Source organism: Streptomyces sp. NPDC003691 (genome assembly GCF_053981115.1).
The window spans coordinates 1-47,795 of the sequence record NZ_JBSFNQ010000060.1; the positions used below are offsets into that span (position 1 = coordinate 1).

Annotated in this window: 30 protein-coding genes and 3 pseudogenes; 18 read left to right on the forward strand and 15 right to left on the reverse strand. The window is 73.2% G+C overall.

What is annotated here, in order from left to right; translation table 11 throughout:
• Window positions 1-145: 145 nt before the first annotated feature.
• From ACWDR0_RS24780 to ACWDR0_RS24795, 4 genes are read right to left on the reverse strand one after another with little or no spacing between them, the layout of a single operon-like run.
• Window positions 146-1,357 (reverse strand): ABC transporter permease, encoded by a 1,212-nt coding sequence (locus ACWDR0_RS24780; RefSeq protein ID WP_456353954.1) that lies wholly within the window; start codon window positions 1,355-1,357, stop codon window positions 146-148.
• Window positions 1,354-2,067: an ABC transporter ATP-binding protein gene (locus ACWDR0_RS24785; protein ID WP_456353955.1), complete on the reverse strand. Its 714-nt coding sequence runs from the start codon at window positions 2,065-2,067 to the stop codon at window positions 1,354-1,356. The genes ACWDR0_RS24780 and ACWDR0_RS24785 overlap by 4 nt, the downstream gene beginning before the upstream one ends.
• On the reverse strand, window positions 2,064-3,131 hold the full coding sequence (locus ACWDR0_RS24790) for a peptidoglycan-binding protein (protein ID WP_456353956.1): 1,068 nt from the start codon (window positions 3,129-3,131) through the stop codon (window positions 2,064-2,066). Before ACWDR0_RS24790 ends, ACWDR0_RS24785 begins: the two co-directional genes overlap by 4 nt.
• On the reverse strand, window positions 3,132-3,782 hold the full coding sequence (locus ACWDR0_RS24795; RefSeq protein WP_456353957.1) for a hypothetical protein: 651 nt from the start codon (window positions 3,780-3,782) through the stop codon (window positions 3,132-3,134).
• A 134-nt stretch (window positions 3,783-3,916) separates the two neighbouring features.
• On the opposite strand from ACWDR0_RS24795, the gene ACWDR0_RS24800 reads away from it, so the two are divergent.
• From ACWDR0_RS24800 to ACWDR0_RS24810, 3 genes are read left to right on the forward strand one after another with little or no spacing between them, the layout of a single operon-like run.
• Window positions 3,917-4,606, forward strand: a complete 690-nt coding sequence (locus ACWDR0_RS24800) for a response regulator (RefSeq protein WP_456353958.1) — start codon at window positions 3,917-3,919, stop codon at window positions 4,604-4,606.
• The gene (locus ACWDR0_RS24805) at window positions 4,603-6,081 is read left to right on the forward strand and encodes an ATP-binding protein (RefSeq protein WP_456353959.1); all 1,479 of its coding nucleotides are present in this window, start codon (window positions 4,603-4,605) and stop codon (window positions 6,079-6,081) included. Before ACWDR0_RS24800 ends, ACWDR0_RS24805 begins: the two co-directional genes overlap by 4 nt.
• Window positions 6,078-6,617 carry a hypothetical protein gene (locus ACWDR0_RS24810; RefSeq protein ID WP_456353960.1) on the forward strand — a complete coding sequence of 180 codons (540 nt, stop codon included), beginning with the start codon at window positions 6,078-6,080 and terminating at the stop codon, window positions 6,615-6,617. Before ACWDR0_RS24805 ends, ACWDR0_RS24810 begins: the two co-directional genes overlap by 4 nt.
• 145 nt (window positions 6,618-6,762) lie before the next feature.
• Here the strand turns inward: ACWDR0_RS24810 and metG are convergent, their stop codons facing one another.
• From metG to ACWDR0_RS24850, 8 genes and pseudogenes are all read right to left on the reverse strand, one after another.
• Window positions 6,763-8,469 (reverse strand): methionine--tRNA ligase, encoded by a 1,707-nt coding sequence (gene metG / locus ACWDR0_RS24815; protein ID WP_456353961.1) that lies wholly within the window; start codon window positions 8,467-8,469, stop codon window positions 6,763-6,765.
• Window positions 8,470-8,817: 348 nt separating this feature from the next.
• Window positions 8,818-10,149 (reverse strand): annotated as a pseudogene (gene fxlM, locus ACWDR0_RS24820) (methyltransferase, FxLD system); the annotation flags it as partial.
• Between the two features lie 80 nt (window positions 10,150-10,229).
• Complete coding sequence (locus ACWDR0_RS24825) at window positions 10,230-11,480, reverse strand: vWA domain-containing protein (protein ID WP_456353962.1); 1,251 nt, start codon at window positions 11,478-11,480, stop codon at window positions 10,230-10,232.
• On the reverse strand, window positions 11,477-12,751 hold the full coding sequence (locus tag ACWDR0_RS24830; RefSeq protein WP_456353963.1) for an AAA family ATPase: 1,275 nt from the start codon (window positions 12,749-12,751) through the stop codon (window positions 11,477-11,479). Before ACWDR0_RS24830 ends, ACWDR0_RS24825 begins: the two co-directional genes overlap by 4 nt.
• 185 nt (window positions 12,752-12,936) lie before the next feature.
• Window positions 12,937-14,325, reverse strand: coding sequence for a hypothetical protein (locus ACWDR0_RS24835; RefSeq protein ID WP_456353964.1), 1,389 nt, complete (start codon window positions 14,323-14,325; stop codon window positions 12,937-12,939).
• A gap of 124 nt (window positions 14,326-14,449) precedes the next feature.
• Window positions 14,450-15,748, reverse strand: a complete 1,299-nt coding sequence (locus tag ACWDR0_RS24840; protein WP_456353965.1) for an RNA polymerase sigma factor — start codon at window positions 15,746-15,748, stop codon at window positions 14,450-14,452.
• Between the two features lie 28 nt (window positions 15,749-15,776).
• The gene (locus ACWDR0_RS24845; protein WP_456353966.1) at window positions 15,777-16,193 is read right to left on the reverse strand and encodes a YciI family protein; all 417 of its coding nucleotides are present in this window, start codon (window positions 16,191-16,193) and stop codon (window positions 15,777-15,779) included.
• A gap of 188 nt (window positions 16,194-16,381) precedes the next feature.
• Window positions 16,382-17,569, reverse strand: coding sequence for an alpha/beta hydrolase family protein (locus ACWDR0_RS24850; RefSeq protein WP_456353967.1), 1,188 nt, complete (start codon window positions 17,567-17,569; stop codon window positions 16,382-16,384).
• A gap of 366 nt (window positions 17,570-17,935) precedes the next feature.
• On the opposite strand from ACWDR0_RS24850, the gene ACWDR0_RS24855 reads away from it, so the two are divergent.
• Window positions 17,936-18,715 carry a L,D-transpeptidase family protein gene (locus tag ACWDR0_RS24855; protein WP_456353968.1) on the forward strand — a complete coding sequence of 260 codons (780 nt, stop codon included), beginning with the start codon at window positions 17,936-17,938 and terminating at the stop codon, window positions 18,713-18,715.
• 141 nt (window positions 18,716-18,856) lie between these two features.
• Here ACWDR0_RS24855 and ACWDR0_RS24860 read toward each other — a convergent pair whose 3' ends face one another.
• On the reverse strand, window positions 18,857-19,552 hold the full coding sequence (locus tag ACWDR0_RS24860; RefSeq protein ID WP_456353969.1) for a hypothetical protein: 696 nt from the start codon (window positions 19,550-19,552) through the stop codon (window positions 18,857-18,859).
• Window positions 19,552-22,713 (reverse strand): VCBS repeat-containing protein, encoded by a 3,162-nt coding sequence (locus tag ACWDR0_RS24865; RefSeq protein ID WP_456353970.1) that lies wholly within the window; start codon window positions 22,711-22,713, stop codon window positions 19,552-19,554. The genes ACWDR0_RS24860 and ACWDR0_RS24865 overlap by 1 nt, the downstream gene beginning before the upstream one ends.
• Window positions 22,714-23,617: 904 nt before the next feature.
• On the opposite strand from ACWDR0_RS24865, the gene ACWDR0_RS24870 reads away from it, so the two are divergent.
• The 6 genes from ACWDR0_RS24870 (at window position 23,618) to ACWDR0_RS24895 (ending at window position 37,108) form a co-directional block, all read left to right on the forward strand.
• Window positions 23,618-31,408, forward strand: coding sequence for a ricin-type beta-trefoil lectin domain protein (locus ACWDR0_RS24870; RefSeq protein WP_456353971.1), 7,791 nt, complete (start codon window positions 23,618-23,620; stop codon window positions 31,406-31,408).
• Between the two features lie 50 nt (window positions 31,409-31,458).
• Window positions 31,459-31,887, forward strand: coding sequence for a hypothetical protein (locus ACWDR0_RS24875; RefSeq protein WP_456353972.1), 429 nt, complete (start codon window positions 31,459-31,461; stop codon window positions 31,885-31,887).
• Window positions 31,888-32,161: 274 nt separating this feature from the next.
• A complete protein-coding gene (locus tag ACWDR0_RS24880) occupies window positions 32,162-32,974 on the forward strand; it encodes a thiopeptide-type bacteriocin biosynthesis protein (protein ID WP_456353973.1) in 813 nt (270 codons plus the stop codon).
• Window position 32,975: 1 nt separating this feature from the next.
• Complete coding sequence (locus ACWDR0_RS24885) at window positions 32,976-35,657, forward strand: lantibiotic dehydratase (protein WP_456353974.1); 2,682 nt, start codon at window positions 32,976-32,978, stop codon at window positions 35,655-35,657.
• Window positions 35,658-35,677: 20 nt separating this feature from the next.
• Window positions 35,678-35,839 carry a hypothetical protein gene (locus tag ACWDR0_RS24890; protein ID WP_456353975.1) on the forward strand — a complete coding sequence of 54 codons (162 nt, stop codon included), beginning with the start codon at window positions 35,678-35,680 and terminating at the stop codon, window positions 35,837-35,839.
• Between the two features lie 72 nt (window positions 35,840-35,911).
• Window positions 35,912-37,108, forward strand: coding sequence for a lanthionine synthetase LanC family protein (locus tag ACWDR0_RS24895; protein ID WP_456353976.1), 1,197 nt, complete (start codon window positions 35,912-35,914; stop codon window positions 37,106-37,108).
• Window positions 37,109-37,191: 83 nt separating this feature from the next.
• Here ACWDR0_RS24895 and ACWDR0_RS24900 read toward each other — a convergent pair whose 3' ends face one another.
• Window positions 37,192-38,442 (reverse strand): hypothetical protein, encoded by a 1,251-nt coding sequence (locus ACWDR0_RS24900; protein ID WP_456353977.1) that lies wholly within the window; start codon window positions 38,440-38,442, stop codon window positions 37,192-37,194.
• Window positions 38,443-38,623: 181 nt separating this feature from the next.
• Between ACWDR0_RS24900 and ACWDR0_RS24905 the strand changes: the two genes are divergently transcribed.
• From ACWDR0_RS24905 to ACWDR0_RS24940, 8 genes and pseudogenes are all read left to right on the forward strand, one after another.
• A complete protein-coding gene (locus ACWDR0_RS24905) occupies window positions 38,624-39,604 on the forward strand; it encodes an ABC transporter substrate-binding protein (protein WP_456353978.1) in 981 nt (326 codons plus the stop codon).
• Window positions 39,601-40,611 (forward strand): annotated as a pseudogene (locus ACWDR0_RS24910) (FecCD family ABC transporter permease); the annotation flags it as partial. The gene ACWDR0_RS24905 and the pseudogene ACWDR0_RS24910, both read left to right, overlap by 4 nt.
• Window positions 40,612-40,844: 233 nt before the next feature.
• Window positions 40,845-41,855 (forward strand): FecCD family ABC transporter permease, encoded by a 1,011-nt coding sequence (locus ACWDR0_RS24915; RefSeq protein ID WP_456353979.1) that lies wholly within the window; start codon window positions 40,845-40,847, stop codon window positions 41,853-41,855.
• A pseudogene (locus ACWDR0_RS24920) lies at window positions 41,852-42,788 on the forward strand (ABC transporter ATP-binding protein). The gene ACWDR0_RS24915 and the pseudogene ACWDR0_RS24920 overlap by 4 nt, the downstream one beginning before the upstream one ends.
• Before the next feature lie 55 nt (window positions 42,789-42,843).
• Window positions 42,844-42,990 carry a streptamidine family RiPP gene (gene amiA / locus ACWDR0_RS24925; RefSeq protein WP_456353980.1) on the forward strand — a complete coding sequence of 49 codons (147 nt, stop codon included), beginning with the start codon at window positions 42,844-42,846 and terminating at the stop codon, window positions 42,988-42,990.
• 258 nt (window positions 42,991-43,248) lie between these two features.
• On the forward strand, window positions 43,249-44,367 hold the full coding sequence (locus ACWDR0_RS24930) for a hypothetical protein (protein ID WP_456353981.1): 1,119 nt from the start codon (window positions 43,249-43,251) through the stop codon (window positions 44,365-44,367).
• Complete coding sequence (locus ACWDR0_RS24935) at window positions 44,364-45,941, forward strand: CocE/NonD family hydrolase (RefSeq protein WP_456353982.1); 1,578 nt, start codon at window positions 44,364-44,366, stop codon at window positions 45,939-45,941. The genes ACWDR0_RS24930 and ACWDR0_RS24935 overlap by 4 nt, the downstream gene beginning before the upstream one ends.
• On the forward strand, window positions 45,938-47,320 hold the full coding sequence (locus ACWDR0_RS24940) for a YcaO-like family protein (protein ID WP_456353983.1): 1,383 nt from the start codon (window positions 45,938-45,940) through the stop codon (window positions 47,318-47,320). The genes ACWDR0_RS24935 and ACWDR0_RS24940 overlap by 4 nt, the downstream gene beginning before the upstream one ends.
• The last annotated feature ends 475 nt before the right edge of the window (window positions 47,321-47,795 follow it).

Sequence of the window (47,795 nt, forward strand, 5' to 3'; positions counted from 1 at the left end):
GACCGGTACCGCCCAGCACGGTGAGAAGAATTCCAAGCGCCCCTACGCCTGGTTCATCTCGACTCCGGCCACACGGCCCGCCGGACGGCTCACGGCACACCGGCACACGGCACACGGGGCGGGCGGCGCCCCGGGCCCGGCCCCGTCAGTCCGCGCCCAGCGCGACCGTCGGCCGCAGCCGCGACGCCCGTACCGCGGGATAGAGCCCCGCCAGTACGCCGATGAGCAGCGTCGCGCCGAAACCGGCCGCCACGGACCACGGCGGCACCACCGCGGTCCACCCCTGCACCAGGGCGAAGCCGTACGTCACCGCGGTACCGAGGGCGGCGCCCACCGCCCCGCCCAGCGCCGACAGCAGCAGGGACTCCGTCAGGAACTGGAGCCGGATCGCGTTCCGGGTGGCACCGAGGGCCCGCCGCAGCCCGATCTCCCGCCGCCGTTCCAGCACCGAGACCACCATGGTGTTGGCCACCCCGACCCCGCCGACCAGCAGGGCCACCGCGCCCAGCCCCAGCATCAGGGTGGTCAGGCCCCGGTCGGCGGCCGCCTTCGCCGCGAGGGCGTCCGAGGGCCGGGAGACCTTGACGGCCCCCGGGTTGCCGGGGCTGACCGTCCGGGCCAGTACGGCGCGGACGTCCTCCACCGCACGGTCCGGTGAACGCTCGAAGACCATGGTGGGGCGTCCGTCGAAGCCGAGGTACCGCTCGGCGGCGGGGAAGCCGACCAGGGCCACCCGGTCCAGCGTCGGCACCAGCTCCACGGGCTCCAGAATGCCGACCACGACGACGTCCACATCGTTCATCACGATCCGCTCGCCCGGCGCCACCACCCCCAGCCGCCGGGCGGCGACCGAGCCCAGGACCGTCACCGGCAGCCGTTCGTTCGCCCGGTTCAGCCAGACGCCCTCGGCGGTCCGCGCGTTCAAGGCGGTCAGCAGGTCCGTCCGGGCCGCCTGGGCCGTGACCCCCGGAGTCCGCTCCTCCGGTACGACGTCGCTGCGCCGGACCCGGGCGTCCAGATCGGCGGTGGCCGTGGCGTGCCGTACGGGCCCGATCCGCTCGACCATCGCCACCGCGGCCTCGGGCAGCCGGGCCGGCCGGCCCTGCGCGTCCTGCCCCGCCTCGACGGTGAGCAGATTGGTGCCCAGCCGGTCGAGCCGGGCCATCAGGTCTGCCCTGCTGGAGTGGGAGAGCCCGACCACGGAGACCATCGTGGCGATCCCGATGGCGATCCCGAGTGCCGACAGGGCGACCCGGGCACGGCGGGCCCGCAGCCCCACCGCGCCCAGGGCGACGACGTCCCGCAGCGGCAGCCGCGCGGGCCGCAGCCGCGGCCGCGGGCGGTCCGGGGCGCTCATCGGGCCACCGTCCCCGGGGTGCGCGAGTCGTCCACCACGGCACCGTCCCGGAACCGCACCCGGCGCGGCAGCGAGTCCGCGATCTCCCGGTCGTGCGTGATCACGCAGATCGTGGTGCCCGCCGCGTTCAGCTCGTGCAGCAGCTCCATCACGACCCGGCCGGACGCCGTGTCCAGGGCACCGGTCGGCTCGTCGGCGAGCAGCAGATCCGGCTCTCCGACCAGCGCCCGGGCAATGGCGACGCGCTGTTTCTCACCGCCCGACAGCTCCGCGGGCCGGTGGTCCAGCCGGTGGCCCAGACCGACCCGCTCCAGGGCGTCCCGGGCCCGCGCCCGGCGGCGCGCCCGCGGGACCCCCGCGTACAGCAGCCCGTCCGCGACATTGCCGACGGCGTGGCGGTACGCCGAGAGATGGAAGTGCTGGAACACGAAGCCGATACGGCGGGCCCGCAGCGCCGAGAGACCGGCGTCGGACAGGGCGCCCACGTCGTATCCGGCGATCCGGACCGTGCCCGCCGTCGGTGCGTCCAGGGTGCCGATGATGTTCAGCACCGTGGACTTGCCGGAGCCCGACGGGCCGGTGACGGCGAGGAGTTCGCCCGCGCCGATCGTGAGGTCCACCCCGCGCAGGGCCCGTACCCCGCCCGCGTACTCCTTGCCGACACCCCGCAGCTCCACAACGGACCGGGGCCCGGAAGAGACGTCCGTCATTCCGCCGCCACCCCGACCGTGAGCCCCTCCCTGAGCTGCGGACCGCTGACCTCGATCCGGCCGTCCGCCGTCATCCCGGTCTCCACCCGCACCATCCGGGTCGCCGTCCCGTCCACGATCTGGAGGCCGTAACCGCCGTCCGCGCCGCGCAGGGCAACGATCGCCTCGACGGGTACGGTCAGCACGTCCTCCCGGCTCTCGCTGACGAACCGGACGCTGGCGGTCGCCCGGACGTCCTCGCCGGAGACCGCCTTCGCGCCGCCCTCCAGAGCGACCTCCACGGTGATCCCGTTCTCCGGCGTCTCCCCGCCGGTCTCCTCCGGCCGGACCGTGCCCGCGACCTTGCCCCGCCGGACCTTGCCGCTCGGCAGGGTGACCTCGACCCGGGTGCCGGGCCTGGTCAGCGCCGCGTCGGCCGGCTCCAGCAGGGCCCGGACCACCGGGCTGGCAGAGGCCACGGTCAGCACGGGCGTATCCGGGCCCACCTGGTCGGCGAGTGCCGCGTCCGCCCGGACGACGGTCACCTCGCCGGGCTGGAACACCACGTCCCCGCGGCCGACCCGGCCCGTCGGCGTCCGGTTGAGGGCCTTCTGCCACTCCTTGACCGCGGCCGCCGTCGCCGCGTCGTACCAGGGGTCGACCCGGATCCCGGCGCCGCGCCCGAGGGCGACCAGATTGCGCTCCAACTGCAGGACGTCGCTGCCGCGGTCGCCCGGTTTCATCTCGCGGAAGGCCGGGACCGGGCCGTACAGCAGGGTCACCGGCTTGTCGTCCAGTTCGTACAGGGCCTCGCCCCGGACGGCTTTCGCGCCCTCCCGGGCGGCAACCGTCACCGTGCCCGGGACCGGCGACTTCACCGGACGCCGCCGGGCGAAGTCGATCTTCCCGTCGACGGTGGTGGAGAGAGTGAGATCGGCCCGGGTGACGGTGGTCGTGGCGGGCGGCTTCTTCCCGGCGCGGCCGGGGTCACCGGAGCCGGTGCCCCCGTACACCAGGACACCCGCTCCCACCGCCGCCGCGGCCACCGCGGCACCGGTGGTGAGGACTGCGGTACGGCGCCTCATCTACTGCATCCCGTCCAGGCCCTCGAGCAGCTTTCCCTTGCACGCCTCGCGGGCCTGCTCGTAGGCCGGCGACTCCACGTCGAGCTGCGGGTTCGCCGGGTTCGGATCACCGCCCGGCATCACCCCGCCGCCCGACATGGTGGGATTGGTGAACTTGGTGACCCCGTTGTCGCGCATACAGACCGCGTGCGCCAGCAGGGACTCGTAGTCCTTCTGCTTGTCCCGTTTCGGCTCCAGGTTCATGGCCGCGAGCAGCTCGGGGCCGCAGACGCCGCCCCGGCCGCCCTTGGTGTCCGAGCCGTCGCCCTTCGGGTCCCGGATCTCGTCGATCTTCGCCCAGTCGAGATAGCCGCTCAGCTTGGGATCGGGGAAGTCCTTCGAACCGCCCTTGGTCCGCATACAGCGCACGTACACCAGCTGCGCGTCGTAGAAGGCGCTCTTGCCCCCGGCGGCGGGCGGTTCGGCGGCGGGCTTCTCCGCGGCCGCGCCGGACCGGGCGGGCGCCTCGGGCACCGACGCCACCTCGTCGGAGCCGTGGCTGCGGACGCCCTCACCACCGCCGCAGGCAACCGTGAGGGCGAGCAGGGGAGCGACGGCGAGCGCGGCCGGCCGGAGCCGGGCGCCGCCGCGGAAGGCGGTACGGATCGTCATGCGGACCACCGTCGGCCGTCCTTATGGCGGTCGGTCCATCGCCGCATGATGAGCACGTAACAATGCGCCGGAACGGCCGGCCGGACCACCCCGTCCCGTCTGAACAGGGAAAACCGTCGAGCATAATCGGCTCCATGCCCCATGTACTGCTGATCGAGGACGATGTCTCCGTGCGCGACGGTATGGAGCTGGTGCTCCGCCGCCACGGCTACGACGTCTCCACGGCCGCCACCGGCGAGGCCGCCCTCGCCCTGCTCGCCGACCCGGCGGGCCCGGCCGCCGAACTCGCCGTACTGGACCTGATGCTCCCCGGTATGGACGGCTTCGAGGTCTGCCGCAGACTGCGGGCCGGCGGCTCCACCGTGCCGGTGATCATGCTGACGGCGCGCGGCGACGACAGCGACATCGTCCACGGTCTGGAGGCCGGCGCCGACGACTACGTGGTCAAACCCGTCACCGCCGCCGTCCTGGAGGCCCGGATCCGCGCGGCGCTGCGCCGGGCCGAACCCTCCCGGTCGGCCCGGGGCGAGGACCACGCCGGACTCACCATCGACCGCGCGGGGCTCACCGTCGCCAAACGCGGCACCCCGATCGCCCTGCCGCCCACCGAACTCCGGCTCCTCCTGGAACTCTCCGCCTCACCGGCCCGCGTCTTCAGCCGCGAACAGCTCCTGGAGTCCGTCTGGGAGCACGACTTCCTCGGCGACTCGCGGCTGGTGGACGCGGCGGTCGGCAGGCTCCGCGCCAAGATAGAGGACCTCCCGGCCCGGCCCCGGTACATCCAGACCGTACGGGGCTTCGGCTACCGCTTCGGGCCGGTGTGACCGTGCGCCGCCCCCGCCTGCGCGCGCTGCGCCGCCTCGGCGGCCTCCGTACCCGCCTCGTCGTCGCCTTCGTACTGGTCGCCCTGGTCAGCGGGGTGACCGCGACCGCGCTCGCCTACCGGGAATCCCGCAACGCCGTCCTGGAGCGGAAGCAGGACGCGGTCCAGTCGGAGTTCCGCAACCGCGTGGAGCAGGCCGCGGCGGACTTCGACGTCCCGGCCGACGAGGTCTCCCTCAAGAACCTGGCGACCCGGATCGCGGACGGACTCGGCGACGACACCCTGGTCGTGGCGCAGTACCGCGCCCTCTCGGCGGCGTCCGACCAGTCCGCGGACCTCACCCGGATCAGCTCCGCCCTCCGTGAACGGGTCCGGAACCACCGGGGTATGAGCTTCCAGCGCGTGGAGTGGCGCGGCAGCCCGTACCTCGCCGTCGGCACCCCCGTCGTCTTCGACCGCACCGACCCCGAGGACCCCGGGGCACCCTCCGGCCTCGACGTTTTCGCCGTCACCTCCCTGCGGTCCGAACTGGAGGCCACCACCGGCGTCGCGGACGCGGTACGGGACGGGATCCTGCCGGTCGTCCTGCTCGCCACCGTCCTCGGACTGCTGGCCGCCGGAACGGTCCTCCGCCCGGTCCGCGAACTGGGCCGGGCCACCCGGCGCCACGCCGCGGGCGACTACACCTCACGGGTCAGGGTCCGCGGCCGCGACGAGCTGGCCGATCTGGCGCGCGACTTCAACACGGCGGCGGGCGCCCTGGAGGCGTCCATCGACGAACTCCGGGCCCAGGACGAACGGGCGAAACGGTTCGTCGCCGATGTCTCCCATGAACTGCGCACCCCGCTCGCCGCCATGACGATGGTCGCCACCGTCCTCGACGAGGACGCGGCGACCCTGCCGCCCGACACCGCGCACGCCGCCCGCACGGTGAGCGCGGAGACCGCCCGGCTGGCCCGGCTCGTCGACGACCTGATGGAGATGTCGCGCTTCGACTCCGGCGCCGCCCGGCTCAACCTCGCGCCGACCGACCTCGCGGAAGCCGTCCGGGCCACCCTGTCCCTGCGGAGCTGGACCGGGCGGGTGGAGACCGAACTGCCGCCCGGTATCACCGTCCCCGTCGACCGGCGGCGCATCGACGTGATCATCGCCAATCTGGTCGGCAACGCGCTCCGCCACGGCGCCCCGCCCGTACGCCTCACCCTGGCCGCCGCCCCGGCGGGCGGCCCGCTGACCGTCGAGGTCACCGACTCCGGCCCCGGCCTGCCGCCCGAGGCCCTCGACCGGGTCTTCGACCGCTTCTACAAGGCGGACGCGGCCCGCACCCGCTCGGAGGGCAGCGGACTGGGCACCGCCATCGCCCTGGAGAACGCCCGGCTGCACGGCGGCACCATCGAAGCCGCCAACCGGCCCGGCGGCGGCGCCGTCTTCACCCTGCGGCTGCCCCGGCAGCCCGCCCCCGAGGAGGACCGATGACCCCCCGGCCCCGGACCGCCGTACTCGGCTCGGCGGCCCTGACGGCCGCCCTGCTCACCGGCTGCGGTGTCCAGCCCACCGGGGTGCTCGACGCCGGGGCGCCCGCCGGCGGGATCACCACCGGCCACCGGCTCTACTTCGTCTCCCAGACCGGCCGGCTGGAGGCGGTGCCCCGCCCGGAGACCAGGTCGGAGAGCGTTGAGGACCCCAACGGCGTGCTCAAGGGCCTGCTGTCCGGCCCGCACCCGGACGAACGGAAGGCCGGCCTCATCACCCTGGTCCGGGACGAAGGCGACGACCAGGGCTATGTGGCCAGGACCGGCGGGGACGGCCGGATCTTCGTCGCCGTGCCGCACTACGAGCTGCACCCCTCGTCGGTGGCCGACCGGAATCTGATGGGCCAGCTGGTCTGCAGCATCGGCCGGTCACGGGCCGTACTCGGCGGCGGCAAACAGCGGACCGACGACATCAAGGTCACGCTGCTCACGGGCGACGGCACCCGGCGGGCCCATGTCTGCTCGGACTTCATGAAGTGAGCCCCGGGGCCCGCCGCAGCCCCGGGCCCACCCCTCGCCGTCCCTTCCCGGCCCCCTGACACGGCGGAAGCCGCCGGCCCCTCGGACCGACGGCTCCCTCACTTCCGTACTTCGGGTACGTCCGTACTTCTTACGACGTCACCGGCTACTGCGCGCCGAAACGCTCGCGCCAGCCCTCCAGGTCCTCATCGGTGATCTTGGCGAAGAGCACCGGCGGAACGGTGAAGGCGGTCCCGGCGGGCACCGCGGACAGCGCCCGGGCCTCCTCGGCGCTCACCCAGGCCGCGTCGTCGCCGGGCAGCTCGAACGCCGCGCGCATCGCCCGCGCCGACGACGGGATGAACGGCTCGGACACCACCGCGTACAGCCGGATGAGGTTCATCGCGGTCCGCAGCGTCAGCGCGGCGGCCTCCGGATCGGCCTTGATCTCCAGCCAGGGCGCCTTCTCCTCCAGATAGGAGTTGCCCGCGCTCCACAGCGCCCGCAGCGCCTGGGTGGCCTTGCGGAACTGGAGGGCCTCCAGATGACCCTCGTACTCGCCGAGCAGCCGCGCGATCTCCTCGCCCAGCTTCTCCTCGGCGGCGCCCGCCGCCTTGCCCTCCGGCACCGCGTCGCCGAAGCGCTTGCGGGAGAACGACAGCACCCGGTTGACGAAGTTGCCGAGGGTGTCGGCCAGATCCTTGTTGACCGAGGACGCGAACAGCTCCCAGGTGAACGAGGTGTCGTCCGACTCGGGGGCGTGCGCCAGCAGGAAGTAGCGCCAGTAGTCGGCGGGCAGCAGCTCCAGGGCCGCGTCGGTGAAGACGCCCCGCTGCTGCGAGGTGGAGAACTTGCCACCGTAGTAGTTCAGCCAGTTGAAGGCCTTGACATGGTCGACCCGCTTCCACGGCTCACGGGTCCCGATCTGGCTGGCCGGGAACATCACCGTGTGGAACGGGACATTGTCCTTGGCCATGAACTGGGTGTACTGGACGTCGGACGCCTCGTACCACCACGACTTCCAGTCGCGGCTCTCCGGCTCCAGGTCCGCCCACTCCTTCGTCGCCCCGATGTACTCGATGGGGGCGTCGAACCAGACGTAGAACACCTTGCCCTCGGCGGCCAGCTCCGGCCAGGTGTCCTCGGGCACGGGCACGCCCCAGTCCAGGTCACGGGTGATCGACCGGTCGTGCAGCCCCTCGGTGAGCCACTTGCGGGCGATCGACGACGCCAGATGCGGCCACTCGCCGCTGCACTCGTCGATCCACGCCTCGACCTCGCCGTCCAGCTTCGACTGGAGCAGGAAGAGGTGCTTGGTCTCCCGGACCTCCAGCTCACTGCTGCCGCTGATCGCGGAGCGCGGCTCGATGAGGTCGGTCGGGTCCAGGACGCGGGTGCAGTTCTCGCACTGGTCGCCGCGGGCCTTGTCGTAGCCGCAGTGCGGGCAGGTACCGACGATGTACCGGTCCGGGAGGAACCGGTCGTCGGCGACGGAGAAGACCTGCCGGACGGCACGCTCCTCGATAAACCCGTTCTCGTGGAGCTTCCGCGCGAAGTGCTGGGTGATCTCGCGGTTCTGCACGGACGAGCTGCGCCCGAAGTAGTCGAACCGGAGCCCGAAGCCGTCGTAGATCGCCTTCTGCGCGTCGTGCTGCTGCGCACAGAACTCGGCCACCGGCAGCCCGGCATCCTTGGCGGCCAGCTCGGCCGGGGTGCCGTGCTCGTCCGTGGCACAGATGTAGAGCGCCTCATGCCCGCGCTGCCGCAGATACCGCGCGTACACATCCGCCGGGAGCATGGACCCGACCATGTTCCCCAGGTGCTTGATCCCGTTGATATAGGGAAGCGCGCTGGTGATCAAGTGCCGAGTCATCGTTGGATGCTCCCAGTGTCTACCGCCGCCGGCCCGGTGGCCGCACGGCAATGGAGTCGAGTTCGAGGCCCGTCACCGCCCACCGTTCGCACACGGAGCGTGACGGTGACTTTCTGCAGGCCGATTGCATCCTATCCAATACGTACCCCCTGGCCCGACCGCGTTTCCGCGCCCCGGGGCGGGGGCGGCCTGCCCAGGAGGCGGAGTGACTGTCGCGGGGGCTGCCGAGGGCGGCTCCGGGGGGATCGGCGGTGGGTCCGTGCGGGTCCATGAGTCCCCCGGGGGGTGGTTTGGCGACGGTGCCCGCCCACTGTGGGCCGACGGGCACCGTCCTCTGTCTGCGGGGTGTCACTGCCAGTCGACGACGATCCGGTTCAGCGGGGTGTCGAGGGCGAAGAGACCGGGGCGCTGTTCGATGGGCGGGGCGTCGAGGGGCTGGATTTCGAAAGTGGCCTCCCGGCCGCGGTACTCCCGGTCCCAGGTGCGGACGGCGTCGGCGACCGTCGCGGCCAGCTCGTCGCTGCCGGGGCCGTGGCCGATGACGCCGAACTCCCAGAGCTTGCCGCCCTCCGGGGTCCTCGTCTCCAGCAGCCGCCGGGCCAGGTAGGTGACGGCGCCCTTCTCGACGGCCGCGGTGGACGAGGGGTACGGGTCCTCGGTGAGCAGCCCGCCCTTGGCGCTCTGCGGGAAGAGCATCCGGATCAGGCCGGAGGGCAGGGAGCAGGTGAGGAAGAGCTCCATCCATTCCGGCGACCCCATGGCGCGGACCGTCATACCGGTCCATTCCTCGGTGCGTGGCTGCTCCAGTACGTGGGCGAGGGCGAGGGCGTCGGCGTCGATGTCCTGGCCGGCGGGGGCCTGGAGCCGGACGGTGCCGTCGGCGCTGAGCGGGATGACACGGCGGTCGTCGTCGGCGATGCCCCGCCGGAGCGGCATGAAGGTGTTCATCTCGCTGCCGAGGGACACCCACCGGCCGTCGCGCTGTTCGTACGCGATGGAGCGGGCGACGCTGCCCTTGAGGCGCTGGGGGACGAGGAGCCGACCGTCGGGAGCGAGCTGGTCCAGCCATGCGTGCGGCACACCGTGCGCCCCGACGGTGGCGATGATCCGGTCGTACGGTGCTCCCTCCGCGTATCCGAGGGCTCCGTCCCTGGTCACGGCCTCGACGTTGGTGATCCCGGCTGCGGTGAGGTGGGCGCGGGCACCCTCCACGAGGTCTTCGTCGACATCGAGGGTGGTGACGTGGCCCGCCTCGCCGACCAGGTGCGCGAGAAGTGCGGCGTTGTAGCCGGAGCCCGCGCCGAGTTCGAGGACGCGCTCGCCGGGACGGACGTCGAGCTGGTCCAGCATGAGGGCGACGACGTCGGGCTGGGAGGCGCAGGAGATGGAGGTGCCGTCGGTGTCGTACTTGATGTGCACCGGCGCGTTGGCATAGGCATCTTCGAGCGACGCGTCGGGCACGAACACATGGCGGGGGACGGTCCGCAGGGCCTGCTCGACGGCTGCGATGCGGGCGTGCCCGTTCGCCCGGATCCGGTCGACCAGTGCGTTCCGGAGGCGCTCGGCCTCCGCCGAGTCGGTGGTGATCGTGTCGGTGTTCACCGCGCCGACGCTATCGACGTCCGCCGCTGCCCCGCTGGGGGACGCGGTGTTGTCACTGGTTCCCATGACTACCTCTCGTCGCGGTCCTTCCGAAGGGGGCAGCGGCGTCGTCGGCCGGTGCCGGGTCGCCGCGCGGTGCCCGCGGTCCCGCGCCCGGTTCACGCCGGGCCGATCCGCACCACCCGGGCCCAGTCCGGCGGGTGGGTCGGCGTGTAGTACGGATCGTCCTCGCCGTCGGCTCCGCCGTGGCGGGCGAACAGGCCCACCACCGTCCGGCACCCCGGAGGTGTCGAGGGCCACGGGGTCTGCCCGTCCGTCAGGGCGACGACCACGTCGGGGCGCGGATGTGCGGACAGTGCCGTGGTGAAGCCCGTCCGCAGGTCCGTGCCCCCGCCGCCGGTCAGCGGGATGCCCTCCGCCTCGCACAGGGGATGCGCGATCCGGGCCGCCGCGTCGCAGGAGACCACGGTCACCAGGTCGCGGCGGCCGCCCAGGGTGCGGACGATCGCCGTGACTTCGAGCAGGGCGCTGCCCAGTTCGGTGTCGCTCACCGAACCGGAGGTGTCGATGACCACCGAGACCCGGGGCGGCCGGTGCCGGATGCTCGGCAGGACCACCCCGGGGAGGCTCGCCGAGCGGCGTGCGGGTCTGCCGTACGTGTAGTCCTCGCCGATCCCGGGGCCGGACGCCGCCGAGCGGACCGCCGAGCCCAGCAGCTCCCGCCAGGGCTGCGGTGGATGGAACGCCTCCTCGGCCCAGCGCCGCCAGGAGCGCGGCGCGCGGCCGGGGCGGCCGGTGATGCCCTGCGCCACCCGGAACCGGACCGCGTCCCGCTCGTGCGGGGCGAGGCCGTCGGCGCCGTCGGGCCCCAGTTCCCACTCCCGGTCGAGGCCGTCCGCACCGCTGCCGCAGTCCAGCCAGACGAGCCGCTCGTCGACCGACCCGAGCCCGAAGCTCCCCGCGTACTCCTCCATCAGCTGCCCGTCCGGCAGCCGCAGGTCCCAGGGCCGTACGGCGTCCTGGGGGCAGGGGAGTTCCGCGTCGAAGGTGTCGTCGTTGATCTCGCAGTCCGCGGCGATGTTCATCCGCAGCCGGTCGCCCCGGCCGGTCAGTCCCTTCTTCCGGGCGAGCCGTTCGCCGCGGCCGTGGTGGTCCCGGAGCAGGTGCGCGACCTCGTGGACCCAGACCGCCGCCAGCTCCAGCGGCGAACTGCGGGCCACGAACGCCGGGGAGACGTAGCAACGCCAGTAGCGGTCGACGGCCATCGTGGACACCCGCCGCTCCTCCACCACGCGCAGCGCGAACAGCGCGGTCGCCAGATAGGGCCGTACCCGGGCCGCGTGCAGCCGGGCGGCGTACAGCTTCTCCCGGTCGAGCACCGCCGGGGCGCCCGTGTCCGCCGCCGTCACCGGCGGGCCGCGGTCGACGCCGTACCCACGGTCCGGTCGGCCCGCCGGGACAGCGCGACCACCCCGGCGAGCCGTTCAACGGTCTCCGGTACGTCCCAGTCGTCCCGGCGCTGGGCCGCGAGGGTGGTCGCTGGGACCACCACCAGATCCGGTGCTCCGGTCTCCAGCGCCCGGGCCAGGATCTCCCAGGCCGCGTCCCAGCGCTCCCGTTCCGGCCGGTTGCGGACCGCCGCGACCACCCCGTCGAGTACCGCCTGCCGCAGATCGCCCCGCTCCGGCAGTACGGCCCCGGCCGGGTCGGCCAGCAGGTCCTCGGGGTCCGGCAGGTCCATCCGGTCGAGCCCGGCCAGCAGCTCCAGTCCTGGCCCGTCGCCCACCGTGCCCCGCACCAGCAGGGAGAGCACATCCCGCGACGATCCCGCCGCGGTGGCGAAGGCGACCAGCCGCAGCGCCGACTCCCAGCTCCGGGGCGAGGGCCAGGCACCGCTCTGCCGGACCCCGTCCCCGGGCATCCGGTGCACCAGCTCGGGCCGGGCGGTGAGCAGCCCGCAGACCGCGCGCCGGGCGTGGTCCACGGCCTCCGGCAGACCGTCCCGCCGCAGCGCGGGCAGCGTGACCCGCGGCCACACCCCGCCCAGGCCGCGCACCACCACCTCCTGGTCGTGCACCCACCGGAGGTGGACGAACCGGTTGGCCAGCGGCGGGCTCAGCTCCCAGCCGCCCGCGGCGGACGAGCGGGGGTTGGCCGCGGCCACGATCCGGACCCCCGGCGGGAGCCGGAGCGCGCCGATCCGCCGCTCCAGCACCAGCCGGAGCAGCGCCGCCTGCACCGCCGGGGGCGCGGTGGAGAGTTCGTCGAGGAAGAGCAGGCCCCGGCCCGCCCGGACCAGCCTGACCGCCCAGTCCGGCGGGGCCATCGGCACCCCCTGGACGGCGGGATCGTCCCCGACGACCGGCAGCCCGGCGAAGTCCGACGGTTCGTGGACGCTGGCGATCACCGTGGTCAGCGGCAGTCCGAGATGGTCGGCGAGGCCGTTGAGGGCAGCGGTTTTGCCGATCCCCGGCTCACCCCAGAGCAGTACGGGCAGATCCGCGGCGACGGCCAGGGCCAGCGCCTCCAGCTGGTCGTCCGGCCGGGGTTCGGTCGTCGATTCGCGGAGCAGGGCGAGGAGTTCACCCGCGACGGCGAGCCCGGTGTCCTCCGGGCCGTGGTCCTGAGCGGTGTCCCGGGAGGACGCTGCGGCGGGGAAGGGCGGGGTGAGAACGGTCATCTTCGATCACCTTGGGGTTTGCGGGGAGGCGCACTCCGGGCGCGCCGGGCATCGGCGGGGCACCGGAGGACTGCCTGCGGACAGGGGGCAAAAATGAGTAAAAGGGGCGCTGGGTAAGTGTGTTCAACCGGCTGGTGCGGTGGTGCGTGCCGGGCGGGGGCACATCGACGGACCGGTCGGACCGGTCAGCGGCGGCCGCGTCCGCGGGGCCGGAACCTGCTCCGGCTGACGCCGCGGCCGTGGATATGGGAGGGGTCGCCGTTGGGCGCCCGGTCCACCGGCCCCGCCCGGAACAGGCCGTGGCCGATCCGCCGTTCCGCGGCCGTCAGCAGGAGGTCCCGCAGCGGGCCGTGGCGCGGCAGCGCCTCCGGCCCCAGCAGGTCCCGAACCACGGCCAGCGCGCCGTCGATATCGCCGTGGTTCAGCCGTTCACGGACGTCGTCCAGGCAGTGGGGGCTGCGGTGCGCCTCGTCGACGGCCCGCAGACAGGGCAACGGCGGTCCCCCCAGGGCGACCAGCAGTTCCTCCCGGCGGATTTCGGCGGCGTCGTGGTCCAGCGGCCGCAGAACGCCGTCGACCAGACCGATCCGGTGCCGCTCGCCCCGGCAGTCCACCAGCCGTGCCCGCTCCGCGGCATCGGACGGGCCCGCCGGACGAGTGGGGGCGTGCCCGGGTACGAGCGCCGCGGCGACCAGCGGATGCAACTGCCCGGCCTCGATCAGCCCGGCCCGCAGCAACTCCAGGTCGGGCGGCACCCGGACGGCTGCTTCGGGCAGGACCGGCAGCCCGGCCGCCCGTCGCCCCGCCTCGGTGATCCGGATTCCGGGCGCCTCCTCCGGAGGCTTGCCGCCCTCGGGCCGCAGCACCAGCCGCCGCCGGGAGCCGAGCCGTACGAGAACGGGCCCGGGCGGCAGTCCGTCGGAGCGCAGCAGCAGTGCCGCCTCCGCGGCCCAGCGGTCCGTGGCACAGGGGAGTCCGGCCGGTACGAGCCCCGGCGGACCGCTTGCCGGGGGACCGCCGCCGGGTCCGGCGCCGCCCCGGCTCCGCAGTTCGCCGGACCGGTCCGCGGCCCAGAGATGGCGGTGCAGGTCGAGACGGAACCGCGGGTTCGGCCGGGGATGCGGATCGCGGCCGGTACCGGTCCGGGACGACGGGTCCCAGAGCGCCAGGCCGATCCGCTGCCCGGCGTCCGCCCACGCGGGCGGGGTACGGGCCACCAGATACAGCGCCGAGGTACCGTCACGGGCCGCCGCGGCGTACCGGGCGAGCGCCACCGTGAGCCCGGGCCGGAGCAGCCCGTCGGGAGCGATCCGCGGCATATGCCAGCGCAGCAGGTCGGGCGCCAGCAGACGGAGATCGGCGCGCAGCCGGGCCGTCAGTTCCCCGCCGTGGTCGCGGGTCACATCGGGCAGCCGGAAGTCGACGTCGAAACCCGCGGCGGCACAGGCCCCCGCCCAGTCGCCGGCGGTGCGGCGGGCGGTAGCGGTTTCGATCATGGAGGGCGGTACGGCGAACTCGCGTACACGCCGCCAGAGGGAGAGCCGGGTTTCCCCGTACGCGGTCTCGGTGAGCATCAGCACTCACCTTGCGCGGACGGGGCCCCCAATCTGCGGAGGGAAGGAGTATTCATCGCGGCGGAGCGTACCCCGTGAACGCCCGGGGCGGCCAGGGGTTTTCCGGGAGCCGCCCATCCCCCCGTCACTCGGCCCCCTCGCCCAGCTCCGCCAGCTTGCCCCGCAGCACCTCCCGTTCGCGTTCGTTGCCGCACAGGCGTACCGCCCGCTCCAGCTCCGTACGCGCCTCCGCGGTCCGGCCGAGCCCGGCCAGCAGCTCACCGCGGACACCCGGCAGCAACGGGGAGTGCGCCAGCGCACCCGCCGCCACCAGGCCGTCCACCACCGTCAGGGCCTCCGCCGGTCCCCGGGCCATGGACAGGGCGACCGCGCGGTTGAGATCGACCACCGGTGACGGCGCCACGGTGCCGAGCGCCTCGTAGAGCAGCACGATCCGCTCCCAGTCGGTCGCCGCGACCGACGGCGCCACCGCATGGCACTCGGCGATCGCCGCCTGGAGTCCGTACGGCCCCAGGCCCCGGCCGATCCGCTCGGCCCGGGCCAGCGCCGCCCGGCCGCGGCGGATCGCGGCCCGGTCCCAGCGGCTGCGGTCCTGCCGCTCCAGCAGCACCGGTCCGCCGTCCGGACCGATCCGGGCCGGGAAGCGTGCCGCGGTCAGTTCCAGCAGCGCGAGCAGCCCGTGGACCTCGGGTTCGTCCGGCACCAGTCGGCTCAGCACCCGGGCCAGCCGCTGCGCCTCGCTCGCCAGGTCCAGCCGGATGACCGTATCGCCCGTGGTGGCCGACGAACCCTCCGTGAAGATCAGATAGACCACGCTCAGCACCGGGCCGAGCCGTTCCCGGCGCTCTCCGGCCGCGGGCACCGCGAACGGCACACCGGACGCCCGCAGCGTCTTCTTCGCCCGGGTGATCCGTGCCTGCACGGTCGCCGTCGGTACGAGGAAGACCCGGGCGATCTCGTCGCTGGTCAGCCCGCCCACCACCCGCAGGGTCAGGGCGACGCCCGCCTCCCGGGAGAGCACCGGATGACAGGAGACGAACATCAGCGCCAGCACGTCGTCGTCGACGCGGTCCGGATCCCACAGCACATCCCCGCCGTCCGGCACCGGACCGGCCGGGGCACCGCCCGTGACGGCGCCGCCCTCCCCGAGGTCGCGGGCGAGGGCGGCATACCGCTCGTCGAGCGCCCGCCGACGGCGGAAGGCGTCGATCGCCCGCCGCCGCCCGACGGTCAGCAGCCACCCCGCCGGGCTGCGGGGCACGCCCTCGCGCGGCCAGGTCACCAGGGCCTCGGCCAGTGCCTCCTGGGCGAGGTCCTCGGCCAGGGCGAAATCACCGGTCCAGCGCGCGAGCGCGCCGGTGATCCGCGCCGACTCGATCCGCCAGACGGCGGCGACGGCGTCCCGGCCGGTGGGGTCGGCCATGACTGTGCGCTCCGTTCCGGGCGGGTGCTCAGAGCTGGCCGGTGGCCTCCCGCCACACCCGCTCCTTGCGAACCCACTCGTTGTCCTGCGGGAACTCGTCGATGGAGGTGATCCGGCGGATCTCGGTCTTGAACCCGGCGCCCGTCATCGGCGAGCGCCTGGCCCACTCGACGGCCTCCTCCTTCGACGCCACATTCAGAATGTAGAACCCGCCGAACAGCTCCTTCGTCTCACCGTAGGGGCCGTCGGTGACCAGCGGCGGGTCCGTGGAGTAGTCGACGACGACCCCGCCCGAGGAGTCGAGGCCCTCGGCCGCGACCAGCACTCCGGCGCGGATCAGCTCGTCGTTGAACCGGCCCATCGTCGTGAGGATCTCGTCGAAGTCGGCGTTCATCATCTTCGCGAGGCCCTCGTCGTCGGCCCTCATGATCAGCATGTACTTCATGGTCCCGCTCCCTGCGTCACCGGGCCCGCGGTCCGGACCCTCTCACCCGTAGGTCGAACGGGGGGCCTCCCGGATCGACACGGGCGCCGTTCCGGTTTCCGGCCGGTCCGACTGTAGCCCCGGACCCCGCGCCCGTCCGGCACCCACGGGTGTGTCGGTGCCGCGCCTCCGCCCTCGTGCGGCAGGTGTCAGGGGGTGTGGAACAGGACCTCCGGGTGCCCGGCGGTCGGCCCGTTCAGCACCGGGCGGGGCACCTTCTTGAGATGCCGGTCGAAGAAGGCCGCCGCGTAGACCCGGTTGAGCCGGGCCATCCGGTCGCCCGCCGGGGCGCCCGGCGCGGGCGGCACCCCCAGCGCGTCCGTGAGGACCGGCATATCGCTGAAGTCGTAGTGCCCGCTGCCCCGCACGGTCAGCCAGCGCTTCCAGCCGGACAGCTGCCGCCAGCCCGCGTCCCAGCTCCCGTCGCCGGTGCCCGGTCCGGCGTCCCCGGCGCCCATCAGCAGGAACGGCCGCCCGCCCAGACCGTCGGCGGGCACCGGCACGAAGAAGCTGCCGTCCATGTTGATGCCCGCGTCGACCCGCCGGTCCGTGGCCATGGTGTGCGCGGCCGAGGCCCCGCCGATGGAGTGCCCCGCCATACCGATCTTCCGGGCGTCGATCGTCCCGGAGTGCTTCCACACGGAACGCGGCCCGGTCAGCCGGTCGAGGAGGTGCGAGACGTCCTTCGCCCGCTCCCGGGTGACGTCCGCATACGTGATCTCCCCGTTGTCGCCCTTCACGCACGCCACGCACGGCAGCACGCCCCGGCCGGGGAACGCGGTGGCCGCGGACTCGTAGGCGTGGTCCACGGAAGCCACCACATAGCCGCGGGAGGCGAGGTCCTCCGCGAGATGCGTCTGTGACACCCGGGGCGCGCCGAACCCCGGCGAGAGTACGACCAGCGGGAACTTCGCCTTCAGCGGCCGGGCCTCCTGCCGCGCCCAGGTCCGGGTGGCCGTCACCTTCTCCTCGCTGCCGGGCGGAATCGCCTCCGGTCCCATATGCGCGGCCAGCGCGCGGGCCTCGGCGAGTGTCATGTACTGCCGGGGACCGCCGCCCGTGCCCGCCGCGGCGGGATAGTGCAGGGTGACCATGGTCTGCCGTTCCCCCGCCTCCGGGACCCACGGGTCGGGCCGCCCGGCCTCCGTCAGATGCAGGGCCGACACACCGACGGCGTGCGGCCCGGCCGGGCGGGGCAGTTCCACCTTCCGTACGGCCGCGTCCCGGGCCGCCGGGCCCGGTTCGGGCGCGGGCGCAGCGACGGCGGTCTGTACGAGGGGGAGGGTCACGGCCAGGGCGAGCAGTGCGGCCACCGGGCCGCGTCGGTTGGAGATCATGTACCGGACGGTAGGCCGGACCACCCCTCAAGATCGTCATCTACGGGGCCGGACCCCGTACCTCCCGGGTCCCATCCCGCGCCCGCCCCACTGCGACCTGAGACCGAGCCCCGCTCAGCCTCCCGTCTGACGGCGGGATGCGCCGGAGGCCGTCCCGGCGGGCTTCCTCCATCCGGGCTTTGACGGTACGTCAACTATCTGCGGCGGCGGGAACCCGGCCGCTGCCCGGGGGCAACCCGGAGCGGACCCCAGCCGGTTGCTCCTCGTACGGAAGGTCCTTCCGGGCCGGGAAGCCCTCGCTGCCCCGCACCCCGGAGGCCTTCGAGCACGGACCGACGACCGCCCCCGGAAAGCAGCAGAACCGCCATGAACCCGAAACCCGATTCCCCCCGCACCCGCCGGGCCGCCCTCACGCTCGGCGCGGCGGCCCTTCTCTCCGCCTGCTCGGCGGGGGAGAAGGCCTCCGGCGGCCCTCAGGAACTGTCGGCCCCGACCGCCCCCGCGACCCCGGACCCCGCCACCCCGGACCCCGCGCCCTCGCCCGTGGCCCGCCGCCCGGCGGAGATACCCGGCCTCGGCCCCCGGACCCGGGCCGGTATCGGCGCCCGCACCCGCCAGGTCCTGGTGGTCACCGGGGAGTCCGCAGACTCCAACGTCTGCCGGGCCGTCCTCTACGAACGCCGCACGGTCGGCTGGCGGCCCACCTCGCAGGTCTGGCCCGCGCGCAACGGCCACAAGGGCTGGAGCAGCCACCATGTCCAGGGCGACCTGCGCAGCCCCGTCGGCACCTTCACCCTCACCGACGCGGGCGGAAAACTGGCCGACCCCGGCACCGAACTCCCGTACCACCGGGACCCCATCTACACCGTCGGCGGCCTCAACTTCGAGGACGAGCCGAAGGCCGGGGCCTTCGACTACGTCCTCGCCATCGACTACAACCGCTACCCCGGCCGCACCCCCTCGGACTGGGGCCGTCCGCTGGGCACCCGGCGCGGCGGCGGTATCTGGGTGCACATCGGCCACGGTGGCGGCACGGAAGGCTGCATCGGCCTGCCCCGCGACCGCATGAAGGAACTCCTGCGCACCCTGCGCCGCTCCGCCCGGCCCCTGATCGTGATGGGCCCCGCGGACGAACTGGCCCGCTGAGCCGGGGGCCGGGGCGGCGAACGGACCGGCCCGCCGGGGGCGGGGAACCCCGGCGGGCCGGTCCCGGCCGTGAACGGCTCCGGGCGGGCTGTTTCCGTTCGTGACGGCTCCGGGCGAGCCGCCACTGCAGTGGCCTGCGGCTCAGCCCAGCAGCTTCGCCACCTGCGCGTCCACCACCTCCTTCGGCACCCCGGCCGCGCCCTTGCCGGGCTTCGTACCCGGCGCCGGCGCGGCCGTGAACCAGCCCGCCCTGCTGCCCGTGCGTACCACCACCACCTCGACCGGAACCTGTGCTCCGGCCGTGCTCGCGGTCGTGGTGAACGCCATGGCCTGGTCGGTGCCCGGCGGGGCCAGCGTCCTGGTCACCGCGGTGACCTCCCGCCGCTCGCCCTTCACCGCGAAGGTGAAGCCGGCGGCGCAGACCTCCGCGGCCGCGCTCACCTGCTCCAGGGCCGCCACCGCGCCGCTTTCGCCGTCGTAGGAGGCGATCGTCACCACCGTGGTGACCCCCTTCCCGGTGGCCCGCCGGGACTCGCTCGCCCGGGGCTTCCCGGCCGCGGTGCCCGCGACGGCGTATGCCAGCGCCGCGCACTCCCGCGGTTCCGGCCGTACGTCTCCGGGCGCGATCCGCTCGGCCGCCGCCGGTACGCCGACGCTGTATCCGGCGACCTTTCCGCCGCCGAGGGCGAGCGCGGACGGCGCACCGGCCGCCTCGGGACTGGGCTGAGCAGCCACCCTGAAGTCACCGTCCCCGCCGCCTCCGCCGCTGCCCGTACAGCCCGTCAGCAGGGCGACGGCCAGGCCCAGCCCGGCAGCGATCCGTACCCCCGGCCGCATCAGCCGATGGCCTTCGTCAGAGTCCAGCCACCGGTGATCACCGTCTTCGGCGGACCGGTGCCGGTCGCGGTGGTCGAGTAGAAGCGGACCGCACCGGTACCGTCGACCGCCCACATATCGGGGGTCCCGTTGGCGCTGGCGTCGGGCGTGCCCATCAGCAGCCGGATATTGGCGGCGGTCCAGCCGGTGCCGTACCCGGTGTCCGTCCCGGTCTGGGAGGCCGCGGCACTGCCCAGCGAGGCCAGGTCCGTACCGCCGCCGGTGGCGGCCTTGCCGCGGCGCAGTTGCAGGTTGCCGGTGTCGAAGGACCGGTACACCAGGTCCGCCGGACCGTCGCCGTTGACATCGCCGACGTTCACCAGGTCCCGGTTGGTCCACCCGGTGGCGCTGAGCTGGGTTGCCTTCTCGAACCGGGCGCCCGAGTAGCCGGTGAACGCCCAGAGTGCGTCGCCCGCCGTGACGAACAGCTCCGGCTGCTTGTCGCCGGAGACGCTGCCGACCGCCAGGATCTGGCTGAACGTGGACGGGGCGGGCGCGTTCGACGGCAGCTGGATGCCGATCCGCTCGTTGATGTCGAAACTGCCGTAGCCGTCGCCCGGGTACAGATACAGCTTGCCGTCCGGCATCCGGGCCACCAGGTCCGTCACCCCGTCGGCCGGCATGAAGTCGCCGTTGTGGCTGATCAGCGCGGGGGCACCGGTGCTGCTCATCCAGTACGTGGCGTATTCGGACGTCTTCTCCAGCTGGATCCCGGCGTCATGGGCGGCGGCCAGCGACGAGTGCAGCTCGCCCTCCTGGTTGTGGGCGCCCGGCCGGTCCGACGGATAGAGACGGAGGTCGCCGTCCCCGTCGATGGCATAGAGGTCGGGCTGGCCGTCACCGGTGACATCGCCCGGGGCATCGGACTTGTCCCGGGGGGTGACGTAGAAGAGGTACTTGGCCGGTTTGGACTCGTTGTTGAAGCCGTTGACGGCCTTCACATAGAGCACATTGGGGCCGGCCGTCGGAGGCAGCCGCAGGGGTACGAAACCCTCCTCCAGACCGGTCGACGGGTTCACCTTCCGGGCGTCCGCCGCGGTGACTTCCAGGTCGTACGACTCCCGGTTGAAGGAGTACTTGTACGTCACCACCTCTTCGTTGGTGCCGCCCGGCAGGATCCGGAACTTGCCCGGGCTGCCGTAAGGGTTCTTGCTCCAAACCCCGCCCGCGTTGTCCTCGGGGAAGTCACCGGTGGGCGAGTCCACCTTCGGCGAGCTGGGGGAACGTGAGTCGTAGACGAAGGTGCAGGGTTCCGATCCCGGGGGTCCGTAGGTCGAGTACGACCCCATGTCGTCCTTGGCGCGCACCGCCCAGTGGTAGGTCGCTCCGTCCACCAGATGCGGGCTCGTCGACAGGACCGTGACGCTCTCCGTACCGTCCGCCTTCACCGGGACTTCGGTGTCCACGAACTTGGTGGTGCTGCCGCTCCGCCAGATCTCGAAGTCCAGATGCGAGAGGTTCTTGTCGGGGTCCGAACTCTTCGCCGAGAAGACGAGGTCGCTCTTGCCCACCTGAGGATGCGGCGCCTTGACCGAGCAGCCGCCGCCGGGGCTCATCCGCAGATTCACCGGCTCGGTCGGCTTCCTGTTGTAGATCATATTGATCTTCGGAGACGATTCGCCCTCGGCGTTGAACTTCTTCCAGGAGTAGGCGCCGTCACCGTTGTTCCGCTCATCGGTGGCCATCAGGCGGATGGTGACACTTTTCTTCCCCTCGTCGGCCAGATCCTGGGCGACCGGCACGGCATCGAATTCGACGTCCCGGTCGGGGCAGGAGCCGCTCCAGCCGTGGGCGAAGCTCTTCGCGCCGATCTGCTTGATCGTGTTGGGCTGCAGGGATTCGCGCCAGGCCGTCTCCGGAGAGATCTCGCCCACCCGGGCGACCTGCATCTCCCGGGACTGGCAGGACCAGGAGTAGGTGTTCCGCAGCCGGACGGTGGCCGATTTGATATCGGCGCCCTTGAGGTTGCTCTCCCAGCCCAGCCTGAAGAACGACCGTGACGTGCCCATGGTGTCCGACTCGAAGCCGACACGCGCCTCGGTCGTACCGGAGTTGAAGTTCCGGCCGTCCCAGAAGCTCGAGTCCGGGTATCTGGAGTAGACAGTGGTCCAGGCCTTGTTCTTGCCGTTCGCCGGAGGGTCGATGAAGACGGGCCAGACGGTGTTCTTCGCCGACAGCATCGCCCGGTCCGGCACCATCCGCAGTACCCCGCTGGAGGTGCCGCCCCCCTGGAAGGATCCGGTCAGCGCGGCGGCCTTGCCGCCGGGCTGCGGGCCCGCCAGGCCCTTCAGCGCGAAGACGCCCCGGGCGTTCCGCGGCGGCGCCGCGGGGGAGTCGGCACCGACCGTGTTCCGCCCGCCCGAATCCCACATGAACGGGGTCGGGGATACGGCGATGTCCTCGCCCGCCTTGTTCTTCCCCACCACGACCTGGGACCGCGGATTGTGGTGGAACGTCAGGTCCGGGGAGCTGTAGCGGTACGACAGGGCCGCGAGCTTCGGATTCGCCGCGGCCTTCGCGTTATGCACCACCAGGACGTGCGTGTAGCCGGAGTCCCGGGCGGTGAGCATCAGGTCGACCCCGTCGAAGACACCGCGGTAGAGCGCGGTCGCCCCGTCGATCTCCGGTTCGGGGAGCTTCCCGGGCCAGCCGACCGTCATCCGGTGGCCGCCTGAAGTGAGGGTGACCATATCGGTGAAGCCGGCCTTCGACGCGGGGTTCCCGGTGTGGAAGACCACGGAGTCCGCGGCCGCCTTGGGCCGCCAGCCGCCCTTCGTCCGCTCCAGGTTGGTGTCGATGGGTTTCCAGGCTCCGTCCACCCGGGCCCGGACCGGTGCCGTGTGCGAGGTCAGTTCGAAGGTGCGGTCCGGCCGGGCATAGGTGGTGGAGTTCGTGGTGCGCAGCGTCGCGACCTCGACCTTCCTGCCGGTTCGTACGGCCTCGCGCTGCGCCAGGTTCTCGTCGAGGGGCGCGGCTGCGCGGGCCGGTTCGGGTCTGTTCTCGGATTCGGACGAGTCCCCGTCGGGGACGAGCAGTACGGCGCCCAGGGCCGCGGCTACCAGGGCCGCGACCCCCGCCGTGGTGCGCCGGGGCAGTGCCCGGATAAGACGACGACGATCCACGGTGCTTGGATTCCCCTCCCCTGGGCGCGACCGGCGACCGCCCGTGCCGTGGACGGCGGGGCAGGTTCGGGTCGCGCAGGTCCGCATGTCGTACGAAGCCGTGTCACCGGACGGCCCCTCCGCGCGGTGCGCGTCGGGGGTGCGCCGGTGGCTCCCCGGCTCCGTTCCTGGTCGGGTCCGGGCCGATTTACCCATGCACGTATCGGCCGTTCGCGAAATTCCGACATCTCTTGAGCGTTCTCAAGGGGTGTCCTATTTCCACGGGTGGCGAAGGTGGACGGAAAGTACGGCCAAGGCCGGGACGGGAGCGGCAGCAGCATGACCGATCGGGCACCCTGCGGCCAGATCGCCTGCTGTTCTCCAGGTGATTATGAAGAAATCCCGGTGTGATCCGGGCCGGTCCGACTCCGCGATATTTCGCATCGCCGTGCCACCGCGGGAGTGTGAGGGCTTCAAGGTTGACACTACGGAAATCGCGGGTTGCCGGAGTGCCACGCCCAGGAATGCCGTGCGAAAGGTCCGGATTCATTGGATTTGCTGGGCGTCACAGCAGTTTTGAGGTGAGGCGTGGCGAATATGGGCGATTTTGCCCACTCGGTCGGATTGTCAAGAAGTGGCCATCAATGCGGCGTGATTTATGTCACAAGAGGTTTGAGGTCATTGTTTGACGGCTCCTGAATTCCTCGCAGACGATGCCGCTCGTTCAATTTCCTCGAACCCGGGCCGTTCCGCGGGCAGTTCATTGCCCGCGTCTCCGGAGCCCGGTTTTCAGTCGAGCATTTGGAGGGCTGCGGCCGTCGTGTGGAGATCCCTTTCGTGGAGCGGTCGGGGGAGTCTCCCCGACTCGAAAGCACAGAGACACCGACGCCTGAAACGGCGCGTCGGTGTCATCGGAATTCTGTCGGTGGCGCTCACCGTGGGCATGCTGCCGGGGGCGAACGCCGTGCCCCCGCCCACCCCGCGGTCGGGCGTCGATCTGCTCGACCTGCCGGAAGAGGTACCGGTACCCGGTGAGGACGGCGGTGTCTTCGCCGATCTGACCACCGGCACGGTCCCGATCGTCGACGACTACGAGGCGGAGCAGACGACCGCCCCGCCCGCGGCCGCGGCCAGCCAGCCTGTTACCGCGCTCACCCCGGGCCAGACCGTGCCCGTGGGCACCACCCCACTGCAGGTCGGCGCGCCCGCGGCGGCCACTCCGGCGGAGGCGGCGGCGCTCCAGGGCAACTGGCAGGTGTCCGTCGCCGACCAGACCGCCCTGGCCGACCGGAACATCGAAGGCGTCGTCTTCACGGTCACCCCGCCGGCCACGGCGACCGGGGAAGCGGTCGTCGCCCTCGACTACACCCGCTTCGCCGAGCTGTACGGCGCCAACTGGGCCGACCGGCTCCAGCTCACACAGTTCCCGTCCTGTTTCCTGACCACCCCTGATGTCGAGCCCTGCTCGGAGCCGGTCGAGGTCGGAACCGAGAACATCGTCACCCCGGCGGCGACCGACGCCCCCGGTGACGGCAAGCTCGACGGCACCCGTCAGATCAAAGCGACCCTGAACGTCGCGAGCCTGACCGACCCCGCGACCCCGCCCGCCGCGGCCAAGTCCGGCAGCAAGTCCGGCTCCGGTGCGACCGCCGACCGGGCGTCGTCCTCGAAGACGACGCCGGGCGGTATCGTGCCCGCCCTCCACCGGGCCCCGAGCGAAGCGGGCGGCGAAGCGCCCTTCGCCCGGCCCGCCTCCACCCGGTCGGCCTTCGCCGAGAAGGCCGCGGCAGCGGGCGCCAGCGTTCTGGTCGCCACCGCCAAGGGAAGCGGCGACAAGGGAGACTTCTCCGCCACCCCGCTGCCCAGCGCCGGTGAATGGACGGCCGGCAGCAGCTCCGGAGGCTTCTCGTACAACTACAAGCTCCACGCCCCGAGCGTCCCCGGCGGCCCCTCGCCGAACCTGGCCTTCGGCTACAGCTCGCAGGCCGTGGACGGAGCCACCTCCGTCACCAACAACCAGCCTTCCTGGGTCGGTGACGGCTGGGACTACAACCCCGGCTCCATCACCCGGACCTACCGCTCCTGCCGCGACGACACCGAAGGCGGCAACAACACCCGGCGGAAGACCACCGACCTCTGCTGGGGCTCGTACAACGCGGTACTCACCCTCGGCGGTACCACCACCGAACTGGTCCTCGACGACGCCGACAAGGCCACCCCCCACTCGAACAAGTGGGTCACGGCCAACGGCGACGGTTCCCGCGTCGAGCTGGTGAAGGACCCCGACATCGCCAAAGGCAGCGCGACGCCCAGCGGCGACGACGACGGGGAGTACTGGAAGGTCACCACCCGGGACGGCATGCAGTACTTCTTCGGCCGCCACCGGCTGCCCGGCTGGACCACCGGAAAGGAGACCACCGGCGCGACGTACGTCATCCCGGTCTCCGGCAACCAGCCCGGCGAGCCCTGCTACGACGCCGCGTTCGCCAACTCCTTCTGCAGCCAGGCCTGGCGCTGGAACCTCGACTACGTCGTGGACACCAAGGGCAACGCCATGTCCCTCTGGTGGAGCCAGGAGGGCAACTACTACGCCCGGAACTTCAAGTTCAAGCAGCCCGTGAAGTACGACCGCGGCGGCTGGCTCAAGAAGATCGACTACGGTCAGCGCGCCGACTCCCTCTTCACCGCCCCGCCGATCTCCCGGGTGACCTTCGACGAGGCCGAGCGGTGCTTCCGGGAAGGCACGGTCAGCTGTACCGAGGCCAACTTCACCTCCGGTGACTTCGAGAAGAACCGGATCTGGTACGACACCCCGGCCGATCTGTACTGCTCGGGCGCCACCGGCAAGGAGTGCTTCGTCCCGCTGCCGACGTTCTGGTCCCGCAAGCGCCTGGACTCGGTGACCACCTGGACCCAGCGCACCCCCGGTTCCACCGCGCTGTCCAAGGTCGACACCTGGGACCTGGACCAGTCGCTGCCCGCGGAGAAGACCGACGAGGGCACGGCCCTCTGGCTGGACAAGATCACCCGCTACGGTCACGGCCCCGACGGCAAAACCGCCAAGATCAACCCGGTCGAGTTCGTCGCCAACACGAACCCCATGCCCAACCGGGTCAAGGGGCCCGGGGACGCCAGCCCGCTGTACGACCGGCTGCGGATTTCCAAGATCGTCAACGAGTACGGCGGCGAGACGCAGGTCCACTACCGGCAGCCCACCGGGCCCTGCCGGACCGGCACCGGATTCCCGTCGCCCGAGGCGAACACGGGCCTCTGCTTCCCCGCGTTCTGGCACCCCGACCCGAACAAGGCCGGCGAGAAGACCGCCTGGTTCAACAAGTACGTCGTGGACCGGGTCGACGAGCTGTCCGGCATCATCGGCACGCCCGCGGTGAGCACCGAGTACCAGTACCTCGACGGCGGCGCCTGGGCACTCAACCAAGCCGAGTTCTCCAAGAAGAAGACCCGCACCTACGACCAGTGGCGCGGCTTCGAGACCGTCCGCACCATCAGCGGAGCCGACTCGGCCGACACCTACCAGGGCACCCAGCGCTCTCAGACCGAGGCGCGCTACTTCCGCGGCATGGACGGCGACAAGCTGCCGAACGGGCAGACCCGCTCGGTCGTCATGAAGGACAGCAAGGGCCAGGACATCGCCCGCGACGCCCTTCCCTACCAGGGCCGGGTCGCCGAAACCCTGACGTACACCAAGGTGGGCGGCACGGTCGTCACCCGGGAGGTCGACACACCGCGGCACAAGGTGCTCGCCACCCGGATCCGCGGCGGCGGGATCCCCGACCTCAAGGCGTACCGGGTGCTGGAGGACTCCAGCATGACCGTGACCGCCTCGTCCGGTACCCGTACCGACACCAATCAGCACACGGACGACGACATCCGCACCGAGCGGACCACCCGTACCACCACGGAGTACGAGAACGTCCACGACCTGCCGGTCCAGGTGGAGTTCCACGGGGACACCGGCCGGTCCGGCGACGAGACCTGCTCCCGGCTGAGCTATGTCCACAACACCGGGGCCCACCTGATCGGCCTCAGCAAGGAGACGAAGACCACCACCGGGCTCTGCTCGGCGACCGGAACCTCCGTCAAGGCGATGTCGGGCTCCCGGGTCACCTACGACGACGTCGCCTTCGGCGCCGTACCGACCGACGGGCTGACCACGTCCTCCTGGCAGCTGACCCCCGGCGGGGACCAGTGGGAGACCGCGCCCAGCTCCAAGCTGACGTACGACTCCTACGGCCGGACCAAAACCACCACCGACGCCACCAACAGCACCGAGACCATCACCTATACCCCGGCCACCGGCCAGGTCCACTCCGTCACCACGGAGAACGCGCTCGGCCACAAGTCGGTCAGCGAAGTGGAACCCGGCCGCGGTTCGGCCCTGAAGGAGACCGACGCCAACGGCCGCACCACCCGCTTCGTCTACGACGCACTCGGCCGGACGACCAAGGCGTTCGCGCCGTCCCAGACCGGCGACGAGGCATCCGCGCTCTTCGAGTACCACACCCCCTCCGGCCAGCCGCCCTATGTCGTCTCGCGGGCACTGCTCGAAGAGGGCGGCTATGCGGAGTCCGTCGTCTTCTACGACGGTCTGGGCCGTGAGCGGCAGAAGCAGGAGCCGGCCGTCGGCAAGGGCCGGCTGATCACCGACATCCTGTACAGCGCCAACGGCAGCATCCGCCGCACCAACAACGGCTACTTCGTGAAGGACGAGCCGCAGCGGCAGATGTACGAGCCGGTGGACGCCACCGACAGCAAGATCCCCAACGCCACCCTCTACAAGTACGACGGCCTGGGCCGCACCCTGGCCGAGACCCCGTACGAGGCTGGCGTGCCCAAGCCGGAGAAGGCGAACCGCAGCGAGTTCGGACTCGACTACGCCATCTCCATCCCGCCCGCGGGCGCCGCCGCCCAGCGGGAGTGGAGCGACGCTCTCGGCCGTACCGTCCGGATGGACACCTTCACCGACCACGGCCGGACCGCCTGGCGCTCCACCGCGTACGACTACGACACCCGCGGCGACCTGATCTCGGCCAAGAACCCCAAGGGCTACACCTGGTCCTGGAAGTTCGACGCCCTGGGCCGCCAGACCGAGGCCGTCGACCCGGACGCCGGGACCAGCCTCACCGAGTACGACCTGGCGGGGCGGCCCGTCCGGGCGCGCGACGGCCGGTCGAACTGGGTGCAGACGAAGTACGACGCCCTGTCGCGCCCGACGGAGGTCCTGCTCGAAAACGGCACGGGCCCCGCGACCCTGCTCCAGAAGACCAGCTACGACCAGATCACCGGAGCGGTCGGACTGCCCTCCGGCTCCACCCGGTACACCGACAACAAGCCCTACACCGAGGAGGTCACCGGATACACCTCCGACTACCAGCCCACCGGCACAAAGCTGACCCTGCCTACGGACATCGCGAGTAGGCACGGCCTCCAGCAGACCTACAGCTACAGCTACGAGTACTCCGACCGTACGGGCCGGATGGACGCTGTCAGCCTGCCTGCCGTGGGTGCCCTGACCCCGGAGAAGGTCGTCACCCGGTACAACGAGGACGGGCTGCCGATCTCCACCTCGGGCAAGGAGTGGTACACCTCCGGAACGGTGTACAGCCCGTACGGCCAGGTGATGCGGACCGTCAGCGGTGAGAACCCGCACCGTGTCTGGAACACCAACCTCTACAACGAGAGCACGGGCGCGCTGGAGCGCAGCATCGTCGACCGGCAGTCCATCAGCGACACCACGACCGTCACGGGCCACCGCGTCAACGACCGGCGGTACGGCTACGACCTGTCGGGCAATGTCACCTCGGTCCGCGACGCCTTCGGCAACGGCACCACCGAACAGCAGTGCTTCAGCTACGACATCCTCGGCCAGCTGACCGAGGCATGGACGGCATCCGCCGGCTGTACGGCACCGGGCAAGACGAGCGCCGCGCCCGAGTACCCCGACGGCACCAAGAACGTGTCGGCGGCGAACGACGGCTACTGGCAGTCGTACCGCTACGACGAACTGGGCCAGCGGGACTCCCTGGTCAAGCACGACCCGGGTCTCGACGCCACGAAGGACATCACCACCCGCTACACCTACGGAAAGACGGGCGGGGCGCAGCCCCACACCCTGACCAAAATCCAGACGACGTCCAGGACGGCAGCCGGGGCGGAGGTCACCAAGGAGGCGACCAGGACCTACGACGCGGGTGGCAACACCCTGACCCGGGAGGACGGCGCCGGATCGGAACAGGCCATCGCCTGGACCTGGGACGGCAAGGCGGAGAAGGTCACCGGCTTCGGGGAGAACGGCTCCGGCGCCTGGACCAACACGGCGGGCCGCTGCCTCGACCTGGCGGGTGGCCGGACCGCGCCGAACACCGCGCTCCAGACGTACTCCTGCAACGAGACCAAGGCGCAGCGCTTCCGGATCGACCCGGCGTCGAAGACGACCCCGGACACCGGCACGCTGAAGGTCCTCGGCAAGTGCGCGATCCCGCTGAACGGCGGAATCGCCGACGGCACCCCCGTCGTCATCGCCGACTGCACCGGTGCCGCCGGACAGCAGTGGAAGACGGTTGCCGCCGGGAAGAAGCTCCAGCACGCCGATTCCCAGAAGTGCCTGACCGTACCGGGCGCCGGGGCCCCGATCGGCACGGACCTCCAGCTCGCGCCGTGTGGCGCGGCGACCCAGGAGAACCAGTCCTGGACCCCGGCCGACGAGACCACGTACATCTACGGCCCCGGCGGCGACCGGCTGCTGTCGGTGTCCTCCGGCACCACGAGCCTGTACCTGGGCGAGGCGAAGCTCACCACGTCCGGCGGGATCGAGTCCTCCGTCGAGCGCTACTACGCCCAGCCGGGCGCGCCGACCGTGATGCGGTACGTCAGCGCCGGAAACAGCGAGCTGTCGGCCCAGATCACGGACCACAACGGCACGGCCATCGCGAGCGTGGAGCTGGCGCCGGGCAACGCGGTCAAGTTCTCCAAGAAGGACCCGTTCGGGGTGGACCGCTCCGAGCACCACGAATGGCGCTCCCAGCGGGACTACATCGGCGGTGACGACGACGCCTCCACGGGCCTCGTCCATCTTGGCGCCCGCGAGTACGAGCCGGCGACCGGCCGTTTCCTCTCCCCGGACCCGCTGCTGGACATCGCGGACCCGGTCCAGATGAACGGTTACGTCTACGGCGACAACAACCCCATCACCTTCGCCGACCCGAGCGGTCTGGCAGCCGCGTACCAGGGCGGCGGCGGAGGCGGCGGCTACGACGGGGCGGGCTACGGCGGCCCGTCGTGGTCCGAATACCAGGATGCCCAACGGATCATGGGCGTCTCGTTGATGGATGTCATCCTCTCGTCGGGCTGGGGAGTGCTGAAGGCATTCCTCGGCTGGGACGACGCGGTCGGCTGCGCGACACGGGGCGACCTCTGGGCCTGCGCGAGCCTGGCCTTCAGCGCGGTGAGCGGCCTCTTCGGCCTGGCCGCCAAGTTCAAGAAGATCGTCAGCGCGGTCAAGAGCATGATCTCGGCGGTCTCCGCCTGGAAGAAGGCCCAGGACCGCGCCCGCAAGGTCATCGAGCAGGCCAAGAAGGCCATGGAGGCCGCGAAGAAGGCCAAGGAGGCAAAGGCCCGCGCGAAGAAGGCCGCGCAGCTGAAGAAACAGAAGGCGAAGGAAGCGGCGGTCAGGGCGGCCAAGAAGGAGGCCCAGAAGACCGGCAACGCGGTCCAGAAGGCGAAGAAGGTCGAGGCCAAGAAGGCGGAGAGGCCGGTCAGGTCACCGGTCCAGCTGGTGAAGGCCCCACCGAAGCGGTCGGGAGGCAAGGGCGGTTCGGACGGCGGGGGGTCCTGCCCCAACCCGGGCAACAGCTTCACCCCCGGCACTCTGGTCCTGATGGCCGACGGCTCCACCAAGCCGATTGAAGACGTCCGCATCGGTGACCAGGTTGTGGCGACGGACCCGGAGACCGGCGAGACCGCGGTCGAGACGGTGACGGCCGAGATCACTGGCCGCGGCGAGAAGAACCTGGTCGACATCGTGATCGACACGGACGGCAGGAAGGGCTCGGCCACCGCGGAAATCACCGCCACCGACGGCCACCCGTTCTGGGTTCCTGAGTTGCGCGATTGGATCGACGCGACGGACCTTTCGGCGGGCGACTGGCTCCGTACGGGCGCCGGCACGCTGGTCCAGATCTCGGCGGTGGAACGGCGGACTGCACAGGCGACGGTTCACAACCTGACGGTTGAAGACCTGCATACGTATTACGTTGTCGCTGGCTCCGCAAATGTCCTGGTTCATAACTGTGGCCCGAGTTCAGGGAACTCGGAAAATTCATCCGGGGAGGCAATCGTTCACCTGGATCGACCCAATGGGCACGCCTTGATTACGATTCGATCTGGCGATGAGGTGCTCAGCACGCATCAGTTCGGTGGTGTTGGCCTTCCGGATAATGGAGTTGAGGAATTTGATCCGTCCATCCTTTCTTCGACGACCATCAACATAAGGATCCCGTTGCCGAACCCGGGAGGCGCTATGGCGTTCGCTGAAGTGATGATGACAAAGACTGCGAAGGGTGCCTATCCGGCGTACGATCTGGATAATCAAAGCTGCGTAACTTACTGCTCTCAGGTTCTGCACGCGGGTGGGGTAAGTGACATACCGTTGGATACTTTCAGCGCTACTAGGTGGCTGATCAGAAAGCACGGGTGAGGTCGCTGTGCGATGATGCTCAGGCCTACTTGGAAAGGGGTTAATCGGATTTGTCCATGCCGGAAGGTTGGGAGTGGCTTGAGGAGGTTCCCGGTGAGTGGAACCCGCCAGGGGAAATTCAGGATCCTTCAAACTCGGTCGGCGTCAACCTTGCGATTCAAATTCTTTCTTGCGATGCCGTAGGTCTGAATATCCGAGTCTTGGTCGGAAGGTTTATCGCCGAACAGTCGAATTTCACGATATGGTTCCTTCGTGAGGTGAAGGGATCCCGGCGTGATCTTCGCGAGGTTGCCATCATCTCGCGAACTCCTTCGGTCCAGACACGTTTGGTCTTCGAGGCCTGGAGTGTTTTCCGGGGGGCGTTGACCGAGGCAGGGTCGGTGGAGGAATTGCTTCCGAAAGTGGTGGCAGGAAGGGATGGCCTTTCCCGGGCATTGGTGGAGGCTATCGATAAGCTGGTGGCGGCGCGTGAGTTCTGACGTCGCTCCGGGGGAATCCGCGCTCCCATTCTGATGCTGTCCTTCGGCTCCCGTCGTTCAGTGGCGGGAGCCGAAGGCGTTATGGTGTCGGGTCATGGTCTCGCGAGGTGGAAGTTCCGTGTCGGCGCGTGGCGAGTCCGGAGTTCACGGGTGGATGAAATGGTCGCATCATACGACTAAATCCGGCGCCTGTTTGGATCCCATGGATATCAGGAAATTAACTCCATGAGAAGAATCGCCGCGCCGCACTACTCGTACAGCGAGGAGGTGGACGATGCCGGATGCCGAACACCCCGAGGACCGCTGGGTCCAGGTCAACCTCACCACCACCCCCTACCCCCTCCCTCCCGCCCTCTACGGCGGAATCGCCGAGCTGGCGAGGGAGTTGCTCCGCGGACCCGCCGACGAGTTCTTCTTCATGCACAAGCCGCCCGGGCTCCGGCTCCGGTTCCAGGCGCGGCAACTGGACGACGTACCCGGCCTCCGGAGTGAAGTACTCAAGCGGGCCGGGGAGTTCGGGGATGCCGTCGCCACTGTGTACGAGCCCGAGGTGTATCTCTTCGGGGGCGACGCCTCCATGCCCTACGTGCACCGCCTCTTCACCGCCGACGCCCTCGCCTGGCTCGACTGTCACCGGGCGGCGGCGACCGGGCAGGCGCCCGCGGGCTGGCGGGTATCACTGCTCCTGCTCCGCGAACTCCTCGGCGGGCTCGGCATCGTGGGGTGGGAGCACCGCGGGGTGTGGGGCGTCGTGCGGAGCGAGACCGGGCGGGCGCTGAAGCCGGGGCACGGGGACAGCGGGCGGCTCCGGGCCGAGCAGGGGATCCGGGAGTGGTGGGAGCGGCCCAAGGAGGGTGCCTTGGACACGCTCCCGCAGGAGTGGCGGGCCCGGATCGCCGCCCACGGCGACGCAGTCCGCCGCGCCGCCGACGCCTGGCGCACCGGCTACTTCGAAGCCGGGCAGGCCGTCCGCGGGCCCCGCCGCGCCGCCGCCTATGCCGTGATTTTCCACTGGAACCGCGCCGCGCTGCCCGCCGCCCGCCAGTCCCTGCTCACCGAGGCGCTCGCCTCCGACGGGGTGGTGTGACATGCCGGACCATGACAGCCCCCTGCTCATCGGCGGCACCGCGCTCGTCCGGATCGCCGGGGTGCCGTGCGCCCTGTGGACCGCCGCGGGCAACCCCCGTCTGGCCGAGCGGCTCGCCGACCACGCGGACGCCGCCGACCGCCGGGCCGCACGGGCCCGTTGGCTTGCCGCCGCGCTCGGCGAGGTCGTCCCGGACGGGCGGCTGGCCGATGCGGAACGGCATGCCGTACTGGCTCTGCGCAGGCGGCTGCACTCCGGCGCGGCGCCCCGGCCGGGGGAGTGCGGGATGCTGACCCGGCTGCCCGCCGTGCCCTGGCCGCTGGCCCGGGAAGCCGGGGAGCTGCTGCGGGACGCCCGCGCCGGGGCCGCCGCGCAGTCCGCCCTCGAACGCGAACTCGCCGGGGAGCGCGAACGGGTGGGCGCGCTGGCCTGGCGGCTCCTCGACGAGAGCCCCGTGCTGCGGGCGTTCGTCGACACCGCCAGCCCCGGACTGACCGCCGACATCGCCCGGATCCTCGCCGAGGGCGAGGGCTGGACCGGTAAGCGGCTGCGCAAGCGGTCCGGATATCTCTGGCGGGCCGTCGCCCGGGCGGCCGTGAAGACGACCCCCCGGGGCTGGGCCTGCCATATCGCCGCCGTACCCGTGGCAGAGCAACCGGCTGCCGTCCGTGGCGGAGCCCTGGCAGGAGACCCCGGCCCGTTCGGCGCCCCGGGGCCCCTGCTCCCGGCCGCCGACGCCCCGGCTTCCTTCCAGCCGCCCGCCCCCGGCCGCCCCGCCCCCCTCCTCCCGCCCGGCGCGGCCGTCGGTGCCCTCGCCGCCACCGCCGCCGAGAACGTGCATCTGGTACGGACCCGGCTGACCGCCGCCGACCCCTGGGAAGGCGACCCGGCGACCACCTACGTCCCCGCCGCCCTCCAGGTGACCGACCCCGACGGGCGGATCCGCTGCTACGGAGTCGACCCGGCCGACCCCGCCCGCACCCGCCAGGTCGCCGTCCGCCGCACCCGGGTCCTCGACACCGTCCTCCGGCTGCTCGCCGCCGGCCCCTGCACCCTCCCCGACCTCGAACGCGCCATCGCCGGGCCCGCGGGCGCCCCCGCGCTCCACGGCTTCCTCGGCCATCTCGTACGGCTCGGAGTGCTCCAGCCCTGCGGAGCGCCGCGACGGCATACCGGGGCCTGGGTCCCCGCCCGCGACCTGCGCCGCCCCGGCACCCTGCCGCACCCGGCCCGTAGCGGCCGTACGGACGACTGGTTCGTCGACTCCTACCGCACCCTCGACGCCACCGTCCCGGCGGCCGCGACCGAACGGGTCCGGCGCGCCCTGGCCGCCGTCGCCCGGGTGGACCGGCTCCGGCAGGCCGACGCGGCCGCCGCGCCCGGCTCGGCCGCGCCCCCGGCCGCCGCCGGAGCCGTCGGCGAGGAACCGCGCCCCCTCGGCGCCGTACTCGCACACCTCCTCGCCGACGGAGCGCCCCCGGCCGGCCTCGGCACCCTGCGCCGCTACGCGGGCTGGCACCCGCCCCACGACCCGGCCTCCGGCTACGCCCGGCTGCTCGCCCATATCGACCGCCACCGCGACGAGACCACGGTCGACATCGGCCACGGACTGCTGGACGCCCTCGGCGCGCCGCCCGCCGAAGAGGTCCTGCCCGCCTGGCCGCTGGACTGTCTGCTGCGCCCCCTGCCCGGCCCCGGCGGACCCGTCGCCGTCCTCGAAACGGCCTCCGCCGCCCATGTCCTCGACGCCCGGTTCGCCGAAGCGCTGCACACCCTCCACGGTCGCCACGAACCCGTCGACGCCTACCGCGAGTTCCTCGCCGCGGTGGAGCGCCGCTCCGGCGCCCGCTTCGTCGAACTGCTGCTACCCCCGGCCGGGGAGCGCGCCGCGAACGCCGTCCGGCGGCCCGTCACCACCCGCTGGTGGACCGGCGACCCCAACCACGCCGCGTACTGCCCGCCCGGCGGCCCCCCGCAGCGCTACCTCCCCCTGGACCGCATCACCCTGCGGCGGTCACCCGGCACCGGACTGACGGCCGAGGCCGACGGCGTACGCCTGCTGCCGGTCCACCACGCCACCCGCGTCCCCCTCCCCCCGTACGACCTGCTCGCCGGGCTGCTGCTGCGCGCGGGCCACCCCGCGGCCGCCACCACGCTGCGCCTCGACGGACTCGCCGCCGCAGAACCCCGCACCCCGGAGGTCGTCCGCACCCCGCGGCTGACCGCAGGGGGCGACCTCGTCGTCTCCCCGGCGACCTGGCGGGTACCCCGCGAACTGCTCCGGCCCGCCCGCGACGGCGACTTCGCCCGGGCCCGCGCCCTCGCCGCCCTGGCCCGCGCCGCACATCTGCCGCGCTGTGTCCTCGTCAGACCGTCCGCCGACGCCAAGCCCCTGCCGGTCGATCTGACGTCGCCCGTCGCGATCACCCTCTTCGAACGGCTCTGCGCCACCGTGCCCGGCGACGACCTGCTGATCGAGGAGATGCTGCCCGGGCCCGACCGGCTCACCCTGCGCGACGCGGCCCACCACGGCGCCGCCGTCGCCGGACAACTGCTGCTCACCCTCGCCCCCACCAGGGACCCCGAAGAGCTGGCCGCGCTCGCCGCCGCCGCGCTCACCCACGGCGTTCCCGGTCCCCGCACCCCCTGTGCGACGGCCACCGGGACGGTCACCACCCCCTAGAAGAAACGAAGGAGAACCCCATGCCCATCGCCGAGACCATCGAAATGACCGACCTCGACGCCCTCATCGACGAGTTGGACGAGCGCGTCACCACCGCCGACTCCGGTGCCGAGAACATGGCCGACACCGTCGGTATCTGCACGTTCCTCGCCTGCACCGCCATCCTGGGCATCTGCGTCTGATCCGGATCCGTACCGAACGAGTCGCCCGGCCGCAACGACCGGGCGGCTCACCGTGCCCAGTACGGAGCACTCATGTCTTCGAGCCCCCGGACCGTCCCCGCACCCCTGGACTCCCCGCGAGCCCTTCAGCGCGCGGTCCGCCTCCTCCGCGACTTCCGTCCGGGCGACGCCGTCGCCTGCGACCCCGGTGTCCCCGTGCTCGCGGCGCTGGTCGCCGCCACCGGAACCGGTGACGCGGTATCGGTCGCGCGCCGCGCCGTGGCCGCCTGGGCGACCACCGTCGGCCGCGGCCCCTCCCACCACGCCCTCTACAACTCCGGACTCGCCGGAACCCTGGTCGGACTGCACCACGCGGCCGTGCTTCACCCCCCGCTGCTCCGCGTCGCGGACCGGCTCCGCGGCCATCTCCTCACCGCCGCCGCGCAGCGCCCCTGGCGCACCGAGCAGGTCGCCCTCACCGACTACGACCTGATCAGCGGCCCGGCGGGCACCCTGCTCGCCCTGTACGCCACCACTCCCGCCCCCGCCCACCCGGCGCCGCTCGCCGACCACCTCGGGACGCTCTGCGACTCCGCCGACCTGGCCCGCCTCCGTACCGGCGGCTACCAGGACGACCCCAACCTCCACTGGCTCCACGGCCGGATCAACACCGGCGCAGGCCACGGTGTCGCCGGACTGGCCACGGCCCTCACCGCCGCCGTCCGCCGGGCGGGCCCCGACCCGCGGCTCACCCGCGCCCTGCGCCGCACGGCGGACTGGCTGATCGAACAGTCCTTCACCGACGAACGCTCCGTTTGGAGCTGGGACGGCGCCGGTCTCGACGGCACCCCGCCCGCCCCCGGCCCCCGCCCCCGGCAGGCCTGGTGCTACGGCAACCCCGGTATCACCTGGGCCCTGTGGGACGCCGCCGACGCCCTCGGCGACGAGCGGACCGCCGCCTGGGCGACGGCCGCGTTCACCACCCTCGCGGACGCCTGGGACCCGGACTTCCATCTCTACGGCAAACTCCCCGCCGACCGCCTCGGCCTCTGCCACGGCGTGGCGGGCGTCCTCACCGTCGCCGACGCCTTCGCCCGGCACGCCCGCCTCTCCGCCGCCGCGACCCTCCGCGCCCGCCTGCTGCGCCACCTGGACACCCGGATCCCCGAACTGGACGAACCGGCCTGGCACCACGGACTCCTCGGCGGTACGACGGGAGTCCTGGCCGCCCTGCTGACCACGGGGCACGGAGCGTCGCGCGACTGGCTGCCCTGTCTGGGACTGCGGTAGCCCCGGGCGCGTCGGCGGCCGGGGCGGCGGGTGCCTGGGTGCCGGAGTGCCGGCCGGGCCGCGGGCGGGGGCGTGACGCCCGCTCAGCGGCCCACCGGATCCCCCTCCGCGCCGTCCCCCGGGGACACCAGGGCCAGCAGTCCGCCCTCGTCCAGCGGGGTGGGGACGGTCAGGGTGCGGACGAGGGAGCCCGCTGCCGCGTCGGCGAGATGGACCTCGCCGTGGCCGCCGCGGCTGACGGCGATCAGGCCGTGCGCGGGTGACGCGGCGACCGCCCGCCGCTGGACGCCGTCCCAGGGCGGGGCGTCCGGCCGCGGGGCGCCCGACATCGGCGGCAGCGGGACGCGGGCCGTGATCCGGGCGGTCTCCGGGGAAAGCAGGACCAGTTCGTCGCCGTCCGGGTGGATCCGGGCGAACGCCAGATGCCGGGCGGCGACCGCGAAACGGAACACCAGGCCCGGGCCGAGCGGGATCCGGCCGCCGCGGCCCGAGTCCAGGCCGTACCACCAGGCGCAGTTGGTCCACTCGGGCCACCGCTCCGGATCCCCGGGGCCGCCCCGTACCGTCGACCACAAGGTCCGGCGCACCGGGTCCAGCCGCAGATAGTAGCCGCGGCCCTCGCCGCCCCAGGGCAGCACCGGTTCCGCGGTGAGGCCGTCGCCGGTCCGCAGCGCCCGGTGCACGCCCTGCCCGGTGGCGGCGAACAGCCGTCCCGAGACCGGGTCGTACGCGTCGCCGTGCCCGTCGTCCGGCAGCGGCAGCCCGCAGGCCGGGGCCGCGGGCGGGCAGGACGGCGGGGCTTCGTCCAGCGCCGCCCAGGAGTAGGCGGCCAGCGCTCCCGGCTCGCGCTGCCGCAGCACCACCCAGGGATCGCCGGAGCCGTCCGTGTGCGGCGGCGGGGGTACGAGGACGACGCCCGGCTCACCCGGGCGGGCCGTCCGTACCCGCACCGCGCGGGGGCCGCCGTCCGCGCCCAGGTCGACGGCGGTCAGCAGATCGGTCCACGGCTCCTCGTTGCGGCCGAGGCCGGTGGTCACGGCGATCCGCCGCCCTGCCGGATCGGCGGCCAGATGCTCGGCCGGGACCGCGACGGGCACGGTGGCCGCGGTGAGCGGCCGGCCCCGGTCCGGGCCGTACGGGTCGAGGACGACCAGCTCGCCCGCCCGGTCGTCGACGAAGGCGGTACGGCCTCCGGACAGCGAGAGGAAACCGGCGTGCTCGGCGGGGTGACGGCCGGGCAGCAGCGCCGTCTCCCGGCCGTCCGACGGGTCGAACACCCGGAGTCCGCCTGCCACATGGTCGGCGACGAGCAGGCGGGGCGAGGCGGCTGACACGGGCGGCTCCCGGGGCGGTGGAAACGGATGTTATTGGAAATGATTATCATGTGGGTCCTATGGTGTGCCGCGAAGGGCGGCGCGCGCAAGTGATCGCGGACGGCGGAGGCCGGACTCGGCCTGGTGCTCGGATCCGGAGAAGTTGATGAAAAGCCGCGAACAATGTGAAAGGGGAGGAATCATGAAGCTGCGGACACGGATCTGTGTGCTGCGCAGGCTGATCGCCGCCGCTCTCGCCGGTGCCGTACTGGTCGGCTGCGGTACGGCGGCGAACGACGGCGACGGCGGGGCCGCCAAGGGGGAACCCACCGACATACGGGTGGCCCCCATCAAGCCCGCGCGGAGCGTCACCGACGCCAAGGGGGTGCGCGTCACCACCACCGAGCCGCCCGAACGCGTGGTCTGCCTGGTCGCCCTCTGCGACGACATGCTCGTCGAACTGGGCATGACGCCCGTCGCCACCAACTCCGCGCTCCTCGCCCACCCCGGCTTCCTCGGCAAGGCGAAGGCGGCCGCGGTGCCGCAGATCCCGGGCGGCTTCCTCAGCCCGGAGACCGAGGCCGTGCTCTCCCACCGGCCCGACCTGGTGATCGGCCTCGCCGACACCCACGGCAGACTCGCCCCCGCCCTCAAGGGCGCCACCGTCTTCTGGCCCCTCCAGCCGGGCGACTGGCAGGACAGCGTCCGCTATCTGCGCGATCTGGCCGCGCTCACCGGCCGTACGGAACAGGGCGAACGGGCCGAACACGGGTTCCGGGAGAAGCTCGCCCGCGCCGAGGCCGACCCCAGCGAACGCACCAGCCTGATCGTCTTCGGCAGCGACGAGAACTTCGGCGTCGCCACCCCCGGCACCGACGTCACCGCCGGACTCTTCCCGAAGCTGTCGCACTATCCGTGGAAGAGCCGCGGGGCGCAGGGCAGTTACAGCCTGGAGGAGATCCTCGCCCGCGAGGTCGACGTGCTGTTCGTCGAGACGCTCTCCTTCGGCGGCGCGAAGGACGGCACCCTGTCGCGGAGGCTGGCGAAGAACCCGCTCTGGTCCCGGATCCCGGCGGTCCGCGAGGGGCGCGTGTACGAAGTCGACGCCGAGGTCTGGGCCAAGGGCCGCGGCACCCGGTCGCTGGGCATCGTCCTCGACGAGGCCACGGCGAAGCTGCGGTGAGCGGGCGCACCGTCGTCGCGGCGGGCGTCCTGACGGCGGCGGCCGTGGGCTGCGGACTCGCCCTCGGCACCCCGCCGGTGCCGCCCGCGGAGTTCGCCGGCTCGTTCGTGGTGACCGAACTCCGGCTGCCCCGGCTGGTGCTGGCGCTGGTCGCCGGTGCCTGTCTGGGCGCCGCCGGACTCGTCCTCCAGGAGGCCCTGCGCAATCCGCTGGCCGTCCCCGAACTCCTCGGGGTCTCCTCCGGCGCGGCCCTCGCGGTCGTCGGGCCGCTCGTCCTCGCCGTCTCCGTCCCGCCGGCGCTCCAGCCCTTCCTCGCGATCGGCGGCGCCGCGGCGGGCGGCGCGCTCACCCTGCTCGCCGCCGGGGCCGCTCGCGGCCCCTCCGCCGTCCTGCTGTGCGGCGCGGCCGTCGCCGCCGCGCTCCAGTCCGCCCTGCTGGTCCTGATGGTCCTCGCCGACCAGCTCGACCTCCAGCTGATCCACCGCTATCTCCTCGGCAGCCTCTCGGCCCGCACCTGGGACGACGTCACCGAGCTGCTGCCGTGGCTGGTCGCCGCGGTCCCCGCGCTGGTGCTGTGCGCACCGGTGCTGTCGGTGCTGCGGCTCGGCGACGACGACGCCCGGGCCCTCGGCGTCCGGGTGCACCGGGCCCGGGCGGCCGCGCTCGCCGTCGCCGTCGTCCTGATCGCCCCCGTGGTCGCGGTCTGCGGCCCGGTGGCCTGGGTGGGGTTCCTCGCCCCGCATCTGGCACGCAGGCTGGCACCGGGGAAGGACGCCGTCGGGTGGCTGCCGTGGTCCGCGGTCTGGGGCGCGCTCATCGTGGCCTGGGCGGACCTGCCGGCCCGGCTCGCGCTGGCACCCGTCGAGACCCCGGTCGGCGCATGGACCGCGCTGCTCGGGGTTCCCGCGGGCGTCCTGCTGCTCAAATACCGGCCGGGCGGCGCCCGTCCGCAGCGGCGGGCCGGGGCCGGGGGAGCTGCCGCCGGGTCCGGGGGCCCGGCGGCCCCGGGGGCCCGGGAGACCGCGCCGCCGGGTGCCGCGCCCTCGCGGGCGGGGCACGGGCCCCCGCCCGGGGGAGCGGGCGCCGGGCCCGTGCCCGCGGGCGGGTCCGGTGGTCCGGCGCCCGACGACGACGGCCGGTCACCCACCCGGCTGCCCGGTCCGGCCGGGATGCCGCATACCCGCCCGGGAGGGTCCGGACCTGCGGGCGGGATGCCGGGTACCCGCCGGGGAGGTGCCGGATGAGACGTCTGCTGCTGCTCTGCGCCCTGGTCGTGGCCGCCGGGTGCGCCGGGATGGTCGCCGGGCGGGCCCTCGGCCCGGCCGGGGTCTGGGAGGTGCTGGGCGGCGGCGGTTCGCCCCTCGACCGGCACATCGTCTACGAACTCCGGCTGCCTCGCGCCCTGGTGGCGCTCACCGCGGGCGCCTGCCTCGGGGTCGCGGGCATCGTGCTCCAGTCCGCCCTGGCCAATCCGCTCGCCGCGCCCGAGGTGACCGGTGTCGCCCCGGGCGCCGTCCTGGGGGCCGTCGTCGCCTCGGGAGCCGGGCTCGCCGGGTGGCGCTCGCCCGGTGCCGTGGTCGTCGCCGCCGTCGTCGGCGGGTTCGCCGGAGCCGGGCTGCTGTGGCTGCTCGCCGGACGGGAGCGCTCGGACCCCTTCGGCGCCGCCGTCTACGGAGTCCTGGTCTCCGCCGTACTGTCCGGCGCCACCGCCATGGTCCTGCTGGCCGCCCCGGGCGAACTGGGCAGTGTCGTCCAGTGGCTGGTCGGCTCCACCGAGGGCCGGGTCATGGACCACTGGAACCTGCTCTGGCCCTGGGCGCTCGGCTGGCTGCTCGCCGCCTGGGCCTTGGCGGCCCCGCTGACCCTGCTCCGCTGCGGCGACGACGAGGCCGCGGCCCGGGGGCTGCCCACCGGGCGGATCCGGCTCGCCGCCCTGGGGTGCGCGGTCGCCCTGACCGCCGGGGCGGTGGCCACCGTCGGCGCCCTCGGCTTCGTCGGACTGATCGTCCCCCATCTGGCGTTCGCCCTGCACGGCGCCGACCTGCGAACCGCCCTGCCGGGCGCGGCGCTCACCGGCGCCGCCGTGGTCGGCGGCGCGGACGCCACCGCCCAGGCGCTCTCCCGGCTGCTCACCGACACCCTCGGAGCCGACCGGCTGAGCGTACCCACCGGGGCGCTGACCACCTGCGCGGGCGCGGCACTGCTGCTGATCGTGGCCCGCCGTATCCGCGAAGAGGAGACACCGGCATGACCACGACGGAACCGGACCGCGGACGGAGCGGCGAGGCACCGCCGGAGCGCACGGAGCGCACGGCGGCGAAGGATCGGCCGGAGGGGCCGGAGGCGCCGGCCGGTGGCGGGGGAGCGGCGGTCCGGGTCGCGGACGTCCACTTCGGCTACCCGGGCCGGGAGGTGCTCCGCGGTGTCTCGCTGACCGTACGGGACGGCGAGTCCGTCGCCCTGATCGGCCTCAACGGCTGCGGCAAGAGCACCCTGCTCCGGCTCTGCGCCGGGCTGCTGCGCCCGTCCCGGGGGCGGATCCTGCTCGGCGGGGACGATGTCACCCGCCTCCCGCGCCGCAACGCCGCCCGCCGGGCCGCGCTGCTCCACCAGTCGGCCTCGCCCGTCGCCGGGATGACGGTACGCCAACTGGTCGCCCAGGGGCGGTACGCGTCCCGGGGGCCGCTCGGCATGCTGCGCGGCGGCGACGACGCGGTCACCGCCCGGGCCATGGCCGACACCGGGACCGGCGGCTGGGCGGACCGCCCGGTCGCCTCCCTCTCCGGAGGCGAGCGCCAGCGGGTCCGGCTGGCCATGGCGCTGGCCCAGGACACCCGGGTCCTCCTCCTCGACGAACCGACCACCTATCTCGACCTGCGGCACCAGCTCGATGTGCTGGCGACGGTGGACCGGCTGCGGCGGGAGCGCGGTCTGACGGTGCTGATGGTCCTGCACGACCTGAACCAGGCGGCCCGGTTCGCCGACCGGATCGTCGCGCTGCGGAACGGCGTGGTGGCCGCGGACGGCCCGCCGCGCGAGGTCGTCACTCCCGCGCTCCTCTCCGGAGTGCTGGGGGTGGCCGGACGGGTCGGCACCGATCCGCACGGCAACTGGCCGGTCTGTTACCCGGATCACCCCGTCCCGCTCGCCGAAGGCATTGCGGAATGAAAATCATATTCATTAAGGTGAAGGTGTGTTCGCGACCGCGGGCACACCCGATGAGGAAGGGAAATTCCGCCGTGGACCAGCACAAGGTGTTCGCCCCGATCGCCGACCCGGCCCAGCTCGCCCATCTGTCGGCCAGCCACTGCAACGCGCTCGTCGAGAACCCCTTCGACGACGCCGCCGTGGCCGAGGCGGGCGCCGAGGCCGTCGCGGGCGAGTGACCGCACACCGCACACCGCACACCGCATGACGGCATGACCGTATGACCGGCCGGTACCGGGCGCCGTTCCCCGAGCGCGCCCGGTACCGGCTGCCGGGCCCGTCCGTACCCCGCGCGGTCGCACGGCCCTTGCGGCCGCGCACCCGTGCCGCCCGGATCCCGTGCCCCCCGGGCACCGCGGAGAACCGGTACTCCGCGGAGAACCGGACACCACCGTGGAGAAGCCGGCCGTGGACGAACCCAGTTGAGGAGACCGTTCGTGAACACCCCCCGCCTGACCGCCGGTACCGCCCTGGTCGCCGTCCCCGGGAGGGGCCCGGCCCTGCGCACCCCCGACGGCACCTTCCTCCGGGTCGACACGGCGGGACTCCCCGTCGAGGACCTCCTCCGCCTGTTCGGCGGCGCGCTCCCGGACCGGGGGCCCGGCGGCGGGCGTACCGCCGAACAGGCATACGGCGGTACGGATTCCGCCCAGGTCCCCGGTTCGGGCGACGACGACGGCGGTACGGCAGCCCGGCGGGAGGGGGCGCCGCCCAGTGAAGGTGGTGCGGCCGCCCGGCGGGGGAGCGCTCCGCCGCCCGGCGACGGCGCGCACCCCGCGACCGGCGGGCCCGCCCGTACGGACCGGCTGTTCGCCGCCTTCGAGGAGGCCGGATACGCGACCCGGAGCCCGGCCGCCCCCGCCGACCCGGACACCCCCCTCGCCGGAATCACCGTGCTCCTGCTGGGCGATCCGGTGCTGACCCGCCCGGTCGCCCGGCTCGCCCGCGAGCTGGGGGCGGAACCGGAACCGGCCGCCGCCGGTGATCTGCCCGGGCGGGCCGCGCCCGGCGGCCGTACCGCCGTCGTCTGGTGCCTCGACGGCCCGGTACCGGCCGGTCTGTGGGACACCGCCGACCGGCTCTCCCGCGACGGTGTCCCCTGGGCGCGCTGCCACCGCGAGGGCGCCGTGGTCTGGCTGGAGCCCCCGGCGTCCGGACCGTACGGAGTCACCGCGGCGGACGTCCGGCTGCGCAGACTCGCGGCCACCCCGGCCCACCGCGAACTGGCCGCCTACTGGGCCGGATCCCGGACCCCCGACAATGGCCCCCGGCACACCGCGGCCTCGGCCGCCCTGACCGCCGCCCTCCTCGTCCACGATCTCGCGGAGTTGCTCCGGCGCGGCCCGGCACACCTGCCGCCGGTACTGCGCCGCACCGACCTGCGCGATCTGACCACAACCATGCACCCGGTCCTGCCCGTGCCCGCGTGCGCGCCCCTCCCGGAGCCGGCCGACGGCGGCGGGACCGCCCGGGCCGTGGACCACGGCCCCGGGCCCCGGACGGAGGCCGCCCGGACCGTTCCCGGGTCCGCCCCGCGGCCGGGCGCGGCGTCGTGACCCTGACCGTCCGGGTGCCCGCCGGCGGGGTCCGCCTCGCCGCCGACGTCCACCTTCCGCCGCCGGACCCGGCCCGGCGCCCGTACCCCACCGTCCTCATCCGCACCCCCTACGGCCGCCACGCCCATCTGCCCGAGGCCCGGGCCTGGGCCGCGCGCGGCTTTGCCGCCGTGGTCCAGGACGTCCGCGGCCGGTACGGCTCCGGCGGTGGCTGGCAGCCTTACACGCACGAGCGTGCCGACGGCGCGGCCACCCTCCGCTGGATCCGTGAACGCCCCTGGAGCGACGGCCGGATCGTCGCCGCCGGATCCTCCTACGCGGCCTACTGCGCCCTGGTGACCGCCGTCCACAAAGACAGCGACGGCGACGACAACAGGGAAAGCGACGGTCACGGCGGCGGAGCCGACGCGGTCGTCGCCGCCGTACCCGCCCTCGGCACCGCCGAGACCGCCCGCGAACCCTCCGGCGCCGAACGCCTCCTCGGCCGGGCCGGCTGGTGGGCCGCCCACGGGGACCGCGCCGACTCCGACCCCGCCGCGCTCGACCACTTGCTCCACCGCGACCCCGGACTCCTGGCCCACCTCCCCGTCACCGACCTGCCCGCCCGGCTCGGCCGCCCCCTGCCCTCCTGGCCCGGCGTCTGGCGGGCACCCCGCACCGGGTACGTCGTCGGCCGCGCCCCCGCCGCCCCTACCCCCCTGCTCGCGATCGGCGGCACCCACGACCCCTTCGCCGCCGACACCCTCGCCCTGTGGCGCGCCTGGGGCGGCCCCGCCGCACTGCTCCTCGGCCCCTGGGGCCACCGGCTGACCCGCGACCCCGGCCCGGGCGCCCGCCCCGAACACCACGTCGACCTGGGCGGGCTGACCGCCGACTGGGCCCGTCAGGTGTGCCGGGGCCGCACACCCGCCGGGCGGCGCGGCGCCGTCGCCCTCGCCGGATCCCCGTCCTGGTACCCGGCCGCCGCCCTCGCCGGACCCGACACCGTCCGCCGATTCCCCCTCGCGGGCGGCCCGCTGGGCACCACCCTCCTGTACGGCGCCGAGTTCCGCGCCGACCCGGCCCGCCCCGTACGCTCCGACGATCTGCGCGCCGATCCGCCGCGATCCGGCGAGGACCACCCCGACCGGGCCCTGTTCGTCACCGCGCCCCTGACCCGCGCCACCGACCTCCTCGGCACCGCCGCCGCCGAACTGCACGCCACCGCCGACACCCCCGCCGCCGACTGGTTCGTCCGGATCGTCGCCCTCCGGCCGGACGGCCGCGCCGAACCCCTCGCGCTCGGCACCGCCCGCACCGCCCACCCGCCCGGCGCCTGGTCCACCGTCAGGGTCCCCCTCGGCCCGCTGGCCCGGCGGCTGCCCGCGGGCACCCGGCTCCGGACCGAGGTCACCGGCCACCACTTCCCCGCCCACGCCCGCAACCCCCACACCGGGGAGGACCCCGTCACCGCCGTCCGGCTGCTGCCCTCGCACCGGGCCCTGCGGCCCGCCGCATCCGCGCTGCTGCTGCCCGTCGCCGAACTGCGCGGCTCCGAAGCCGTACCGGACCTCTCCCAGGAGATATGCACATGACCACCGCGACCGGTCCCGCGCCGCTGCCGCTGGACCATCTCACCGACCCCGTCTGCGGCATCGTCCGCGATGTCCGGCCCGTACCGCACCCCGCCGGGGCCCCGCCCCGCTACACCGCCGTGACCGCGGAGGTGTCGGACGCCCGCCGCTTCGGGGCCTGGCCCGCCGACCGGGTCTCCCTCGGCACCACCTTCGGCGACCCGGAGGGAGCGCGGATCGCCGCCGTCGCCGAGGCCGTCGAACGCTACTGCGGCAACCGGCTCCCACCGCCAGGCCACCCGTCGGCCCCGCGCCGAGCCACCGCCGCCGAACTCACCGCCGAAGGGCGCCGGGTGTACGGCCCCGGCGAGGTCCCCGCGTACGCCGACTGGCAGTACGCCCGCCCCGGCTTCCCCTACCGGCCCCTCACCCCGGACACCCCCGCCCTCTGGACCCCCGCCGACGAGAACGGGCGGCCGTGCTGGGTGCCCGTCGCCCTCAGCCACCTCAACTGGCGGCAGGGCCCGCTGCGGCGGCTGCCCCGCACCCACCACCTCAACTACGCGGGCATCGCCACCGGCCGGGGCCTCGACGACGCCGCCGAACGCGGACTCCTCGAGATCGTCGAACGCGACGCCCTGGAACTGTGGTGGCGGCTCGGCGGACCGACCCGCGGCATCGACCCCGGCTCCGTACCCGGACTCGCCGACGACCTCGCGGGCTGCGCCCTGGAGGTCCGCGTCGTGGAACTGCCCTCGGAGTTCGCGCCGTGCGCCGCCGCGCTCGTCCACGATCCGGAGCGCGGGCTGTACGCGGCCGGGTTCGCCTGCCGCTACGACCCGGCGGAAGCCGTTCGCAAGGCGGTCCTCGAAGCCGTCCACACCTGGGTGTTCACCCAGGGCACCACCGACCCGGACGGCTGGGTCTTCCGCGCCGTCGACGCGGGGCTCCTCGCCCGCGGCCTCTACTTCGACCACCGGGCCGACCGGCGCTATCTCGACGACTGCGGCGACGACTTCGCGGCCGTGCGCGACCTCGGCGCCCAGGTACAGGTCTGGCTGGACCCGCGGACGGAGCCCCTCGCCCGCCGCTTCACCCGGCCCGCGCTCGGCACGGTCCCCGTCGGCGATATCCCGCCCGGCGACCGGACCCGCCTCCACGCCGCCCTGGCCGAGCGCGGGCACCGGATCCTCACCACCGACCTGACCACAGAGGACGTGGCCCGTACCGAACTGCGGGTCGTCCGCACCCTGGTCACCGGACTGATCCCGAACGCCCCGGCCGCCTTCGCCTACTTCGGCAGCCCCCGGTTCGCCCGGGCCGCCCTCGAACGCGGCTGGCGCTCCGAACCGCCGATACGCGCGGACGACTTCACGCTCGTCCCGCCGCCCCACATGTGATGGCCGCGACACAGGGGCTCCCGGCGGCCCGGGGCCGTACGCCGGGACGGCCGGGGGAGCCGCGCCGGGCGGCCGGGAACCCCGGCACGACGGGTGCGGGCCCGGGAGATACGGAAACGGGCGGAGTGGCGGGCGGTACGGCGCCGGGCGGCGGGGCGACGGCCCCCGACAGCGCCACCCCACGCCCGGGCGGGCCGCAGTGCGCCGGGCCCGAGCCCGGTGCCGCGGCGTACGGCCGGCCGTACCCCGGACGGCAGCCCGACGGGCCGAACGCCGCAGGTCCGGGCACGCCCGGTGCGCCGTTCCGCGGCGCGACGGGGCGCGTGCCCGGCGCCGCGGCGTGCGGGGAGTGCGACCGGCCGCACTCCGCCGGGACGGCCGAGCCGGGCGCGCCGGTGTGCATACTCAGTGGTAGGGGGCGATTGCTCATGCAACAGGTGGGGGTTCAGTGCTCCGTATCCATTTCTCCGGCGAC

Coding starts and splice junctions, on each gene's coding strand:
- ACWDR0_RS24780 (WP_456353954.1), bottom strand. CDS start 1,357: ATGAGCGCCCCGGACCGCCCGCGGCCGCGGCTGCGGCCCGCGCGGCTG.
- ACWDR0_RS24785 (WP_456353955.1), bottom strand. CDS start 2,067: ATGACGGACGTCTCTTCCGGGCCCCGGTCCGTTGTGGAGCTGCGGGGT.
- ACWDR0_RS24790 (WP_456353956.1), bottom strand. CDS start 3,131: ATGAGGCGCCGTACCGCAGTCCTCACCACCGGTGCCGCGGTGGCCGCG.
- ACWDR0_RS24795 (WP_456353957.1), bottom strand. CDS start 3,782: ATGACGATCCGTACCGCCTTCCGCGGCGGCGCCCGGCTCCGGCCGGCC.
- ACWDR0_RS24800 (WP_456353958.1), top strand. CDS start 3,917: ATGCCCCATGTACTGCTGATCGAGGACGATGTCTCCGTGCGCGACGGT.
- ACWDR0_RS24810 (WP_456353960.1), top strand. CDS start 6,078: ATGACCCCCCGGCCCCGGACCGCCGTACTCGGCTCGGCGGCCCTGACG.
- metG (WP_456353961.1), bottom strand. CDS start 8,469: ATGACTCGGCACTTGATCACCAGCGCGCTTCCCTATATCAACGGGATC.
- ACWDR0_RS24830 (WP_456353963.1), bottom strand. CDS start 12,751: ATGACCGTTCTCACCCCGCCCTTCCCCGCCGCAGCGTCCTCCCGGGAC.
- ACWDR0_RS24835 (WP_456353964.1), bottom strand. CDS start 14,325: ATGCTCACCGAGACCGCGTACGGGGAAACCCGGCTCTCCCTCTGGCGG.
- ACWDR0_RS24840 (WP_456353965.1), bottom strand. CDS start 15,748: ATGGCCGACCCCACCGGCCGGGACGCCGTCGCCGCCGTCTGGCGGATC.
- ACWDR0_RS24845 (WP_456353966.1), bottom strand. CDS start 16,193: ATGAAGTACATGCTGATCATGAGGGCCGACGACGAGGGCCTCGCGAAG.
- ACWDR0_RS24850 (WP_456353967.1), bottom strand. CDS start 17,569: ATGATCTCCAACCGACGCGGCCCGGTGGCCGCACTGCTCGCCCTGGCC.
- ACWDR0_RS24855 (WP_456353968.1), top strand. CDS start 17,936: ATGAACCCGAAACCCGATTCCCCCCGCACCCGCCGGGCCGCCCTCACG.
- ACWDR0_RS24860 (WP_456353969.1), bottom strand. CDS start 19,552: ATGCGGCCGGGGGTACGGATCGCTGCCGGGCTGGGCCTGGCCGTCGCC.
- ACWDR0_RS24880 (WP_456353973.1), top strand. CDS start 32,162: ATGCCGGATGCCGAACACCCCGAGGACCGCTGGGTCCAGGTCAACCTC.
- ACWDR0_RS24885 (WP_456353974.1), top strand. CDS start 32,976: ATGCCGGACCATGACAGCCCCCTGCTCATCGGCGGCACCGCGCTCGTC.
- ACWDR0_RS24890 (WP_456353975.1), top strand. CDS start 35,678: ATGCCCATCGCCGAGACCATCGAAATGACCGACCTCGACGCCCTCATC.
- ACWDR0_RS24895 (WP_456353976.1), top strand. CDS start 35,912: ATGTCTTCGAGCCCCCGGACCGTCCCCGCACCCCTGGACTCCCCGCGA.
- ACWDR0_RS24905 (WP_456353978.1), top strand. CDS start 38,624: ATGAAGCTGCGGACACGGATCTGTGTGCTGCGCAGGCTGATCGCCGCC.
- ACWDR0_RS24915 (WP_456353979.1), top strand. CDS start 40,845: ATGAGACGTCTGCTGCTGCTCTGCGCCCTGGTCGTGGCCGCCGGGTGC.
- ACWDR0_RS24940 (WP_456353983.1), top strand. CDS start 45,938: ATGACCACCGCGACCGGTCCCGCGCCGCTGCCGCTGGACCATCTCACC.